44 protein-coding genes, 3 tRNA genes and 3 rRNA genes (1 of these 50 running past the window's edge) are annotated in these 57,671 nt (G+C 56.0%); 23 read left to right on the top strand and 27 right to left on the bottom strand.

Features of this window, described 5'->3' with window-relative positions:
• Nucleotides 1-299 carry the 3' portion of a DUF4194 domain-containing protein gene (locus GRX64_RS18255; RefSeq protein ID WP_166269406.1) on the top strand. The gene continues 310 nt to the left of window position 1, outside the view, so the window shows 299 of its 609 coding nt (coding positions 311-609); its start codon lies beyond the left edge, outside the window; the stop codon is at nt 297-299.
• A gap of 20 nt (nt 300-319) precedes the next feature.
• Here the strand turns inward: GRX64_RS18255 and GRX64_RS18250 are convergent, their stop codons facing one another.
• Nucleotides 320-1,090 carry a helix-turn-helix domain-containing protein gene (locus GRX64_RS18250; RefSeq protein WP_166269404.1) on the bottom strand — a complete coding sequence of 257 codons (771 nt, stop codon included), beginning with the start codon at nt 1,088-1,090 and terminating at the stop codon, nt 320-322.
• A gap of 309 nt (nt 1,091-1,399) precedes the next feature.
• Here GRX64_RS18250 and GRX64_RS18245 point away from each other — a divergent pair, with 309 nt between their 5' ends.
• On the top strand, nt 1,400-2,755 hold the full coding sequence (locus GRX64_RS18245) for an MBL fold metallo-hydrolase RNA specificity domain-containing protein (RefSeq protein ID WP_166269402.1): 1,356 nt from the start codon (nt 1,400-1,402) through the stop codon (nt 2,753-2,755).
• 65 nt (nt 2,756-2,820) lie between these two features.
• Here the strand turns inward: GRX64_RS18245 and GRX64_RS18240 are convergent, their stop codons facing one another.
• The 5 genes from GRX64_RS18240 to GRX64_RS18220 form a co-directional block, all read right to left on the bottom strand.
• On the bottom strand, nt 2,821-3,714 hold the full coding sequence (locus GRX64_RS18240; RefSeq protein WP_166269400.1) for a transporter substrate-binding domain-containing protein: 894 nt from the start codon (nt 3,712-3,714) through the stop codon (nt 2,821-2,823).
• 285 nt (nt 3,715-3,999) lie between these two features.
• Nucleotides 4,000-4,860 (bottom strand): ABC transporter permease, encoded by an 861-nt coding sequence (locus GRX64_RS18235; RefSeq protein ID WP_166269398.1) that lies wholly within the window; start codon nt 4,858-4,860, stop codon nt 4,000-4,002.
• A gap of 3 nt (nt 4,861-4,863) precedes the next feature.
• Nucleotides 4,864-5,724 carry an ABC transporter permease gene (locus tag GRX64_RS18230; RefSeq protein ID WP_166269396.1) on the bottom strand — a complete coding sequence of 287 codons (861 nt, stop codon included), beginning with the start codon at nt 5,722-5,724 and terminating at the stop codon, nt 4,864-4,866.
• Nucleotides 5,721-6,878: an ABC transporter ATP-binding protein gene (locus tag GRX64_RS18225; protein WP_166269393.1), complete on the bottom strand. Its 1,158-nt coding sequence runs from the start codon at nt 6,876-6,878 to the stop codon at nt 5,721-5,723. Before GRX64_RS18225 ends, GRX64_RS18230 begins: the two co-directional genes overlap by 4 nt.
• A 73-nt stretch (nt 6,879-6,951) precedes the next feature.
• Nucleotides 6,952-7,992 (bottom strand): extracellular solute-binding protein, encoded by a 1,041-nt coding sequence (locus GRX64_RS18220; protein ID WP_166269528.1) that lies wholly within the window; start codon nt 7,990-7,992, stop codon nt 6,952-6,954.
• A gap of 312 nt (nt 7,993-8,304) precedes the next feature.
• Here GRX64_RS18220 and GRX64_RS18215 point away from each other — a divergent pair, with 312 nt between their 5' ends.
• Entirely contained in the window at nt 8,305-8,964 is a 660-nt protein-coding gene (locus tag GRX64_RS18215; RefSeq protein ID WP_166269391.1) for an energy-coupling factor ABC transporter permease, read from the top strand.
• A gap of 119 nt (nt 8,965-9,083) precedes the next feature.
• On the opposite strand, the gene GRX64_RS18210 is transcribed toward GRX64_RS18215, so the two are convergent.
• A tRNA-Arg gene (locus GRX64_RS18210) sits at nt 9,084-9,160 on the bottom strand.
• Between the two features lie 104 nt (nt 9,161-9,264).
• Between GRX64_RS18210 and GRX64_RS18205 the strand changes: the two genes are divergently transcribed.
• A complete protein-coding gene (locus GRX64_RS18205; protein ID WP_235937746.1) occupies nt 9,265-9,966 on the top strand; it encodes a TIGR04283 family arsenosugar biosynthesis glycosyltransferase in 702 nt (233 codons plus the stop codon).
• Complete coding sequence (locus GRX64_RS18200) at nt 9,947-10,594, top strand: TIGR04282 family arsenosugar biosynthesis glycosyltransferase (protein WP_166269389.1); 648 nt, start codon at nt 9,947-9,949, stop codon at nt 10,592-10,594. The genes GRX64_RS18205 and GRX64_RS18200 overlap by 20 nt, the downstream gene beginning before the upstream one ends.
• Nucleotides 10,595-10,616: 22 nt before the next feature.
• Here the strand turns inward: GRX64_RS18200 and GRX64_RS18195 are convergent, their stop codons facing one another.
• Nucleotides 10,617-13,469 carry an insulinase family protein gene (locus GRX64_RS18195; RefSeq protein WP_166269387.1) on the bottom strand — a complete coding sequence of 951 codons (2,853 nt, stop codon included), beginning with the start codon at nt 13,467-13,469 and terminating at the stop codon, nt 10,617-10,619.
• A 34-nt stretch (nt 13,470-13,503) separates the two neighbouring features.
• The gene (locus GRX64_RS18190; protein WP_166269384.1) at nt 13,504-13,803 is read right to left on the bottom strand and encodes a hypothetical protein; all 300 of its coding nucleotides are present in this window, start codon (nt 13,801-13,803) and stop codon (nt 13,504-13,506) included.
• Between the two features lie 378 nt (nt 13,804-14,181).
• On the opposite strand from GRX64_RS18190, the gene GRX64_RS18185 reads away from it, so the two are divergent.
• Nucleotides 14,182-16,167 carry an SDR family oxidoreductase gene (locus GRX64_RS18185; RefSeq protein ID WP_166269381.1) on the top strand — a complete coding sequence of 662 codons (1,986 nt, stop codon included), beginning with the start codon at nt 14,182-14,184 and terminating at the stop codon, nt 16,165-16,167.
• 373 nt (nt 16,168-16,540) lie between these two features.
• Nucleotides 16,541-17,143 carry a peroxiredoxin gene (locus tag GRX64_RS18180; RefSeq protein WP_166269379.1) on the top strand — a complete coding sequence of 201 codons (603 nt, stop codon included), beginning with the start codon at nt 16,541-16,543 and terminating at the stop codon, nt 17,141-17,143.
• 113 nt (nt 17,144-17,256) lie between these two features.
• Here GRX64_RS18180 and rnt read toward each other — a convergent pair whose 3' ends face one another.
• Both rnt and pyrC read right to left on the bottom strand, forming a co-directional pair.
• A complete protein-coding gene (gene rnt / locus GRX64_RS18175; RefSeq protein ID WP_166269377.1) occupies nt 17,257-17,913 on the bottom strand; it encodes a ribonuclease T in 657 nt (218 codons plus the stop codon).
• Nucleotides 17,914-18,975 (bottom strand): dihydroorotase, encoded by a 1,062-nt coding sequence (gene pyrC / locus GRX64_RS18170; protein ID WP_166269375.1) that lies wholly within the window; start codon nt 18,973-18,975, stop codon nt 17,914-17,916.
• A gap of 215 nt (nt 18,976-19,190) precedes the next feature.
• On the opposite strand from pyrC, the gene GRX64_RS18165 reads away from it, so the two are divergent.
• Nucleotides 19,191-20,099, top strand: a complete 909-nt coding sequence (locus GRX64_RS18165) for a flagellar protein MotY (protein WP_166269373.1) — start codon at nt 19,191-19,193, stop codon at nt 20,097-20,099.
• Nucleotides 20,100-20,113: 14 nt separating this feature from the next.
• On the opposite strand, the gene GRX64_RS18160 is transcribed toward GRX64_RS18165, so the two are convergent.
• On the bottom strand, nt 20,114-21,037 hold the full coding sequence (locus tag GRX64_RS18160; RefSeq protein ID WP_166269371.1) for a histone deacetylase family protein: 924 nt from the start codon (nt 21,035-21,037) through the stop codon (nt 20,114-20,116).
• A 264-nt stretch (nt 21,038-21,301) separates the two neighbouring features.
• On the opposite strand from GRX64_RS18160, the gene GRX64_RS18155 reads away from it, so the two are divergent.
• On the top strand, nt 21,302-24,043 hold the full coding sequence (locus tag GRX64_RS18155; RefSeq protein ID WP_166269369.1) for a bifunctional acetate--CoA ligase family protein/GNAT family N-acetyltransferase: 2,742 nt from the start codon (nt 21,302-21,304) through the stop codon (nt 24,041-24,043).
• A gap of 43 nt (nt 24,044-24,086) precedes the next feature.
• Here GRX64_RS18155 and rdgC read toward each other — a convergent pair whose 3' ends face one another.
• From rdgC to GRX64_RS18115, 8 genes are all read right to left on the bottom strand, one after another.
• On the bottom strand, nt 24,087-25,016 hold the full coding sequence (gene rdgC / locus GRX64_RS18150; RefSeq protein WP_166269367.1) for a recombination-associated protein RdgC: 930 nt from the start codon (nt 25,014-25,016) through the stop codon (nt 24,087-24,089).
• Between the two features lie 65 nt (nt 25,017-25,081).
• On the bottom strand, nt 25,082-25,282 hold the full coding sequence (locus GRX64_RS18145) for a DUF2788 domain-containing protein (protein WP_166269365.1): 201 nt from the start codon (nt 25,280-25,282) through the stop codon (nt 25,082-25,084).
• Nucleotides 25,283-25,314: 32 nt separating this feature from the next.
• On the bottom strand, nt 25,315-26,085 hold the full coding sequence (gene yaaA / locus GRX64_RS18140) for a peroxide stress protein YaaA (RefSeq protein ID WP_166269363.1): 771 nt from the start codon (nt 26,083-26,085) through the stop codon (nt 25,315-25,317).
• 78 nt (nt 26,086-26,163) lie between these two features.
• Nucleotides 26,164-26,400, bottom strand: coding sequence for a glutaredoxin family protein (locus tag GRX64_RS18135; protein WP_166269361.1), 237 nt, complete (start codon nt 26,398-26,400; stop codon nt 26,164-26,166).
• Nucleotides 26,400-27,149: a YciK family oxidoreductase gene (locus GRX64_RS18130; RefSeq protein ID WP_166269359.1), complete on the bottom strand. Its 750-nt coding sequence runs from the start codon at nt 27,147-27,149 to the stop codon at nt 26,400-26,402. Before GRX64_RS18130 ends, GRX64_RS18135 begins: the two co-directional genes overlap by 1 nt.
• Nucleotides 27,150-27,232: 83 nt before the next feature.
• Entirely contained in the window at nt 27,233-27,910 is a 678-nt protein-coding gene (locus GRX64_RS18125) for an HAD-IA family hydrolase (protein WP_166269524.1), read from the bottom strand.
• Nucleotides 27,904-28,623, bottom strand: coding sequence for a bifunctional 2-polyprenyl-6-hydroxyphenol methylase/3-demethylubiquinol 3-O-methyltransferase UbiG (gene ubiG, locus GRX64_RS18120; RefSeq protein ID WP_166269357.1), 720 nt, complete (start codon nt 28,621-28,623; stop codon nt 27,904-27,906). The genes GRX64_RS18125 and ubiG overlap by 7 nt, the downstream gene beginning before the upstream one ends.
• 59 nt (nt 28,624-28,682) lie before the next feature.
• Nucleotides 28,683-30,023 (bottom strand): TRZ/ATZ family hydrolase, encoded by a 1,341-nt coding sequence (locus tag GRX64_RS18115; protein WP_166269355.1) that lies wholly within the window; start codon nt 30,021-30,023, stop codon nt 28,683-28,685.
• A gap of 179 nt (nt 30,024-30,202) precedes the next feature.
• Here GRX64_RS18115 and mtnA point away from each other — a divergent pair, with 179 nt between their 5' ends.
• The gene (gene mtnA / locus GRX64_RS18110; RefSeq protein ID WP_166269353.1) at nt 30,203-31,267 is read left to right on the top strand and encodes an S-methyl-5-thioribose-1-phosphate isomerase; all 1,065 of its coding nucleotides are present in this window, start codon (nt 30,203-30,205) and stop codon (nt 31,265-31,267) included.
• A gap of 37 nt (nt 31,268-31,304) precedes the next feature.
• Here the strand turns inward: mtnA and GRX64_RS18105 are convergent, their stop codons facing one another.
• The 4 genes from GRX64_RS18105 to GRX64_RS18090 all read right to left on the bottom strand — a co-directional run bounded on the left by GRX64_RS18105 (nt 31,305) and on the right by GRX64_RS18090 (nt 38,038).
• The gene (locus tag GRX64_RS18105; protein WP_166269351.1) at nt 31,305-32,096 is read right to left on the bottom strand and encodes a helix-turn-helix domain-containing protein; all 792 of its coding nucleotides are present in this window, start codon (nt 32,094-32,096) and stop codon (nt 31,305-31,307) included.
• Nucleotides 32,097-32,140: 44 nt separating this feature from the next.
• Nucleotides 32,141-34,312, bottom strand: a complete 2,172-nt coding sequence (locus tag GRX64_RS18100; RefSeq protein WP_166269349.1) for a carboxy terminal-processing peptidase — start codon at nt 34,310-34,312, stop codon at nt 32,141-32,143.
• A 333-nt stretch (nt 34,313-34,645) separates the two neighbouring features.
• Complete coding sequence (locus GRX64_RS18095) at nt 34,646-36,796, bottom strand: 3-hydroxyacyl-CoA dehydrogenase NAD-binding domain-containing protein (protein WP_166269347.1); 2,151 nt, start codon at nt 36,794-36,796, stop codon at nt 34,646-34,648.
• Nucleotides 36,797-36,829: 33 nt separating this feature from the next.
• Nucleotides 36,830-38,038: an acetyl-CoA C-acetyltransferase gene (locus GRX64_RS18090; RefSeq protein ID WP_166269345.1), complete on the bottom strand. Its 1,209-nt coding sequence runs from the start codon at nt 38,036-38,038 to the stop codon at nt 36,830-36,832.
• Nucleotides 38,039-38,420: 382 nt separating this feature from the next.
• Here GRX64_RS18090 and GRX64_RS18085 point away from each other — a divergent pair, with 382 nt between their 5' ends.
• Nucleotides 38,421-38,684, top strand: a complete 264-nt coding sequence (locus tag GRX64_RS18085) for a late competence development ComFB family protein (protein ID WP_166269343.1) — start codon at nt 38,421-38,423, stop codon at nt 38,682-38,684.
• 20 nt (nt 38,685-38,704) lie between these two features.
• Here GRX64_RS18085 and GRX64_RS18080 read toward each other — a convergent pair whose 3' ends face one another.
• The gene (locus tag GRX64_RS18080) at nt 38,705-41,143 is read right to left on the bottom strand and encodes a DUF349 domain-containing protein (RefSeq protein WP_166269341.1); all 2,439 of its coding nucleotides are present in this window, start codon (nt 41,141-41,143) and stop codon (nt 38,705-38,707) included.
• A 163-nt stretch (nt 41,144-41,306) separates the two neighbouring features.
• Here GRX64_RS18080 and GRX64_RS18075 point away from each other — a divergent pair, with 163 nt between their 5' ends.
• A complete protein-coding gene (locus tag GRX64_RS18075) occupies nt 41,307-41,795 on the top strand; it encodes a regulatory protein RecX (RefSeq protein WP_345790098.1) in 489 nt (162 codons plus the stop codon).
• A gap of 13 nt (nt 41,796-41,808) precedes the next feature.
• On the opposite strand, the gene mltF is transcribed toward GRX64_RS18075, so the two are convergent.
• A complete protein-coding gene (mltF, locus tag GRX64_RS18070) occupies nt 41,809-43,299 on the bottom strand; it encodes a membrane-bound lytic murein transglycosylase MltF (RefSeq protein ID WP_166269520.1) in 1,491 nt (496 codons plus the stop codon).
• Nucleotides 43,300-43,760: 461 nt separating this feature from the next.
• Here mltF and purL point away from each other — a divergent pair, with 461 nt between their 5' ends.
• Together purL and GRX64_RS18060 are read left to right on the top strand one after the other, a co-directional pair.
• The gene (gene purL, locus GRX64_RS18065) at nt 43,761-47,669 is read left to right on the top strand and encodes a phosphoribosylformylglycinamidine synthase (RefSeq protein WP_166269339.1); all 3,909 of its coding nucleotides are present in this window, start codon (nt 43,761-43,763) and stop codon (nt 47,667-47,669) included.
• 578 nt (nt 47,670-48,247) lie between these two features.
• A complete protein-coding gene (locus tag GRX64_RS18060) occupies nt 48,248-48,559 on the top strand; it encodes a YqfO family protein (protein WP_166269337.1) in 312 nt (103 codons plus the stop codon).
• Nucleotides 48,560-48,575: 16 nt separating this feature from the next.
• On the opposite strand, the gene GRX64_RS18055 is transcribed toward GRX64_RS18060, so the two are convergent.
• Nucleotides 48,576-49,124 carry an NUDIX hydrolase gene (locus tag GRX64_RS18055; protein ID WP_166269335.1) on the bottom strand — a complete coding sequence of 183 codons (549 nt, stop codon included), beginning with the start codon at nt 49,122-49,124 and terminating at the stop codon, nt 48,576-48,578.
• Between the two features lie 102 nt (nt 49,125-49,226).
• Here GRX64_RS18055 and GRX64_RS18050 point away from each other — a divergent pair, with 102 nt between their 5' ends.
• The 9 genes from GRX64_RS18050 (at nt 49,227) to rrf (ending at nt 57,606) form a co-directional block, all read left to right on the top strand.
• Complete coding sequence (locus GRX64_RS18050) at nt 49,227-49,805, top strand: NUDIX hydrolase (RefSeq protein WP_166269333.1); 579 nt, start codon at nt 49,227-49,229, stop codon at nt 49,803-49,805.
• Between the two features lie 10 nt (nt 49,806-49,815).
• Nucleotides 49,816-50,349, top strand: coding sequence for a gamma carbonic anhydrase family protein (locus GRX64_RS18045; RefSeq protein WP_166269331.1), 534 nt, complete (start codon nt 49,816-49,818; stop codon nt 50,347-50,349).
• Nucleotides 50,346-50,528, top strand: coding sequence for a DUF1289 domain-containing protein (locus tag GRX64_RS18040; protein WP_166269329.1), 183 nt, complete (start codon nt 50,346-50,348; stop codon nt 50,526-50,528). The genes GRX64_RS18045 and GRX64_RS18040 overlap by 4 nt, the downstream gene beginning before the upstream one ends.
• A gap of 32 nt (nt 50,529-50,560) precedes the next feature.
• Nucleotides 50,561-51,742 carry a formate-dependent phosphoribosylglycinamide formyltransferase gene (gene purT / locus GRX64_RS18035; RefSeq protein WP_166269327.1) on the top strand — a complete coding sequence of 394 codons (1,182 nt, stop codon included), beginning with the start codon at nt 50,561-50,563 and terminating at the stop codon, nt 51,740-51,742.
• Between the two features lie 395 nt (nt 51,743-52,137).
• Nucleotides 52,138-53,678 (top strand): 16S ribosomal RNA (locus tag GRX64_RS18030).
• Between the two features lie 108 nt (nt 53,679-53,786).
• Nucleotides 53,787-53,863 (top strand) — tRNA-Ile (locus GRX64_RS18025).
• Between the two features lie 237 nt (nt 53,864-54,100).
• Nucleotides 54,101-54,176: transfer RNA gene (locus GRX64_RS18020), tRNA-Ala, on the top strand.
• Nucleotides 54,177-54,514: 338 nt separating this feature from the next.
• Nucleotides 54,515-57,409, top strand: a 23S ribosomal RNA gene (locus tag GRX64_RS18015).
• A gap of 82 nt (nt 57,410-57,491) precedes the next feature.
• Nucleotides 57,492-57,606: ribosomal RNA gene (gene rrf / locus GRX64_RS18010) — 5S ribosomal RNA — on the top strand.
• Together the 16S, 23S and 5S rRNA genes with 2 tRNA genes alongside form the textbook arrangement of a ribosomal RNA operon.
• The last annotated feature ends 65 nt before the right edge of the window (nt 57,607-57,671 follow it).

Below are 57,671 nucleotides of genomic sequence, written 5' to 3'. Positions count from 1 at the left end.
TCCGGGTCCAGGTGATTCTGCTGATTATTGGCCGGTATTTCGCCCGCTCTGGCCGCGACCTGGAGTTTCTTGGTCGGGCGGACGCCGGCCTTAAAGAGGATGACATCATTGCCATCGGGGCAGACGATGAGTATCAGGACATGCTGCGGGCTGCCCGCCTGGAAAAAGGCGTGCAAGGGGCGATTGATTACTTGTTGAGCCGACACTTTCTCCACAAAAGCGGGGCTAGCCGGTATTTCCTGAGTTCAGCGGGTATGCACTATCTCGGCGAATTGGTCAGGGAGTATGAAGGGGGCTAAGACTAGGCGCCCCCACGATGTCACGGACGATCCATCAACTTGATCGCACTGATGCAGGGCTCTGCCGGCTGCTGCAGTTGTCTCTGTAGCGCTTCAATATCGAGCAACTCCACCGTGCGGCCATTCACCTTGACCAGATGCTGACTCTGTAGCCTGTTTAGTACGCGGCTGACGGTTTCTACGGCCAGTCCCAGGAAATTGGCGATATCACCCCGGGACATGGGCAGTGAGAAGCGGGTAGGGGAAAGCCTGCGACGAGCGTGGCGGGAAGACAGTGTCAGAAACAGCGACACAATGCGCTCATCTGCGGTGTTTTTGCTGAGCAACATACTCAGTTCTTCGGCGCCATGAATTTCTCGGCTCATCAGGCGAAAAAGGTAGCGCTGCAGATGCGGTAACTCCCGCGCCAACTGTTCCAGATGTTCAAATGGAATTTCACAGATAGCCGAGCGCTCCAGTGCTTCCGCAGAGCAGGCATAGGCTCCATCATTGACCCCATCCAGACCGAACATTTCGCCAGGAAGGTAAAAGCCAAGCACTTTTTCGTCGCCCCGTTCGCTCATCATCGACGTTTTCACGGCGCCGCTTTTAACCACAAAACACGACGTAAACGGGGCGTTTTGAGCAAACACTTTGCTGCCCCGGGCGTACATCGAATCGCGCTTGACCACAGCATCCAGTCGCGAAAGATCTTCACCTGCAATCGCCAGCGGTAAACACAAATTGCTTAAACCACATTGTTCGCAGCTTGATGACAACGGATTGGGGGAGCGGTTAGAAGTCAATTTCATAGTGATGTCCCTATTAGCAACAGCGGTTCCAGGAGTGCGCTGTGAGTGTTTGGATAAAGGGCCATAGACCAATTCACGAATGGAACACGTTTACTTCAGGCTAATCTTGGCGTTCGGGAGGTTCTGGGCTTTGCCCTCAGCAGAACCGTTCCATGGCACGCTTTGTCCTTACTATTAGCTGAATTGACCCAACTCAAAGAATGTTGTGGCTCTCAGGTTCATAATACCCGTAATTTATGGCTTTTGACTCCCGCAGTGTGTGAGTTTTTTGGTCAATGGTCCTCCCGGTGAATTTTGGGAATGAATGCCATGAGAATTACCTTTCTTGGCGGTGCAGAAACGGTCACAGGTTCCAAGTTTTTGGTAGAGACGGCGACCACACGCGTATTGGTGGATTGTGGCCTGTTTCAGGGTTATAAGTGGTTGCGTCGTCGTAACCGACAACCGCTGCCCCTTGATATCAAAGCCCTGGATGCAGTGCTGCTCACCCATGCCCATCTGGACCACTCCGGTTACATCCCCGTGCTGTACAAGCAAGGATTCCGTGGCCCGGTGTTCACCCATTTTGCGAGCGTTGAACTTTGCTCCATCCTGCTGGCCGATAGCGGCCATTTGCAAGAGGAGGAAGCCAGATACCTCTCACGTCACAAGCTCAGCAAACATGAAAAACCAGAACCACTATACGATCAGAATGACGCGGAAGCCGCGATGGCACTGTTCCAACCTGTAGCGTTCGAGCAGCCAAGGAACGTCGGGGATATCCGTTTTTACTTTCAGCCGGTGGGGCACATTCTCGGGGCGGCCTGCATTATCATGGAGGCTGACGGCAAGCGGGTTGGATTTTCGGGCGATGTGGGGCGCCAGAACGATATTTTCATGAATCCCCCCAGGCCTCTGCCTGAATTGGATGCCCTGTTGCTTGAATCCACCTACGGAAACCGACGCCATGAGGTCGAAGACCCTTTTGCCGAGTTGGCTGAGGTAATCAACACCACCATAAGCAAAGGCGGCCCCGTTCTCATTCCCTCTTTCGCTGTGGGTCGGGCTCAGGTGCTGCAATATATGCTGTCCCGCTTGATCCAGGAGCAGCGCATTCCAAAGCTGCCGGTTTATCTGGACAGTCCGATGGCGATTGATGTGTCTGAAATCTACTGGAACTACCCGCAGCAGCATAAATTGAGCCGGCACGACTGTGCCCAAATGGGCAGCTCCACCCTGTACACCCGGTCGGTCGACGCGTCCAAGGCGCTGGCTGATCAATTGTACCCCCACATCATTATTGCCGGCAGCGGCATGGCGACGGGCGGGAGAATTCTCCATCACTTTAAACGGCTGTTGGGCGATCCGAAAACCACCGTTATTTTTGCGGGCTACCAGGCCGGTGGTACCCGTGGAGCGAAAATGATGGCCGGTGCCGAAACCGTAAAAATCCACGGTGAATGGATTCCGGTCAAGGCCCGGATTGAGATGCTGGACGGTTTATCAGCTCACGGGGACTATGCAGAGATTGAGCAATGGCTCAGTCAGAGTGCGCTGGTCCCCGGCACTGCCATACACCTTATCCATGGTGAACCGGAAGCGTCGGAAACCTTTAGAGACTACCTGCGCCAGAAAACACGCTTTGCGGTTGAGGTCGCAAGCTACCAGTCCATCATTCGAATCTGATTCCCACCGGGCACCGAGGGCCTGCTGGCGCGCCCGGTGAAACGTCGGATGCCTGCGAATGGGCGCTAGAAGTCTGAACGCGCCGGGGTGTCGGCTTGAATGATGAAAGGATCAGCGAACGCATCTTTATAGCGCTGATAGAAGTAGTCTGGGCCCTTGTCGGTCAATACCCTGTTGATCTCCTGAATGATCCGTTTGCCAACCTCGGATTTTGAGCAGGCGGCGTACATGGTGTCGGTCCACCCGCTCATGACCAGCGGTATCATTTCCACCTCATCTTCACCAAATAGCCCGTTGGCTTTGAAATACGCCACCTCTTCCGGAAAGGCCAGCAGGCCATCGATAACATGGCGTGGATTGACGAGCAGACGGGCCAGGCCCTGAGTTTGATCCTCACCGTAGTGAGTGATCAGGCCGTCTTCCTCCTGCTGGCGTGCCAGGATGCCGTGGATTTCCGAACTGTAAGAGCGGCCGGAGGCCACGCCAAAATTGAAACGCCCGGACTGGATCAAGCGTTCCAGCTTCAGCCTGCCATCCTGCTGCCAGAAATCCTCCAGTCGGCTGGACTCACCCGACCGAATAACGAGTTGGGGCGGACGAAAGGACATTAAAGGCTGGGAAAAAACCATCTTGCCCAGTCGTTCCGGCGTTTTCACAAGGCCCGGTGCGCAGACGTCATCACGCACCATGATTTGACGGACAATTCGGCGGTAGTTCGCCGTCTCCACCGTGTGGGTGTATCCCGGTATTTGCTGAATCAGAGTGTGCAGGTGTTGATCTGCAATGCCGACAGGCTCACCAACGCTATTCTTGACATGGAAGGGTGGAAAGTTTGGCGTCATCCAGATCACAAGAGGGGCCGCAGACGGCTTGCTCGTGTTGGCACTGGCGCCGGCTGGCCACAACGCACCAACGAATAATAACAGGGGAAACAAATACGGCCTCAATAACACAGGCATTCAAAACACCTTACCGATGTACGGCGTGAGAAACGATCCATTGTGACTTTCTTTTTAGCAGTGCAGTAGTGCAGTGCCCCAATACAACGGCATTCGCGGTGGCACACCGACCAGTATCAACATACGCAGGGCTCGCGTAAAGGGATGAAAATTTGCCGTAAGCATCGGTGGGCATAAACTGCGTTGTCGCGGAGAACTGCGTCCGTGTTTTGTCGGAGCCGGTCGAACAAGGGTGCGGTCACAGAACCGCCGGGCGAGGCCGTGGTAGCGGAGGGTTGAAGGCGCCTAACGGGTTTGTTTGTTCGGTTTTCGCAGGGTCAGACCGACGAGCAGGCCTGATCCTGCCATCAACAACAGCGCAACGGCATTCAGCACTGGGGTTGAACCTTCCCGTAGCCGGTTAAACAGAGTCACCGTCAGGGGGGCATCGCTGCCGGTGAGCATCACAGTGGTATTGAAGTTTTCGAAGGACATCAGAAATGCCATGGCAGCCGCGCCCAGAATGGCAGGCAGCAACCAGGGCAGGGTTACGGTAAACCAGGCGACAAGAGGCGTGGCGCCGAGGTTCATGGCCGCCTCTTCAAGCTGACGGTCGAATTTGCGCAAGCGCGCCGCGATCACCAGGGTACACAGTGTTGTGATAAACGCCACCTGGCCCATGATAACCAAGGGTAAACCGGGCCGGAGACTGTCCCATTCAATACCCCAGGTGTCCGACAGCGCGTTCGCGGTGCCACTGAAAAAGACCAGAATCGAGACACCGAGGATAACCCCGGGAATAACCAGTGGCATCAACATCAGGATATAAAGGAATTCCTTGCCCGGAAATTGCCGTCGTTCAAATAAAATGGCGTTCAGGCACCCCAGCGTGACACTGACGAGGGTGACCCAGAAGGCAATGTGACCACTGGTGGCAAGGCTGGAGAGCAAACTGTCATCGTGGAACAGTCCCGTTCGCCCTGCGGAACCGTCGGCAAAAAACCAGTCCAGTGTGAAGCCTCGCCACGGCAGTGACGGAAACGGCGCGTCGTTAAATGAGAACACCGCCGTGACCAACAGTGGCAGTGACACATAAACAAAAAATGCCGCCAGATAGGCAAAATATAGCCTTTTGGACCAGGCGGGGCGGGGGACGGAGCGAATCATCGGCTACCCCATTACCCGACGAAAAGATTGTCCGCTGAGCCGCAGTCCCAACCAGACCAGCGCCGAGGACAACACCAGCAACAGCACCCCCAGCGCCGCGCCTTGTTCCCAGTTAAAGCGGGTAATGAACTGAGTGAAAATCTGTTCAGTGAACCAGGCGCTGTCTTTGCCTCCCATCAACACCGGCGTCAGGTAGCTGCCCAGTGTCAGCATAAACACCACAATACAACCGGAAGTAATCCCCGGCATGGTCCAGGGAATGACAATCTGCTGCAGCACCGTCCAGCTGTTGCCACCCAGATCGTAGCCCGCCTCCACCAGCGATTCGTCCAACCCGTCGAGGGTGGTCACCAGTGGAACCACCATGAACAGCAGGCCGTTGTAGACCAGTCCGGTCATGACGGCGATGTCGTTGTAGAGCATTTCTACAGGAGCATCCGTGAGCCCGACAAACTGTAGCCAGGTGCTGATCAGTCCGCTCTCCCGGAGCAGGATCATCCAGCCGTAGGTGCGCACCAGCTCACTGGCCCAGAATGGAATCAGGCAGGCGGCAAACAACAGCCCTTTGCTTCGCCCCCGGGCCAGGCGCGCAATGTACCAGGCCACCGGAAATGCCACGATCAAGGTCAGTAAGGTGGTAAAGAGTGACATCACCCCGGTGCGAACGAAGGTGCGCCAATAGTAGGACTCGCTGAAAAACGTCTGGTACTGCGCGACGCCCCACACCGAGCTGTCCCAACTTTCACGCACATGGAAGGACACCCAGAGCATTTGCAGGTGGGGGACGATCACTAACAGCAGCATCCACAGCAAAAATGGCGCCAGTAGCAGCCACAATGACAGGCGGTGGGCGACCGGGTTCATCCCGTACCACTCAGGAACACGGGGGCCCTCCTCGGATCCCAGCTCAATTCGGCGACGCTGCCGGCGGAGTAGGCGCCGAGCCTGCCATCCTGTGGCAATCTGGCGTACAGCGTTTGATCGCCAACGCGCATCTCAAGGCGACTGTTGGCCCCGTCAAACAGCGTTGTGGAAACCGTGGCCGAGAGTCTGGTTAATGACTGCTGCGGGTGGTCCTGCTTCACCGACATTGACTCCGGCCGCACAAACAGATCCACGGCCGCGCCGGCTGCCACGCCCGGCTCTGCAGCTCGACCCTGCACCGATTGGCCGTTGGCCAGGGTAATGGCGGCAATGCCGTTCTGAACGCTCGTAACACGACCCGGAAGCCGATTATTGTCGCCGACAAAGCTTGCCACGAAGGGTGTGGCAGGGTTGTGATAAAGCTCTTCGGGGCTGGCCAGTTGATCGAACCGGCCTTGTCGCATGACCGCCACCTGGTCCGACATCACCAGGGCTTCAGACTGGTCATGGGTGATGTAGACGAAGGTGGTGCCAAAAGTTTTTTGCAGGTGCTTGAGTTCAATCTTCATTTGTTCCCGCAACTTCAAATCCAGTGCGCCCAGCGGTTCGTCCAGTAGCAGCAGTGTCGGCTCCAACACCAGGCAGCGAGCCAGTGCAACACGCTGACGCTGACCTCCGGAGAGCTGGTGCGGGTTGCGATCGGAAAGTTCAGGCAATCCCACCTGGGCCAGAACCTGCTTGATCCGTTGTTGACGCTCGGCGGTTTTCACGCCTTGGCGTCTGAGGCCATAGGCAATGTTCTCGGCAACGGTCATGGTCGGGAACAGCGCCAGATGCTGAAAGACCATGTTGACCGGGCGCCGGTTGGGCGGCACCTCGTTCATGCGTTGATCGCGGATGTAGATATCGCCGCTGTCGGGTTGTTCGAACCCGGCCAGCATGCGCAGCAAAGTGGTTTTCCCGCAGCCTGAAGGCCCCAATATCGAGAAAAACTGCCCGGGGGGAATGGTCAGCGAGATATGGTCAACCGCGGCGGTGTCGCCAAAACGGCGCACCAGGCCACGGCATTCGAGATCGGCGCAGTTCCTATCACCATCCTCTCGATTGACAGGCTCTCCATCGACGGACTTTCGATCGGCATTGGCAGGTGTCATAAGTCGGAGTCAGTCCTGGGGGTGAGCCGGCGAGCCGCGTCGTGTCCGACGCGACCCGCAGCGTATACAGGGGTCAGTTTGCGGCCTGAATCCGGTCCAGAACGCGGCCTTCGATGGTTTCGAGTCCGGCCGGCACTGGTGGATACCATTTGATGTTTTCCAGGGCTTGCTGATCAAAGCTCTGATTGTAAGCGTCACGCAGAGTGGGGGTGACGAAAGCCTCGGAGCCCTTGGAGGCGGTGAAATTTCCCGCAGCGGCGGTGATCCGGGCAGCCACTTCGGGCTGCATGACGTAATTGATCCACTGATAGGCCGCGTCTTCGTTTTCGCCTTTGCGTGGCAATGCAAAGGTATCAATCCAGCCCAGAGCGCCAGACTTGGGGGCAATAAACCGGATGTCGGCGTTTTCGGCGTTGAGCTTCCAGCCCCCAGCGTCCCAGGCCATGGCGGCTTTCACTTCACCGGTGCGCAACAGCGCCAGTAACTGGTCGCCACCGGTCCAGTACGTCTTCACATTGGCTTTGCAGTCGATCAGCTTTTGCTCAACCTTGGCCAGCAGGTTCTCGTACTCAGCGGTGTCGTTGTAAGCGGCGAACGGGTTCTCCCCCATAGCAAAGGCAAAACCGATCAGGGTCGGACGTTTCAGCCGGTAACTTATTTTACCCGCCAGGTCAGGTTTGCACAGGTCGGTGTAATCCTGAACCTCACCCGCGACGTCGTTGTGAACAATCAAACCACTGGTGCCCCAGACTGCCGGTACTCCGTAGACGTTGTTGTCCAGTACCGTTGATTCTTTGGTGGCCTTCAGCATGCTGGGCTGGATGAGATCGGTGTTGATCTTGCTCAGATCGATCGGGCGGTACAGGTTGAACTGGCGCTGCACTCCGACAATACGATCCTGACTTGGTTGCGCTAAATCAAAACCTGAGCCCCCAGTGGCACGGAGCTTGGAAATCATGTCCTCGTTGTTCGACAGGGTCACTTGCACGTCGATGCCTGTCGATTTCTCGAACTCCGCGACCACGTCGTCCGGTGCGTACCCGCCCCAGGTGATCAGGCGAAGTTCCGCAGCCTGTGCCGATCCTATCAGGGTGACGGCCAAAACAGCCCCCATTGCCCACGCTCCGGTATTACGAACCCAATACTTATCCATGTTGACGTCCTGTGTGGTCGTTCGTTTGTTAAAGGCGTCGCCAGATAAAAACGATAGGCGATCCCGTGCCTGTTGAAACTATAGAAGAGATTTGACGGATTTGTGACAAGCCGTTCAAATACCAGTGACAACCGTCTCGTGGCTGGCATCAGAGCCCTGGGTGTGGACCTGAACGTGCCTGGCGCATTACAGAGTCAACACGCGTAGCTGCGACGGAATGGGGGCACGGTTGATGAAGTTTCGCTCAACTCTACGGCCTTTCTGGATGTTGTTATGGGTATGACCGAGAATTTGCTGTCCAGCACCCAATGGATCCTGACCACGCTGCTGTTCGCCGTATTGTCAGTTCGGGCCGCCCGAACCGCGGACTGGAGCCGGCTTAAGTCGGACACCGCGCTGCAACACAGTTTTTTTGGGGCGGCGGTGGCGCTGGGATTTCTTTGGCAACTGCGGGCCGGCGTCACGCCCGGGCTGTCCATCCACGTATTCGGCATGACGGCGGTGACGCTGATGCTGGGCTGGAGCTTGGCTGTATTCGTGGGGGTGTTGGCGTCAGTGATGGTGGTTATTACCGGTCGGGAACCTTGGTTACTGTTGCCCGCCAATGTACTTATTACCGTAATGATTCCGGCTCTGGTCACCTACGCCATTATGCTGTGGGAGCGTCACAAGGCGTTTGAAAACTTCTTTGCCTACATCTTTTTTTGCGGTTTTTTCGGTGCCGGTGTTTCGGTGGCCGTGGCAGGGTGTGTCATGGTGCTGTTGCTGTGGAGCGCTGGAGTTTACGACTGGAGCGAACTGGTGCACAGCTATCTGCGTTACCTGCCACTGTTTATGATTCCAGAGGGCTTTGTAAATGGCGCGGTGGTGACCGGTTTCATGGTGTTCAATCCGGAGCGTTTATTGACGCTGGACCCGAGGCGGTATCGGTAAAGGTGCGTGGCGTGTGGTTATCGGGAAGCCGGCCATTGAGCCAAGCGAGCCCGGACTCAGTTCTCGGGGATTACTTTAACAGCAGGGCTGACGTTGTCGGGTGGTGTTTGGATGGATAATGGTGTCCCAGGCAGGATTCGAACCTGCGACCTGCCCCTTAGGAGGGGGCTGCTCTATCCAGCTGAGCTACTGAGACGTATCGCGGCAAGGGCGGTATGATAGCGGGACAATGCGGTTGTCTCAAGCTGAGTCCGCTTTTCTGCATGATACCATTGGTTTTTATCCAAGGAGTTGGCGGCCGTGAGTGCGCCCAAAGTTAGTATTATTGTGCCGGTCTGGCAGGAGTCATACGCCATTGAGGCGGCACTGAATGCGTTGAAGCCCTGGCGTGACGCGGGTCATGAAGTCATCGTGGTGGATGGCGGGAGTAACGACGGTACCCCTGAGAAAGCGCGTTCCCGTTGTGATCGGCTGATCACCACTGAACCCGGGCGAGCCCACCAGATGAATGCCGGAGCGGCGTGTGCCCAAGGGGCTGTGCTGGTGTTTTTGCACGTCGATACGCGGCTACCTGACGGCGCTGCAGGGCACCTGGCGGCGTTTTACGCCAGCCCACGGCAATGGGGCCGGTTTGATGTCACGTTGAGCGAGCGTCGGCTCTTGTTCCGGATGATTGCTTGGTTTATGAATCAGCGCTCCCGACTGACCGGCATCGCCACCGGCGATCAGGCGATCTTTGTACGTCGCACAACGTTTGACGCGTTGGGTGGGTTTGCCTGCATTCCGTTGATGGAAGACGTTGAGTTCTGTCGGCGGCTTAAATTAACGTCACCGCCATTTTGTATCCACGAGCCCGTGGTCACCGACAGCCGCCGCTGGCAACAACAGGGTGTCTGGCGCACCATCGGACTGATGTGGCGCCTACGCTGGCGTTATTGGCGCGGCGACTCCCCCGATTCCCTGGCAAAGGTCTACCGCTCCGATGTTCGAAATCTCAAATAACGTTGTGCCCACTACGGTGCTGATACAGTTTGCCAAATGGCCCGAGGCGGGCCGGGTTAAAACCCGGTTGATTCCGGCGCTCGGTGTGCAAGGCGCGCTTGATGCTCACTGCCGTTTGACCTTAACGGTGTTGGGCCATCTGCTGGCCTCCGGCCGCGCCGTGGAATTCTGGTGGGACCGGGCTCTGGCTCAGCCGCCAGCGTCCGCCCGGCCGGTGGTGTCTGAAGTCCGGGCTGCGAGCTTGGTGGAGAACGTCCAGATGGGGGCGGATCTGGGCGCCCGAATGCACCAGGCCTTGGCACAGAGTCTTCAGACTCGCGATAAGGTGCTGATTATCGGCAGCGACTGCCCGTCTGTTGATGCGCCTTACATAGAAGCGGCATTGGCCGCACTGGATCACAGCGATGCCGTCATCGGACCGTCTGAGGATGGCGGTTATGTCTTGCTGGGCGCCCGGCGGGTGGCGGAAGGCATGCTGGTCGATATCGAATGGGGCAGCGCCAGGGTGCTGGGCCAGACCTGTGAGCGCATGACAGCCTGCGGGCTTACCTACCAGTTGCTGGAGCCCCGCTGGGATGTGGATGAAGCCGAGGATTGGGAGCGGTTTGTCCGGCAACCCCCGGCCTGATCGAGTTGGAACCTGCGCCGGGTTATTGCACCGCTGGCCGTTTTCTCAGGCGTTCGATAACCGCAGTGCTGTTACCCCCGGTTTTTGCGGTCACCACTTTCAGGGCTTTCGTGCGTTGCACGACAACCGCCTGATAGAGGGCGGTAAGCTGCGGCTTGTCGATGCGGTTGATCGCATCAACCATCTTTTCACGGGAATCAAACTGCGTCGCTGAGCGATCAATTTCGCGCCAATAACGTTCCGATACATCGCCCAGGGTTCTGTCCTGGTCAAGCAGGCTGCTAATGACCGCTCGTTTTTGAACCTCGAATTCCTTGCTCGTCATGCTGTTGAGGGTCTTCTCAAAACTGTCTGCAAAGGCTCGGGTGGCCGCATCAATTTGTTGCGCCGACGCCTCGGGTGACTGAACGATAAAACCGATGGCCGGGGTTTCCAGTATTTCATAAGGCGCTGCGTACACCACATAGCCTAACTGCTGCTGGGTACGAATCTGCTCATAGAAGGGGGCGCTGAGAATCTGTGCCAGCAGTCGGAATCTTGCCCGTTCATCGAACGAGGTACTGTCGCCTTGCACATAGAGCGCATAGCCGGTGTCGGGGTGGTCGACCTCAATGATGGCCTCGGTTTCGCCACCCGGCAGTGACCGGACACCGCTACGCGGCACCGCAATGGGCTGGCTGGCGTCGAGCACCAATGCCTGAACCATGCGGGCCAGGTTGAGCGCCGAGGCCGGAGTCAGGTTGCCATGGGCCAGCATCACCGGGTCGGTTTGTCGGGTGAGCAAGTCGGCAAACCGTCTCAGTTCATCGAGGCTGACATCGTTGGCCGCGGCCAGTTTTTCTTCTGCGGTCCAAGAGCCTTCAATCAGGGCGTTCTGAATGACACCGGAGGCCTGTTCCACCGGTCGCTCCCGGAACTGGTTTTTCAGGTTGTCGACCAGTTGCCGGCGGGCGATGTTAAAGCGCTGCTCGGAAATGGTGGGAGCGGCGAACTGACTCAGGATGCGCGTCAGCAGGGTATGCAGTTTGTCGCTGTAACCGCCGACGCGAATCGTCACGCCTCGCAAATGGGTGTAGACGTTGTAATTCAGACCCGCCAACTGGGCCGGATAAGCCCAGGCGTTCAGGTTGGTGTTGATCGCGTCCACCAGCAGCTGGGTCAACACGTGGCTTCTGGCGGAGGCCCGCACGGCAGGCGAACGCAGGCTCAAATACACATTGGCCTTCGGCGTGTCGAACTGCACGTCTTTGGCGAACCACAGCTCCAAGGCCGAGTCGGAACCCGGCAGCAGGCGCTCAGGCTGAGCCATGGTTGCGCCGGACACCATGGCCAGGTCCTCGGGGATGAACGGGTTCGGTTCCGGTAAGTCCAAGCGGTCTGCCAGCTTGGGAACGCCTGCTCCGATGAGAGCATCCAGATTGATACGGTTAAAGCTGTACGCGGCGTCATACCAGGTTGTACGTTGGCTGTTGGCCCCGGGCGATTGTGGCGACAGCACCGAGACAATCACGTTCTCGGGTGTGAGTCGATTCAGAATGTCCCGGTATTGCTCGGGCTGGTACGAGGCCATAATCCAGGGCGCTTGCAACACATCGACGGGCGCAACATGCTGCAGTTGCATGGCAAGCCGGCTGACCTGGTGTATGGGGGACGAACGCTCCTGAAACCGAAAACCGATATCCGCCAGCCGCTGCATTTCGTCAAATTGCTGTCGGGAAATACCCTGTTCACGGATTTTCTCAATGTAGGCGAAGGTGAGGCGGATAATATCATCCCGTCGCGCCAAACCCTGGGGAGTCAGCGTCATGTTGATGTCCAGGGTGGAGTACTCACCGGTGTCGATGCCGTTACCGGCGGACAGACTTTCCACCAGGCCCTCGGTTTTCAAGGTATCCAGTAAGCTTCCAGGGCCTTCGTGACCGAGCAAATTCGAGACATAGTGATCCGGCTTGCTGCGATACAGCACTTGTTGCGACGGAATCGGGAAGGTCAGGGACAGGCGGCGAATATCCTTGAGCGCTTCAATCTCGACCAGCGCAGGCAATTTGCTGTTGTCTAGTAGCGGAGCGGTATGCGTTTTGGCCGCCAGCTCGCGGTTGGCGATGGCGGTGAATCTTGGCCGGACCATTGTCTCCAGCGTATCGAGCGACTGGGGGCCGTAAACCACCAGCGTCATCAGGTTGGCGGAATAGTGATTGCGCCAAAACGTGACCAGATCGACCCTCAGCGGCCGCTCGGGTGTGTCCTCCAGTGTGGTGAGATTGCCAACCGCAAATTGGCTGAAGGCGTTTTGCGGATTGGCAATGGCTTTTTTCACCGAGTAAGCGCGCCGACCGTCATCCTTGAGAGCAGAGGTGTATTCCGAATGCACGGCCCGGCGCTCTCGCTCCACCAAATCCCCAGTGAACAGGGGCGCAGCAAACTGCTGGGCAAAACGGTCCAGTGCCGGCTCCAGGTGCTCGGCCTGGATCTCAAAGAAATAGTTGGTGTCCTGAAAGGCCGTAAATGCATTGTGGCTGCCACCGTGATTTTTTATAAACTGCTGGTATTCTCCTGCCTCAGGGTATTTTTCGGTACCCAGAAAAAGCATGTGCTCGAGGAAATGGGCCAGACCCTCGCGATCGGCCGGGTCGTCGCCACTACCAACGGTGATATCCAGCGCCGCCGCCGCTTTATCGGCATCGGGGTCGGAGACCAGCAATACCTTTATGCCATTGGCCAGCGCCAGGTAGCGATAGTCATTGCCATCATTGGGACTTTTGACGGGCGATACGGCCGCGTTCGCCGCGACCGTGACCAGCAGAAAAAGTCCGGTGATCAGGAAGCCACTCAGCCCCCTTGATGATCCAGAGCGCCGGCTAGGGGTGATCCGCATGGATATTATCCTTCAGTCAGAACGTAGGCCAGGTTCAGTGAATAACTGCTTTGTGGACGCTGGCGGGTTGCTGGTCCAGCGTCTTGCGAGCCAGGCTGCTCGCCGCATCCACATCAAGCTCGCCAGAACCAATACGTTCAAGTACGGTGGCCATGACCGCAACGGATTGCCGGTACTCTGCAAATTCCTCCTGAAACGCATGGTCTATGGCTTCGTAGACTGCCTGGATTTTCTGTTCTCGGGAGCCATTGTTTGACGCGGAATCATTGATGGCTTTCAGGCAGGCACGGGCGATGGAAATATAGCGTTCGGCATTGTCTTTCTGGTTTGGCATGAAAGGAATCCAGGCTTTAAAAATGAAAATGAGGTTGGTGGCTGATTATGTCATTGCCGGCAACCGTTTTCATATCTATCTCACAATCCGTCACCCACGGCTGACGGTCGTAGGCGTCTTAACCATGCACGCTCACAAGCCTGTGCTAATCTCAGACTATGCTGGGTTTAGAGGCAGGCTGTGACGGGCACATGTCTGAAAGATTTTTAGAGTTTTTGCTCTATGAAAATCAACAAGTTAAAGAGTATTTGCTCTAATAAAATTGAATACATGAAAACTGCAATTAAGTACAATGCGGGTCGCTTAACAGGGCGTCACCGCAAAATAAAACTGCGGTTGAACGCAGGACATTACAATGACAAGTAGGATGGAGTATTCATGAACTATTTTTTGACGGGTGGAACTGGGTTTATCGGTCGGTTCCTGGTGGAGAAACTGCTGGCCAGAGGCGGTACCGTCCATGTTCTGGTTCGGGAGCAATCTCAGGGTAAGCTCGACACGCTCCGCGCACGCTGGGGTGCCAGTGACGATCAGGTCAAGGCCGTGATAGGCGATCTGACGCAACCCAATCTGGGGTTGGACGCAAAAACGTTGAAAGCCCTGAAAGGCAACGTGGACCATGTGTTTCACTTGGCTGCTGTGTATGACATGGGCGCTGACGAGGAGGCCCAGGCAGCAACCAACATCGACGGCACCCGCAATGCCGTGGATGCGGCTGCGGCCATGAATGCCGGCTGTTTCCACCATGTGTCGTCAATTGCGGCCGCTGGCCTGTTTAAAGGCACCTTCCGCGAAGATATGTTCGAAGAAGCAGAGAAGCTTGACCATCCTTACCTGAAAACCAAGCACGAATCGGAGAAGGTGGTGCGCGAGGCCTGTTCGGTGCCTTTTCGTATCTATCGCCCCGGCATGGTGATTGGCCATTCAAAGACCGGTGAAATGGACAAGGTCGATGGTCCGTATTACTTCTTCAAGATGATTCAGAAAATTCGGAACGCCATTCCGAAGTGGGTGCCGACAGTTGGTATTGAGGGCGGCCGCTTAAACTTGGTGCCAGTGGACTTTGTTGTGAATGCCATGGACCACATTGCGCACCTGAAAGGTGAGGACGGCAACTGCTTCCATCTGGTGGACTCTGATCCCTACAAAGTGGGCGAGATTCTCAATATTTTTGCGGAAGCAGGGCATGCACCGCGCATGGCCATGCGTATTGATTCGAGAATGTTCGGGTTTATTCCGCCCTTCATCCGGCAAAGTGTGAAAAACCTACCCCCGGTCAAGCGTCTGACCGGTGCAATCCTGGACGATATGGGCATTCCGCCCTCGGTATTGTCGTTCATAAACTACCCGACCCGGTTCGATGCCCGCGAAACGGAACGTGTCCTGAAGGATACCGGCATCGGCGTGCCGCGGCTGGACAGCTATGCGCCGATCATCTGGGACTTCTGGGAGCGTCATCTTGACCCGGACCTGTTCAAGGACCGCACATTGCGGGGTTCCGTCGAAGACCGTGTCTGTGTGGTCACCGGCGCAACGTCTGGCATCGGTCTGGCAACGGCACACAAACTGGCGGAAGCCGGCGCGATTCTGGTCATTGGTGCGCGTACGCAATCCAAACTGGATGAGGTGACGGCGGAACTGGAGGCCAAAGGTGCCAGTATTCATGCCTATCAGTGTGACTTCTCGGACATGGAAGACTGTGATCGGTTTGTTAAGACGGTACTGGATAATCACGGCCAGGTAGATGTGCTGGTGAACAATGCGGGCCGGTCGATTCGCCGTTCTCTGGCGTTGTCCTTCGATCGGTTCCACGATTTTGAGCGCACCATGCAGCTTAACTATTTCGGCTCAGTGCGCCTGATCATGGGCTTTGCGCCCAATATGCTTGAAAACCGTCGCGGTCATGTGATCAATATTTCATCGATCGGTGTGTTGACCAACGCGCCACGCTTTTCAGCCTATGTGGCCTCTAAGTCGGCGCTGGACGCGTTCAGCCGCTGTGCGGCATCCGAGTGGTCGGATTACAACGTGAATTTCACCACAATCAACATGCCGCTGGTGAAAACACCGATGATCGCACCGACCAAGATCTACGATTCGGTTCCAACGCTGACGCCCGAGGAGGCGGCGGACATGATCGCGGATGCTATCGTGTATCGTCCAAAGCGCGTGGCAACGCGTTTGGGCATCTTTGCCCAGGTACTGCACGCACTGGCGCCAAAAATGGGTGAGATCGTGATGAACACCGGTTATCGGATGTTCCCGGACACGCCCGCCGTTGGCGGCGTTCGGAAAGGTGAAAAGCCTCGTGTCTCCACCGAGCAGGTGGCGTTTGCTGCCATCTTGCGGGGTATATACTGGTAGTGTGCCTGGGAGGTGGGCAGGTGCGTTGCGCCTGTCCTCCTTTTGCGTTTGCCCCGGACGATCGTTACCTGGCAGGCGACGGTGACAACCACAACCACAACCACAACCACAACCACAACCACAACCGAAAACTCGGATACCTCATGCCAGTGGCTGCGTCAAAGCGCGGCCACCTCTCCGTGTCTAAAATATCCACAGCTCGTTGACAGGGCCCGCTACCCGTTGACGGTGCTTACAATCGGTTAATAGTGCTTATAACCGCTTGAATTTCATTCTTTCGGCACCACAATATGAACGTTAAACAAATTCCTAACGTCGGGCTCTCGCCCGATTTTTTTATGACTTCTATCAAAGACCAAATGGAGATTGCATTATGGGCGTATTAGTAGGTAAACCTGCTCCGGATTTCACCGTACCGGCGGTCATGGGCGATGGCACAATCGTCGATGAGTACAACCTGGCTGAAGCCATCGAAGGTAAGCCTGCGATCCTTTTCTTCTATCCCCTGGACTTTACCTTCGTGTGTCCTTCAGAGCTGATTGCCCTGAATAAGCGCATGGATGCCTTTGAAGAGCGCGGTGTCGAAGTCATCAGCGTGTCCATTGATTCGCACTTTACCCACAACGCTTGGCGTAACACGCCAGAAGATAAAGGCGGCATTGGTAAGGTTCGTTACACCATGGCCGCGGATATGAACCACGACATCGCCAAGGCGTTTGATGTGGAGTCCGAAGGTGGTATGGCCTTCCGTGGTGCCTTTTTGATCGATAAGAAAGGCGTTGTGCGGTCGCAAATCATTAACGATCTGCCGCTGGGCCGAAACATCGATGAGCTGGTGCGTCTGGTTGACGCTCTCCAGTTTCACGAAGAGCACGGCGAAGTCTGCCCAGCAGGCTGGACCAAAGGCGACAAAGGTATGGATGCATCCCCTGAGGGTGTTGCCAAGTACTTGTCAGAGAATGCTGGCGGTCTGTAATTTGACCACCGCATAAAAAACCCCGCTTGATGCGGGGTTTTTTATGTTTGCAGCAACCCGGTGGTACAACCCTTGACGGTAAAGTCGTACGATGGCCGGGTGTCGCGAAAGCTTCAGCTGTTTTCGGTCTCGATCACCGGGGGAGGGAAGCCGCCCAGTTCCTTCCACCGATTAACAATGCCACAGAACAAATCGGCCGTTCTTTCCGCGTCATAGGCAGCAGAATGAGCTTCTTTGTTGTTGAAGGGGATGCCGGCCAGTTTGCACGCCTGCGCCAGCACTGTATGACCATAGGCCAGGCCAGCCAGAGTGGCGGTGTCAAACGTCGAGAAAGGGTGAAACGGATTGCGCTTGATGTCGGCGCGTTCTGCCGCGGCAAACAGGAAGTTGTGATCGAAGGTCGCATTGTGGCCCACCAGCACTGCACGCTTGCAGCCCTGCGCTTTCACAGCTTTGCGGATTGCGGTAAATACCTCGTTGAGGCCTTCATGCTCGGGCACGGCATCCCGCTCCAGGTCCCATGGGTCAATACCCGTAAAGTCCAGCGCTGACTGCTCCAGATTGGCACCATCAAACGGGTCAATGTGCTGCACAACGGTCTCTGCGCGGTGCAACAAACCATCGTCGCCCATTTCAAGAATGACGGCTGCCACTTCAAGTAGAGCGTCTGTGCGGGCATTAAATCCGCCGGTTTCGACGTCTACCACAACCGGCAGGAATCCGCGAAAGCGGCCCGCCATAGGGGACGGCTGGTTTGTTTCGTCAGTCACTCAAACTCCTTGGATTTGATCGGGCGTGGGCGCCAGGCGCCAGCGGATGGTCTCGCCAGCCCGCAAAGGCACAATGTCTTCGCTGCCCAAAGGCAACCTTTCAGGTACAGACCAGGTTTCTTTGACCAGCGTTATGGTGTCGGTGTTTCGGGGCAGACCGTAAAAATCGGCGCCGTTCAAACTGGCAAATGCTTCAAGCTTGTCCAGAACGCCAAGGTCTTCAAAGGCCTCGGCGTAGAGCTCAATGGCACCGAAGGCAGAATAGCAACCTGCGCAGCCGCAGGCTGCTTCTTTTCGGCCGCGGCTGTGGGGAGCTGAGTCGGTGCCGAGAAAGAACCGGTGATCACCACTGACCACAGCATCCTGGAGCGCCTGCTGGTGCCGCTGCCGTTTCAGAATAGGCAAACAATACAGATGGGGGCGAATGCCACCCACCAGTAAGTGGTTACGATTGTACATCAAGTGCTGAGGTGTGATGGTGGCGCCAAGGTTGCCGCGGCTGTGGCTTCGCACAAAGTCGGCAGAATCGGCGGTGGTAATGTGTTCCAGAACAACACGCAGAGCGGGGAACTGGTCCAAAATGGGGGCCAATACGCGCTCAAGAAAGACCTTTTCGCGATCAAAGATATCAATGTCATGGTCAGTGACCTCGCCGTGCACCAGCAGCAGCAAACCGCAATCGGCCATGGCGGCCAACACCGGATAGATCTTGATCACGTCAGTGACGCCTGAGGCCGAATTGGTGGTCGCACCCGCAGGGTAGAGTTTGGCGGCCACAATACCGGCCGCCTGAGCGTCACGAATGTCCTGGGGGGTTGTTTGCTCGGTAAGGTACAACGTAACCAGCGGGTTGAATGCCTGAAAGGGGCCTCGCGCCGTCATGATCCGCTCGCGGTAGGCCTGTGCCTCGCCAGCGGTGGTGATGGGGGGTGTCAGATTGGGCATGATGATAGCCCGGCCAAAACATCGGGCGGTAGCGGGGACTACGTCCGCCAGAACATCGCCGTCCCTGACGTGGAGATGCCAGTCATCAGGGCGGGTTAGGGTCAGTCGCTCGGTCATGCAGCAGCAGTTCCTGGTCACAGTCGTGTAAACGCTTCCGGCCAGGGTGTGAGCCTGAACAGGTCTAAGCGGTGGTATCTCGATTGGCGAGAGTATACCAGAAGCGGTTTTCTATTGGTTGCCAGTGGGGCCTAAAGAATCGATTGAAGTGGCCGTTAACCGCTTTGAAGGGTAACACCGCATCGCTTTTTTGTTCAGGAACCGGATGGCAGGCCATGAAAATAGCATTCTCCATTGCAGCGATGATGTCACTGACACTGGCAACTGTAAGCTACCCCGTGATGGCGGGAAGTTACGGTGCCGGTATTGAAAACAGCCGCTGGTATTTGTCGGAGTCGGTGTTTGATTGTTCGCTGACCCACGAGGTGCCCCGCTATGGCCGAGCTGTCTTTCACCACCGAGCGGGGGAAGATTTGGCCTTCTACCTGGAATCCGACAGCCAACTCATGCGCCCGGGTGAGGGCCGTCTGGTGATCGAGGCGCCCGTTTGGCGCCCCGGCGTTGCACCGCGGGCGCTCGGAGCCGTGTATGTGGAAAGCAGCAATCGTCCGGTTACCCTCGATGCACGCCGGTCCATGCAATTGATGACTGGCCTGATCGCGGGCATGGCGCCGACCGTGACGCGCCAGGCCTGGTACAGCGATGAAGCCATTCGTGTCATTCTTTCAAACATTAATTTTTCCAGATTGCTGGACGGCTACCGGGCATGCGTTTCGGGCTTGTTGCCGGTTAACTATGACCAGATCAAGCGGTCGCGGATTCCGTTTGGTGCGGGCAGTGTTGCATTGTCCCCCTCCGATTACGAGCGGCTGGATTTGATCGTACTGTATGTCCAGGCTGACCCGACGGTGGAGCGGGTTTTTGTGGACGGCCATACTGACCGATCTGGCAGTCGTATTAACAACCGGGCACTGTCGGAAGCACGGGCCAATGCGGTGGCCGCGTATTTGATGGAGCGGGGTATTCCGGCAGAGCGGCTCACTGTCCGGTCCCACGGCGACCAATACCCCATGTCCAGGCGGGCGGCGGACAACCGGCGCACCACCATTCGATTGCAGCGGCAGGGTGAACGGCCGGAATTACAGCGTGCAGATAACGGCTACGCCGGTGACGCGAACGGTTGACCCGCGTCTCCAGCCTAATGTGCCATCAATCCCTCAAGATGGGCATTGACGCTCTGGGCCAGCGCCTGCAAGTGATACCCCCCTTCCAGTGTCGACACCAAGCGATTATGGGCATGATCATGCGCGACGCTGGTCAACATGTCTGTTAGCCACCGGTAATCGTCCGCTTCCAGGTTCAGTTCCGCAAGCGGGTCCAGCCTGTGGGCGTCGAAACCGGCGGACACCAGCACCAGCTGTGGCTTGAAGTCCTGTAGCCGGTGTAACCATTGTGATTCGACGGTTTTTCGGTACTCCAGTGCTGAAGTGCCCGCGGCTATGGGCGTGTTCACGATATTGTCAGCCTGCAGGTGCACATGGGAGTGGGGGTAAAACGGGTGTTGAAAACTGGAGCACATCAGAATGCGTTCGTCGCCCTGAACGGCATCAACGGTGCCATTGCCCTGATGGACATCGAAGTCGACAATGGCCACGCGCTCCAGGCCATGGAAGTTCAGTGCTCGAGCGGCAGCCAGGGCGATATTGTTATAAAAACAAAAACCCATGGATTTGGAACGCTCAGCATGATGGCCCGGTGGTCGCGCACAGATGAACGCATTGTCTATCTGGCCGCTCATGACCATGTCAACGGCCTCGACGTTCGCGCCAGCAGCGAGCCTGGCGGCTCTTAGCGTATCCGGCATCATGGCCGTGTCCGGGTCAGTAAAAATGCGGCCCCGGGTGGGCTGCATCAAGTCCAGTTGGTGCAGGTAGCGTTCGGGGTGCACTGCCAGCAATTGATCCCGCGTGATTTCTTCCGGTTTTATCCAGTCGAGTTCTTGCTCCAGTCCGGTACTCCCCAGGTAGCTAATGATGGCGGCCAGCCGTTGCGGGGATTCGGGGTGGTCAGCCCCCATATCGTGTTTCTGGCAGTCATCGTGCGAGAACAAGGCAGTGGTCATAATACATCCGCTTCAATACCGGCCAAATGGACGGTTTGATGTTTGTTGTGATTGTATTGTGGCAATTTTATCAGGGTTCAGTATTAGCTGCCGTGTTTCTTTAGTCGATAAAAGGTCCACCTGCGGCATCGTGGCATTTTACATCGGCACGCAAGGGCCTAAGATAGAGACATGATGGCGCCGGGCCGACGCCGCTGAATTACCTTCATGCCAGCGCCCCCTGAGACCATTGCTTGAGTACCCCGCCACCAAAGGAGGCCTGAATTGGGCACCCGGTACCTTGAAAGTCTGTTCAACCCCGAGTCCATTGCGATTGTCGGTGCGTCTGAACGCGCCTCCAATCTGGGTGGAATGGTGTTGCGCAACTTGCTGGGTGGTGGTTTTTCCGGGCGGTTGTTGGTCATCAACCAGAAAGAGTATGAGTCAGTACACGGTGTGCCTTGTGTTAAGCGAGTATCGCGGATGGATTTTTGTCCTGACCTGGCCATAATCTGTACGCCACCGGAGACGGTACCCAAACTGATCAGAAAGCTGGGTCAGGCCGGTGTGCGAACCGCGATCGTGATGACCGGTGGGATGTCACGAGCGCACAGCAAGACCGGCCAGCCGTTAATGTACTCGGTGCGGGATGCTGCTCGGGAAACCGGTGTGCGCGTGCTCGGGCCAAACACCATTGGCCTGATGGTCCCCGGCCGCAGTCTGAATGCGACGTATGCCCATATGGGTGTTATTCCAGGCAAAGTGGCTTTTATTGGTCAGTCCGGCACCGTTGCCAGCTCACTCATCGACTGGGCATTTGCGCGGGGGGTGGGGTTTTCGTACTTCCTGACCCTGGGTGATGGCATGGACATCGATCTCGACGACTTGATCGATTATCTGGCTCAGGACAGTCAGACCCGGGCTATTTTGCTGCACATTGAGAACATTCCCAACCCAAGACGTTTCATGTCCGCGGTGCGGGTCGCCTCGCGGACCAAGGCGGTGATTGCGGTAAAAAGCGGTCGGGTACCGGAGTCGGAATGGTTTCCCTACGCATTACCCGACGGTATTGCCCACAGTGACCCTATTTTTGACGCCATGCTGCAGCGCGCCGGGGTCTTGCGGGTCGATGGCCTGGGGCAGATGTTTGATGCCCTTGAAACATTGACGCGTATGCGACCGCTACGACAGGAATCGCTGGCGGTGATGGCCAATGGAGTCGGGCCGGGGGTGTTGGCGGTTGACCGCTTATCGTCCGAGAGCGGTGAGCTGGCCCAACTTTCGCCGGAATCCATCGCGGCACTGGCCGAACTTCTCCCGCCCTACTGGACGCGCAAAAATCCGATTGATCTGAACTACGATGCCTCGCCTCAACTCTATGGTGACGCTATCCGCGTCCTCGCTCGTGACCCCAGCGTGGCCAATGTCCTGGTGATGTATGCACCCAGCTTGACGGAAGACAGTCTTCAAATTGCTGATGCGGTGGTGGAAGCGGCAAAAGGGACACGGCTTAATGTCTTCACCTGCTGGCTGGGTCAGAGCACGGTGATGGACGCGCGCGATGAGTTCTACCGGGCCGGGATCCCGTCGTTTTTCTCGCCAGAGAAAGCGGTGAAAGCCTTTATGCAACACATCAACCACCAGCGTGTGCAGCGTCTGCTAGCAGAGACGCCGGAGTCTTTTACGGACCACTTTGCGGACCGCACCTCCACGCGCAAACTGGTGGTCAATGCTTTACGCGCGGGGCGGGATCTTTTGACCGGTCAGGAAGCGCGAACGGTTATCCGGGACTACGGGATCAGTACCGTTGAAACACACTACTGTGCCAATGCCGAGGAAGTGCTTGAGATTTTTTCGGTTGAACGCCGACCGATCGACGTCACCTTGGTTCACGAGCTGGCCTGCCATCCGTTCATGGAACACAAAGCCGGTCTTCCCCGCAGCCAGTCGACGGCCAAGGCACTGAACAGTGAGTTGGCGATATTGGATGCGTGCAAAATGCTGGTGGAGCAATATCAGCAGGCCTATCCCGATAGCGGTTTCATTGGTTTTGCCGTGCAGTTTACCTACAAGCATGTGGGCGGGATTGAGTTCAGTGTGGGCATTACCCGGGATGCCCAGTTTGGTCCGCTGGTGGTCTGTGGCGCCGCAGGTGCCTATATCAACGTAATCTCGGATCGGCAGATTGCGTTACCGCCGCTCAATATGGTGCTGGCCCGTGAGCTGTTGCGGCGAACCTATATGTACAAGCTGCTGAAAGAATACAGCCGACGCCCGGAAGAGGATATCCGTGCCATCGCTGAAACGTTGGTGACGTTGTCGCAGATTGTGATCGACATTCCCGAGATCCGGGGTCTGGAAATTCTGCCGTTATTGTTCAACGATTATGGTGCGGTGGCAGTGGACGTTGCCATCGACTTATCAACCGAGCCGGGTCGCCCGATTATTCAGCCCTATCCCCGTGAGTTGGAAGAGTGGTTGGTGCTGCCCAGGTCTGGCCGACGGGTGATTCTGCGGGCTGCAAGAGCCGAGGACGAACCCGCGCATCGTGCCTTCCATGAGTTACAGTCACCGGACTCCATTCGCTACCGATTTTTCCAATATCGCAAGCATTTCTCCCGTGAAGACGTTGCCCAGATGGTTCAAATTGATTACGACCGGGAAATGGTGTTTGTTGCCAACGCTCCGAAAGAAGATGAGGAGGGTGTGGAAACGCTCGGAACGGTTCGAGTCTGGACGGACGCTGATAATCTGCAATGTGAATTCGCCGTCATGGTGCATGACAACATGAAGAGCGAGGGCCTGGGCCTGATCTTGATGCAAAAGATGATCGATTACTGTCGCGCCCGTGGCACTGTAGAGATGATTGGCAACGTACTGCCTGACAACCGCCCCATGCTGAGTTTGGCGGAGCGGCTGGGATTTGAGGTGCAGTACAACCGGGAAGAAGAGGTGATGGATCTCCGGCTCGTATTAAACGAGCCGGAGAAAGACTGGCAACGAGAGCGCCTGAATCCCACCAGCTAGTCACGGCGTTTGTCTGCGTGGTGTCAGGGCAGTCTGTGCGGGTTTATTCGCTGTCGACAATCGCTGAGCGATCTTCGCCACCCAAGGCGTCCAGCAATCCCGGAATCAACCGTGCCAGTTCCAGCGTCATCAGTGAGAACGCCGCATCAAATCGAGCGGCGGCATCGTCAGAATCCACGTCATCCAACTGGTCCTGCAGTGTATCGCCGAACTTGAGCCGACGAATGCCGAGTTCCTCATCCAGTACAAAGGTCAGGTTGTCGTCCCAGGCCACACTGAGTTTGGTCACCTGCATGCCGGCATTCAAGTGGTTGCGGATCTCATCGCCTTGGAGTTCCAGTCCTTTGCAACGAACCACACCGCCGTCTTCGCTGGGGTCTTTCAGTTCGCACTCATCGCCCAGTGCCAGCGCGGCGGGCAGATCAATGGATTCGTTGAGCCAGCCGGTGAAGGTAAAGGCGGGCGCCTGTTCCACAACGGGGGGCCGCACGGGGAGGGAGCCGAGGCTTTTCCGCAAATTGGAGGCCAGGTCTTCCGCCTGCTTGGCCGAGCCGGCGTCAACCACCAGCACGCCGTCCTGGGGGGCAATGTAGGCGTAACAGCGTCGGTTTTTGGAGAATGCCTGGGGCAACATCTCCAGCAGAATCTGGTCTTTAATTTCGTCTTTTTCTTTTTTAGGTACTTTTCGGTGTTGCTCGGCTTCGATCATTTCCACCCGCTCGGTGAGCAGTTCCTTGACGACGGAGCCGGGCAGTAGCTTTTCTTCTTTACGCAGAGTGACCAGGTGATAGCCGTTGGAACTGTGCACGAGCTGTTCGCCGTGCTTGCCCAGCGGGGGTACCCAGCCTTGGCGCACAGTCTCTTGGGGGCCGCAGGGCTTGAATACCCCTTCCTGAAGCTTTTCTTCCAGAGTTTCGGCACTGATATCAAACGGTTTGGTGAAACGAAAAACGCGGGCATTGCGAAACCACATGGGCAGTCGATCCTTGTTAATGGCAGTTCAGAATAATTGGAACACTGGTGATGACCTTCAAAGGGTCACATTTGCAAGATTTCAACGAGAACGGTCTTGATAACAAAACCCAGCACGCCCGCACCGAGAACGATGAACATGGCGATCGTCCCGAAGCGGCCTGCTTTGGATTTTTTGGCAAGATCCCAGACGATAAAGCCCATGAAGCCGATCAGTGCAGTGAGCAGCACGGCCATGGCAATCTGGGAAAACACAGCTTCACTCATTCGTGACTCCGGTTAGTGACGCTTTGATATGGCTACTGTTCATCTCTAAGGAACACCCAGGTGTCCCCGTTGGATTGTTCTTCGCTGAATTGGTAACCCTCAAGGTCGAAGCCTTTCAGGTCGCTGGCCTGGGTGATGCGATTCTGGATTGCATAACGGCACATCAAACCGCGCGCTTTTTTTGCGTAAAAGCTGATCATCTTGTACTGACCGTTTTTCCAGTCCTTGAATTGCGGTGTGACGATACGGCCATCCAGAGCAGACTTCTTGACGCTCTTGAAGTATTCGTTCGACGCCAGATTGACCAGCACACCGTCGTCCTCGGCAAGCAGGGTACTGAGGGCGTTGGTGAGCGTCGCGCCCCAGAACGCATAAAGATCCTTGCCCCGCTGATTGGGGTATTTGGTGCCCATTTCCAGGCGGTAAGGATGCATCAGGTCAAGCGGTCGCAGTAGGCCATAGAGCCCTGAAAGTATGCGCAGATGTTGCTGGGCGAAGGTAAAGTCGTCTTCCCCGAAGCTGCCAGCGTCAAGCCCGGTATAAACGTCGCCTTTGAACGCCAACAGTGCCTGGCGCGCGTTGTCCTGGGTAAACGGTGTGTGCCAGCGATTGAACCGTTCGGCATTTAAGTGGCCAAGCTTTTCACTGATGTGCATCAGGTTGCTGACCTGGTAGGGCTCCAGCGTTTTGAGCTGGTCGATCAGTTCACAGGCGTCATCCAGGAACAGGGGCTGAGTATGTTTTTGAGTCGCCAGCGGAGATTCATAGTCCAGCGTTTTTGCAGGGGAAATAACCATCAACATGTCAGCTTGTCCTCACTCAATACTTGGTTTTTCGATGGCTTACGGCAACCGTCATGTACGACAGCGGCCGGCGCCGGATCAGCGTTGCAGAAAGTTCAGCAACTGAACCTGGTCGAAGGGCCAGTCCAGTTCGGCACCCGTGTCCTCTCGTCGGAGGACGGGGATTCGGGTGCCGTATTGCGCCACCAATTGTTCTGACTGGGCGATGTCGATCGCATCCACTGGCACGGGCTCAGGCAACGGCGTCTGAACCAACAGGGCCTCAGCCAGATCGCAGAGCTGGCAATGGCTGGTGGTGAAAAACCTAAGTTCCATTATTTAGGCTGTGCGTCGATTTGCTGGCCGGTGATCCCCTGGCTATCCGGCCCCATCAAATAGAGGTAGATCGGCATCAATGCTTCCGGCGTCGGATTGGTGTTTGGGTTCTCGGCCGGGTAGGCATGGGCACGCATGTTGGTGCGGGTGGCACCCGGATTCAGGCTGTTAACCCTGACGTTGTGGCGTTCATCGTCCAGTTCATCGGCCAACAACTGGCTTAAGCCCTCAAGTGCGAACTTGGAGACGGCGTAGGCTCCCCAGTAAGCTTTTGCTTTGCGCCCGACGCCCGAGGACGTAAAAATAACCGAGGCATCGGATGATTTTCGCAACAGCGGAATGAGGGCGCGAGACAACAGGAACGGCGCAGTGGCGTTGACGTGAATGACCTGATTCCAAGTTTCCGGGTCGTAAAACTCCACCGGTGTGCGTTGCCCCAACACCGCGGCGTTGTGCAAGATACCGTCAAGTTGGCCAAAATTATCTTCAATAGTCATGGCCATCTCTTCGTACTCTTTGACCGCAGCGCCTTCAAGGTTCATTGGCACAATGGCCGGCTTGGGATGCCCCGCAGCTTCGATTTCATCATAAACCGATTCGAGCTTTGAGGTGGTCCGGCCCAGGAGTATAACGGTGGCGCCGTAGGCGGCGTAGGTCTTCGCTGCCGTGCGGCCAATGCCGCTGCCGGCGCCGGTTACCATGATGATGCGGTCCTTCAGCAAAGCGTCCGGTGCTTGGTAATCGTGCATAAATACAGTCTCCGGGGTGACGTTTATAGCGAGTTTCCGATGCGGTATTGTAACGCCTGGCGAGAACAGAAACAGGTCTGATTTTAAGGCGTGTGCAAGTGGTCGAGCAGGGCGGTCAGTTCAGGTGCGGAATCCACCACATGATCGGCGTGCCAACTCTCGACCTGGTCCGCGCCGTCCACATAGCCATAGCGGGCTGCAACGGTGGTCATGCCGGCGCTTCGTCCGGCTTCGATGTCCCGAAGGTGGTCGCCAACATACAGGCCTTGCCGGCCATCGACGCCCATTTGCTGGCAGGCCAGGTACAAGGATTCCGGGTGTGGCTTACGTTGTTCAACGTGGTCAGGACAGACAACGCTGGCGCACCGTGAGCCGAGTGCCAGACCGGCCAGCAGTGGTGTGGTGAATCGCACCGGTTTGTTGGTCACGATGCCCCAGGGAATCCGGTGTTGTTCAAGCCAGTCGAGCACGTCGCCCATGCCCGGAAACAGTCGGGTTTCTTCCGCGACGCCCGCTTCGTAAAGATCCAGAAAAGCAGCATGCCGCGCAGCGTAGTCGCGATCGTCCGGAGTCAGCCCAAAGCCGACCTGGATCATGGCTCTGGCTCCGCTTGAAACCGCCGGGCGAATAACCTCCGGCGCCAGCGGGGGTGCCCCCAGTTGTTCCCGGAGCTGATTAAGGCAACGGATAAAATCTGGCGCGGTATCGAGCAAGGTGCCGTCCAGATCAAACAGGACCGTGGATAACGGTGACGTCACGATTCGGCGGCCTCACGGGTAGCGTGCATCATGTAATTTACATCCACATCGCGTCCAAGTTTGTAGATCTTGGTGACCGGGTTGTAGGTCATGCCAGTCAGTTCCTGCACGTTCAGATTCGCTTTGCGCAAATAGTCGGACATTTCGGAGGGCCGGATGAACTTGCGCCATTCATGGGTTCCCTTGGGGAGCATTTTCAGGACATATTCGGCCCCGACGATGGCAAACAGGAATGACTTGGGGTTGCGATTGATTGTTGAGACAAACAAAGAGCCGCCGGGTTTGAGCATCCGGGCACAGGCGTCAATGACGGAGGCAGGGTTTGGAACATGTTCGAGCATTTCCAGACACGTGACCACATCGTATTGACCCGCTTGCCCGGGTTCTTCGAGCAGCGTCTCTATCGTGGTCTGACGGTAATCGACGGCAATGCCCGATTCCAGGCCGTGCAGCTTGGCAACGGACAGCGGTGCTTCGCCCATGTCGATACCCGTTACATGGGCGCCACGCTGTGCCATACCTTCAGACAGCAGGCCGCCGCCGCAGCCCACATCCAGCACTTTCCGGCCTGCCAGTGGCGCACGCTCATCAATGTAGTTCAGGCGCAGGGGATTGATGTCATGCAGCGGCTTGAATTCGCTGCTGGGGTCCCACCAACGACTGGCCAAAGCCTCAAACTTGGCAATTTCATTCTGGTCTACGTTCTGGTCACTCATGATCCGGTTTCCGCCTGCAAGGGTCTGAAAAAGTATAGGGTAAGAGCGCCAGGTAAGTCCTATCCCGACTTGCCTGGCTGAATACGATTCGCCCAGGCCGATACCCGCAGCATCAGGTCCGGCACATCGATACGGGTCAGTCGCCCCTCCTGAACTTGAGGTACGCCACTGATCCAGCTGTGGCTCACCTGACGGCCATGGTTGCTGTACACCAGATGAGACACGGGATCATACACAGGCTGAAGGAAGGGGTCGCTCAGATCAACGGCGATCACGTCCGCCAGCTTGCCCGCTTCCAGCGACCCCAGTTCGTGTTCGCGGCCGAGTGCCCGGGCGCCCTGGATGGTCGCCATGGCGAGTGCCTGATGAGCGGACAGTGCGGAAGCATCGCTGGCCACTGCCTTGGCGATCATGGCGGCGGTGTTGAGCTCGCCGAACAGATCGAGGTCATTGTTGCTGGCGGCGCCGTCGGTGCCGATGGCGACGTTGATTCCGGCCTGGGCGAGGGTGTGGGTCGGGCAAAATCCACTGGCCAGTTTCAGGTTGGACTCCGGGCAATGAATGACATGGGCGCCGGAAGACTGCAGGCGCTGAATATCACTGTCATCCACTTGGGTCATATGGACGCATTGGGTGGTTGACGTGAGAAGGCCGAGCTTGTCCAGTCGCTCTATCGGGCGCTGACCGGTCTTGTCCAGCGCGTCGGTTATCTCAAAAGCGGTCTCATGCAGGTGTAGCTGTACCGACACACCCGTGTCGGACGCCAGTTGGATGGCGCGCCGCAGCGGCTCGTCGGATACGGTATAAGGTGCATGGGGGCCAATCGCCGGCATGATTCGGGAGTCGCCTTGCCAGTGGTTGATCAGGTCGGTGCCCTTGGCCAGGTATTCGTCCGGGCCACTGCCCCACATAGTGGGAAAGTCCAGCAATGGAAAACAGATTTGTGCCCGAATGCCGGTGTCGTAGGCAATGTCGGCGGCGACTTCGGGGAAAAAGTACATGTCGGAGTAGGTGGTGGTGCCAGTCCGCAGCATTTCCGCAATCGCCAGCCGGGTGCCGTCGGCGATGAATTCTGAGTTGACGAACTTGCCCTCCGCCGGCCATATGTGGTCGTTCAGCCATGTCATCAGTGGAAGATCGTCGGCCAGCCCACGAAACAGTGACATGGCTGCATGGCCATGCAGATTAATCAGCCCCGGCATGACCACGTGATTGCTCAGATCCAGGGTCTGCCGAGCCCGATAATGCTGGTCGGCTTCCGACTGTGGCACAACGGCGGCAATGCGGTCGCCCTGAAGCAGAACCGCGTGATGGTCAAGGACAACGCCGGCCGGCTCAATGGGTATTACCCAGCGCGCATTGATTCTGGTGTCAACAGCGACAATGGTTTCAGCAGTCATGCACTCAGCCTTTGGGCCTGGTTAAAAGAGGTGAAAGTATAACGACCCACCCGCGGAGCGACCACCCTTTAGACCATAATGGTGGATGATGAGCCGCTTCGGTTGTTTCGGATGTTGATCCATGCCACCTGGAAACCGTTATACTGGCGGCTTTCCCCTCATACCCGTGGAGTTGACGCATGTCTGAGCCTGTCTCGCCGTCCCATCGAAACCGCGCCATTGGCACGGTTGCCATGCGTTGGCATGGGGATCGTCTGGACCTGCTGGACCAGCGGGTGTTGCCGGCGGAGGAATCCTGGTTGTCACACCACGACGCATCCAGTGTTGCCAGCAGCATCCGTGACATGGTGGTTCGCGGGGCGCCTGCAATTGGCATCAGTGCCGGCTATGGCGTCGCTCTGGCCGCCCTGCAGTCGTCATCAAACGGCTGGCGGGAGGCCATAGAGGAGGCGATGACTGAATTGGCGGAATCTCGGCCGACGGCGGTCAATCTGTTTTGGGCATTGCGCCAGATGCGAAACGTATTGGACGCCTGCAGCACCCGGGGGCAGGCCGCTGAACGCTTGGCGAAGACGGCGATACGACTGCATGAGGATGACCTGTCGGCCAATTTGGCCATGGCCGAACACGCACTTGGGGTGATGGATCAGACTGCACCGTTTGCCGTACTGACTCACTGCAATACCGGGGCCTTGGCAACCGGCGGCTACGGGACGGCCCTGGGTGTTGTCCGTCATTTACATGAGAAAAAACTACTGACTCAGGTGTACGCGGACGAGACCCGGCCTTGGCTTCAGGGCAGTCGGCTAACCGCCTGGGAACTGGCCCGGGAGGGCATCCCGGTGACCCTGAATGCGGACAGCGCGGCCGCTGCGATCATGGCGCAGGGTGAGGTGAAGTGGGTCATTGTCGGCGCGGATCGCATCACCGCCAACGGCGATGTCGCGAACAAGATCGGAACCTACAGCCTGGCGGTGCTGGCTCGATACCATAAGGTAAAGTTTATGGTGGTGGCCCCCGCGAGTACCGTGGATATGGAACTTGCGTCTGGGCGGGATATTCCGATTGAGCAGCGGGAAGGGCGTGAACTGCTGCAGGTTCAGGGAGTACCGATTGCTCCGCCGGGCATCGATGTGTACAACCCGGTCTTTGATGTCACCCCTGCGAACCTGATCGATGCGATTGTGACTGAACGGGGTGTTGTTTATGAGCCCGGCGTCAGTGGGATGAAGGGACTGTTCTAGTCCCGCCTTTGATTGATTGGCGAATCAACAACCGTACTCAGCCGTCGCCGAGTGGCGATGCCTTTGGGGTGTTTTCTGCTTTGATTTTAGCGACTTCGGCCTCTTGCTCGGCGACGAAGTGGAGTGACATTTCAAAACTTTGCCGGGTGAAGGCGAGCACTTTCTCAAAGCCCTCATCCGACAGATTGCGGGCGTCATCGTGGCGGCGAAAAATATTGATGAACTGGCGCTCCCGCTCAAATTGCAGGGGCAGTTTGCCAACGCCCCAGTCGTTGAGGGTTTTCCAGACATCCGGGTTGTAGTTGCGGGTGTAGCGCAGGATAAACGGAATAGGGTCATTGCGGGCCACCAGCGCAGCCAGTCTCAGGATCAGCTCAAACGATAGCGTCGCCGTGCCGTTTTCAATGGCTTCCAGTACCGTTTTGTCTTTGAGGTTTAGTGCTTCGCTCATTTCCGACAGGGTAAGACCGGCCACTTCGCGAATGTCCTGCAGCGATTGACCGGTCGCCAGCATGAATTTGAGCTGATCCTGGGATTTCTTCAGGGCTCGGCCAACTCGCAGAGACGTGTCGGTTGATCGGGCGGCAAACCGCAGCGCGGAGCTGGTCAGGTCAGCGATCCGATCCACCAGCGAGTCCTCCTCGCGGTCACCATCCACTGCATCCGACACGCGACCCGCATTGCCTTTGGGGGCCTTTTTTTTGGCTTTGGAGGCCGCGTCATCGGCCGCAATCTTTTCGACTTCGTCCATGGAGCTCATGGCGTGCATGGCATCCATGAGCAGGCTTTCCAGCGCTTGGGCGCGCTGTTTATCTGGTTTTTCGGTCATGTAAACGTCCCTGTCGTTGCGACCGTAGTAGGAGCCAGTCGTGGTTAGCGCGCCTCAGCCGTGATCAGCTTGGGGTTGATGATGGAGGCCATGCGGCGATCGAGTTCCAGCATGTCCGCCATGATGTGGCCACCCTCGCGGACAATGAAGTCCAGGCGCTCATCAGAATTGTCCGGGTCGGCTGTGAGCTGGTCGCGCCACTCTTCCAACTGCTTCAGTGACTCGAACCGTGGCTCGCCTTTCAGGTCGCGGCGGGCATTGGCGATGGTCAACTGACGTTCTTCCAGGGTTTCCTGGTAGGTTTTGCGAACGCTCTCTTTCAAGCTCACTGAGTTAATTTCACGCTGCTCTTTGAGCAGGTCGATTTCCTGTTGCAGCAACCGGAATTCCGGGCTGTCGGCAAAACGTTTGTCATGACTTGCCCGCAGGTCTTCGATGATGCCACTGAAATCGTAATAACGGGTGTGCGGCACCGCTTCAATCTGATCCCAGGGCAACGCCCGTTCAAGGGCATCTTCCCCAATACGGGTTTTATCGATCCGGCTGGGAATCTCAATGTCCGGCATGACACCCTTATGCTGGGTGGAGCCACCGGAGACCCGATAAAACTTGGATTGGGTGATCTTGAGCTGACCATGGTTCAAAGGCCGAACCGCCTGCACCGTGCCCTTGCCAAAGGTCTGGGACCCAACCACCAGGCCACGTCCGTAATCCTGAATGGCGCCGGCAAAAATTTCGGAAGCGGACGCGCTCATGCGGTTCACAAGCACCACCAGGGGACCGTCGTAAACAATCGACGGGTCCTGATCGGTCAGCACCTGCACGTCGTTATCCGAGTTGCGGATTTGTACGGTGGGGCCCTCGTCGATGAACAGCCCAACCAGGTCATTGGCTTCGTGCAGGGCGCCGCCGCCATTGTTTCTCAGGTCGATCACAATGCCATCAATACCGTCGTCCTTCAGGGTTTGAATCAACCGTTTAACGTCACGGGTTGTGCTCTTGTAATTGGGATCACCCGCCTGCATGGCTCTGAAGTCGGCATAGAATGTCGGGATATTAATCACCCCGATCTGATAGCTGCTGTCGCCCCGCTGCAAGTCAATGACATCGCTGCTGGCGCTCTGCTCCTCCAGCTTGACCTTGTCCCGAGTGATGTTGATGGCGCGGGTGAGGGTTTCATCGGACGCATTGGCAGGGATGACCTCCAGCGTTACCCGGGATTCCCTCGGGCCACGGATCAGGTCAACTACCTCGTCGAGCCGCCAGCCAATGACATTAACCGATTTCTCTTCGTCTTCCTGGGTAACCGAGACAATGCGATCAGCCGGTTTCAACTGGCCCTGTTTGGCCGCCGGCCCGCCGGGAACAAGGCGTACCACTTTGGTGTACTCATTGTCGGATTGCAGTACCGCACCAATGCCTTCCAGAGAAAGGCTCATGTTGATATTGAAGTTTTCAGAAGTGCGCGGTGAGAAGTAGGACGTATGGGGATCCCAGATACCGGTGAACGCGTTCATGTAGGCTTGAAACGCGTCTTCGCTGCGCATCTGGGCCACGCGTTTGCGTTGGCTCTCATAACGCCGGGTGAGGGCGCCCTGGATGTCGGCATCGGATTTGCCATTTAACCGCTGCGCCAACACCGCATTTTTGATGCGTTTCACCCAGAGTGCATCCAGCGCGGCACGGTCTGGTTCCCAGGCAGCCTCGGAACGGTCCAGCATGAGCTGTTCTTCAGATTCAAAGTTGAAGTCGTCAATGCCGCCCTTGATCAGGGTGAGGGCGAAGTCCAGGCGCTCAATGGTCCGTTGCTGAACGGTATTGTAAATGTCGAAGCCCGGTTGCAGGCGGCCGGTTTTAAGCGCCGAGCCAAGGTTGCTCCGAAGCGACTTGAACTTATCGACATCTTGCTGGGTTAGATAGACTTTCTGGTTGTCGAGGTAATCGAGGTAGGCGTCGAAGACTTCGCCGGAAAGGTTGTCGTCGATCTTCTGGTCGCGAAAGTGTGTGAACTGGAGCTGGCGCGAAATAAGGATATTGGCTCGGGCCTGATCAACGGTTGGTGCTACCGGCTCGAAGGCGGCGTCGCGATCAACGGTTGCATAAAGCGCCGCGGGCAGGATGAACAAACTGAATGCCAACGCCTTGCTGCATTGGCTGAGGCTTTGCATCAGCGGCGAAACAGGCTTGGCTGAGAAATAACGTTCGGCGTTGGTCATAGTCGTGCTTACCCGATGTTGAATTGGTGGGTCCGGGACAGGTCTGTACGCTGAGTCGGAGCGCTGGCGTGGGGGCGCTCAAGCGTTGATAACGTGCTACCTGATAGTCATACGATACAGAGATGGGGCCGGACTGTCCGTTTCATTCATTGTAGGCAAGGCATGGGTCGGTTGCCATAGGTCACATGTATCACCGTGTGACAATCTGTCCATAAAGTTGTCATAGCGAGAGGTGTGTTGCGCAGGGTGTAATCGGATAGGCAGATTGGCGTGTAGGTCAATGCAGCACAAACGCTGGGTACCGGGGAACCCTCAGGCTCCCCCAGCCCGGATTTAGGTAAAGAGTGTGTCGGTCTCCGCTTTCTCCAGCAGCAGCGCCGGGGCGGCAAAGCGTTCGCCAAAGCTGTCCTCCAGGACTTTGGCCCGTTCCACAAAGGCTCGAACACCGTATTGATTAATGAACTGGATAGCACCCCCGGTCCAGGGCGCAAAGCCAATCCCGAAAATGCTGCCAATGTTGGCGTCTTCGACGGTTCTCAGGACGCCTTCCTCCAGACAGCGGACGGTTTCGATGGCCTGGATAAACAGGATTCGGTCTTTCAGATCCTGCAGGCTGGTGTTTTTTGCCCTGGCCTGGTCCACAAAGAGAGATTCCAGGCTTGGCCACAGCGATTTCTTGCCGGACGCCGGGTAGTCATAAAACCCGCCCCCGGCCGCCTTGCCTTTACGCCCGTGCTCATTAACCAGGGTGTCCACCACCGCTTCGGCAGGGTGTGCCTTCCAGGCTTTGCCTGCGGCCTCCAGATCTTTTCGGCTTTGATCCCGGATGTGTTGAATCAACGTCAGGCTGACTTCGTCACAGATGGCCAAGGGGCCGACTGGCATGCCCGCGAGTAGCCCGGCATTTTCGATGCTGGACGGGTGGATGCCTTCACCCAGCATGGCGACACCCTCATTGACGAAGGTGCCGAATACCCGGGAGGTAAAGAAGCCGCGACTGTCATTCACGACAATCGGAATTTTGCCGATTTGCTGCACGTAATCAAACGCGCGGGCCAGCGTATCGTCCGAGGTTTGCTCTCCGACGATAATTTCCACCAGTTGCATCTTGTCCACGGGGGAAAAGAAGTGCAGGCCAATAAAATGGTCTGGCCTGGCGGACGCTTTGGCCAACTGACTGATCGGAATGGTGGAGGTGTTGGAAGCGAAAATGCCGTTGCTCGCCATTTTTGGCTCGGCTTCCTGGGTCACGTTTGCTTTCAGTCCGCTGTCTTCGAAAACCGCTTCGATGATCAGGTCACAGTCTTGCAGGTCGGATGCATCGGCGGTGGCGGTAATGCGGGCGAGGGTGGCGGCTTTGTCCTTTTCGGCTAGGCGACCACGGCTGACCTTCTTGCTCAGCAAACCCTCTGAATAGTGTTTGCCCTTGGTCGCGTTCTCCGTTGAGACATCCTTCAGGACGACCTCGATACCGCGGGTGGCCGTGGCGTAAGCGATGCCGGCGCCCATCATGCCGGCGCCAAGAACACCCACCCTGTGGAAGCTGGCTTTTTCAATGCCTTGCGGTCGGCTCTCGCCGGCCTTGATGGCGTTGAGTTGAAACCAAAAGGTGCCGGTCATGTTCTTGGCAACCTGGCCAACCACCAATTCGGTAAAATAGCGAGTCTCAATCTTGTCGCCATTGTCGTAGTCCACCTGCGCGCCCTCGACGGCGGCTGATAAAATCCGCTCCGGTGCGGGATAACACCCTTTGGTTTTTTGTTTCAGCATGGCAGGCGCTATCGCCAGTTTTTGGGCCATGGCGGGGTGGTGAGGCGCCCCGCCGGGGAAACGGAAGCCTTTCTGGTCCCAGGGTTGATGCGAACTGGGACTGGCCCTGATAAAGGCACGGGCCTGAGTCATCATGTCGTCGGGGGAATCTGCCAGCGCGTCAATAATGCCCGCTTTAAGGGCTGCTTTAGGACTGACCTTCTTACCTTCCATCAGGTATGGGAAGGCGGCCTCAAGACCGATCATGCGTGGCAGCCGCTGGGTACCACCGCCGCCGGGAAGCAGTCCCAGTGTCACCTCCGGCAGGCCTAGCTGAATGGTGTCACGGTCGAGTGCGATACGGTGGTGGCAGGCGAGGCAGATTTCCAGCCCACCACCGAGCGCGGAGCCATTAATTGCGGCGACCACCGGCTTGCCACAGGTTTCGATGGCGCGGATATCCGCTTTCAGGCTGTTGACCATGTGCTCGAACGTGGCTGCGTCAGCACGCGTCACCGAATAGAGCTCGTTTAGATCGCCACCGGCGAAGAAAGTTTTCTTGGCGGACGTAATGATGATGCCGCTCAGAACGTCGATGTCGGTTTTGATCTTTTGTGCGGTTTCGCTCAGCGCGGTGCGAAAGTCACCATTCATGGTGTTCGCGGACTGACCGGGCATGTCGATGGTTAGTGTAAGGATCTTATCAGAATCAATGGTGTAGCCGATGGCGCTCATAACAAAGGGTCTCTTCTCAGAAAAGTGGTGGGCTTAGCAACGCTCAATGATGGTGGCAATGCCCATACCGCCGCCGACACACAGGGTGGCCAGGCCATAGCGCAGCTGGCGTCGCTCCAGCTCATCAAGCAACGTGCCCAAAATCATCGCTCCGGTGGCTCCGAGAGGGTGGCCCATGGCGATCGCGCCGCCGTTCACATTGACTTTGTCATCGGGCACGGAGAGTTCCCGTTGGAAACGCATCACGACCGAGGCGAAGGCCTCGTTCACTTCAAATAAATCAATCTGATCGGCTGTCAGCCCGGCTTTGCTGAGCGCCTTGCGAGCGGCGGGGGCAGGTCCGGTGAGCATGATAGTAGGATCAGTGCTGGTGACCGCGGTGGCGACGATTCGGGCACGGGGCCGCAACCCCAATGCCTCACCCTTGGCAGCACTGCCAATCAGCATGGCGGTGGCACCATCGACAATGCCGGAGGAATTACCGGCATGATGCACATGGTTAATACGCTCCACATAGTGATACTTCTCGCGGGCCACACCGTCGAAGCCCATCTCGCCCATCATTTGAAAGGACGGTCGGAGCTGGCTCAGAGATTCAAGGGTGGTGTTGCCGCGAACATGTTCGTCTTGCGCAAGAATCAGCACGCCGTTCTGGTCGGTTATCGGCACTATTGAGCGGCTGAAATAACCCTTTTCCCAGGCATGGGAGGCCTTTTGTTGGGACTTGACTGCAAAGCCGTCCACATCCTCGCGGCTGAAACCTTCCAGTGTTGCGATCAGGTCCGCGCCAATGCCCTGGGGCATGAAGCCGGTATGCAGATTGGTGGCAGGGTCGGTGGCCCAGGCGCCGCCATCCGAGCCCATGGGTACGCGAGACATGGCTTCGACACCGCCGGCCACCACCAGGTCTTCCCAGCCGGACCGAACCTTCATGGCCGCGAGGTTGACCGCTTCAAGACCCGATGCACAGAAACGGTTCAGGGTAACGCCGGCAACCACATCGTCCCAGTCGGCCGCCAGCGCGGCGGTTTTCGCTATATCCGCACCCTGATCGCCAACCGCGGTCACACAGCCCATGACAATGTCATCGACCTGGGCCGTGTCCAGCTGTGACCGTTCCTGTAAAGCCTTGAGGACGGAGGTCAGCAGTGAAATGGGCTTGACGCTGTGCAGCGCGCCGTCTTTCTTGCCGCGTCCCCTTGGGGTGCGTACCGCATCGAAGATATAGGCTTCGGTGGTCATTGCTGATCCTTTGGTAAAAGTAGTTTCAATGCTTAAGGAACCTCTGAACAATTCCTTGCGCTCTCTGTCCGGTCTTAAGTTCCAAGTGCAGCGCGTCGTGCAGTGTATGGCCGTTGTCCTTTATAACTGGCGCAATGCTGCAGAAGGTCGGGTCAGCCTGGCGCCAGAGAGCACAAGGAATTGTTCAGAAGCTCCTTAACCATAGCTTGCCATGAATGCCGGGGTAATGGCGCGCGCTGCCAATTGCATTGGCGAAAGCGCTCACGGGTTGACCTCGGCTGTGTAAGGCGCCTGTCACCGTGCACCTGACAAGGTTGTATTGTCGACCTATGGTGTAGGGAGACCTGATGGTGCGTGGCCGTTAACCGAATAAGGGGATGACATGTCGTTACTGGATACGATTGATAACTTTTACGAGCGCCTGGTTGCAGACGCTGTTGAGGAGTCCCGGCTGGAGACCGACACCGAAGACCGGTTGGCGGATATAATGTGCATTGCGCTGAACCGGCTGCCACCCCGTTATTACCGCCATAAAATCGATATGATGTTCTATCTTGCCGATCCTGAGTTACAGGAAATGCGCTACAAAGTGCTTGATGCCGTCAAAGAGGCTCGGGCATTCGTGGTCGCCCATCAGCGGGAATGAACCCGCTGATGGGGCACGTGTTAAGCGACGCTGGCAGCCAGTGCCGCTGATAGCCGTGTGGCCAGATCGTTGGTGCGGTCGCCATCCAGAGTGGCTAAGCACCAGGCAGCGATCAGCGCTTCCAGTTGGTCATCGAGGGCATCTCGTTCGGTATTACCAGCCATGCCGTCTGCGAGTCGCTTCACCTGTATTTCCATCCTGAGCGACTGATCTTCCTCGGGCGAGGGTTGAGTGGTCAGAATTTCCGCACGAATAACCAGTTCCCTGGGGGTCATTGAGGGAAGCGACGCCATTTTTGGCTCCCATCCCTCAGGGCAATCGCCCGGTTCAATAATGCCGTCGGTGCGTTCCTGTATTCGCTGTTGCCACAGCGCAATGGTCTGGGCCTGTTGCTGTTGCTTCTGGAGGCCTCTGATACGTTTCAGCTCGGCGTTCAGCCGGTCTTTCATCGGACTGGACATGGGTTCCGATTTCATCGCACTGAGCTCGTTCAAGGCCTTGTTCAGCGTGCCCTGATCAACACTGTCAGCGATCTCCTCGGATTGGTCCAACAGTGCGTCGAGCTTGATGCCGGCCTCCTGAACCTGGGCTGCCTGCTCATGTTTCTGAGCGTCCCGGCGGGCGAAAACCTGGTCACAGGCGGCCCGAAAAGCCTGCCATAGCTTTCTGTCCTGACGGTGACGGGTAATACCCACCGCTTTCCACTCGGTTTGCAGGTGCTTGGCCTGGTTCATGGCATCGGACAGAGGCTCGTGTTCAATCAAGGCTTCTGCTTGTTCGACAATGGCCGATTTCAGCGTTTCATTACGCTCCCGTTCTGAATTTAACGGGTGCTCAAGTTGACTCAACAGCTGATCGAAGCGCTTCTGAATAACTCGGTTGTCACGGAACTCCACCGGCCAGGCCGCTTTCCATTCGTCTTTGGCAACTCGGTCAATTTGCTCAACCGCTTTCCAGTCGGCCGTCGCCCAGTCTGTTTGTGCCACAAACAGCGCAAGCTGATCACAAATGTCCTGACGCTTTTGAAGGTTCACTTTTTTCAGCCCGGATTTCGCCGAGAAATACTCCTTGCAGGGCTCATAGGCGAGGTCGGACGCTTTCTTGAAGCGCTGCCAAAGTTCACGGTCGGAGGAGCCGCCCAACTCACGCCATTCGGTCTGGAGCTCTTTTATTTTGCTGGCTTTGGCTTCGGGCTCCATGTGCTGGTCTGCCAGGTACTCCATACGCTCACACAAAGCAATTTGCTTAGGTTGGGTCGCAAAGCCCTGCCAGTCCTGCAGCTCGCGTAATTGTCCATTCAACAATTGCATGCGAGCCTGAAGCCCACGGCCGTTGCGGTGATCAAGACCTTGAAGTTGCTGTTGCGCGAGCTTGAAGAAGTGCCGCGACTCTTTGAGTTGGCGCGCTTCCAGCGTCGCTTCAAGATTATCAAGGGTAGTTTTCAGCGCGGCTTTCTCATCATCCTGATGGTTGGACACGGATTCGGCTTTCGGTTTTGGTGCGGCTTTCCCTGCCATGGCGACCAGTTGGCTCAATTCAGCGGGTTGGGCGTAGCCATCGGGCCATTCAATCTCATCAATCAGTGTCAGTATCTGAACACGTTCCGGGGTTGAGACGACCTCGTCCGAAGTCGATGCCAGAGCTTCGCTGATGGCGGTACTGTGTTGTTGTAATCTTTGAACGGTGGCAATAAACCCGCGCAACGCCTGCATGAGGGATTCGTAAGATTTCTGTTGGGATTTGCCAACATCGGTGTCCCGGGTCGCTTCGAGCCAGCGGTTTTCCTGGGTTTTCTGAAGTGCATCGAGCGCGGAGAGTGACGGCAGGCGGTCTTCCGGGTGGACTTTCAAATCATTGAGTGTGGTCTCCAGAACGCTCAGGGTTTGGGCACGCTCATCGGCCTTGCTAGCATGAACCTGCTCGGCCTGCTGCAGTTCTTCAATTTGACGGAGGCGACTCCGGCACTGGTGTGCGGCGTTTAGAAACAGTGCCGTCTGGTCCGCGGAAGCAAAGTTTTCGACCGCGTTCCATTGTTTGAGAAGATTCTCAAAACGCGCACTGTAGAGTTGCATATTTTCTGTTTTGGCGTGGTCTTCAGCCTGTCGAATTGCCGATTGGACACTGTCAAACTGCCGCTGTTTTTCTGCCTCGATGTTTTTGGCCTCTTGAAGCCGTTGGCGAACAGCCTGATACACCCCTTTGTCCCTGCCTCGAGAGGCTTTTTGCAATCGTAACAGGGTCTCATGATCGTCAATGGCTTGGGCGGCTTCGAGCCGAAGGTCAGCGGTTTTGCCTTCAACAGCGAGGTGTTCCAGTTGCTCAGTGGTGGGCGAGTCCTTCAGCAAACGTTGTTGTTCAGCCACCTGGTCTTGCTGAACCTGCTCGGGCGCTGGAGCGGGTTGGGTCGATTTTTCCGGTGTTTTTCGACCTTTGAAAAATTTCTGTATGAATGCCGCCATGGGGTTATCCTTCACTGTTGAAGTCAGCTCACAGTGTCCGGCAGACTGTCCTGCTGGGCACCACAAATCGGCTTTGCCCGGCTGAGCCGGTGCCGAATACACACGGCTAGATAAATAGCCGCGGCGCTAGTCTAGCGCTTTGTTTGCGAATCCGGAAAGAGCCATGATGGGAAATGATGAAGATCATGATTTGAAAGCGAGGTCTTCTGCGCTGAGGCTGCTTGCCAGGCGTGAACACAGTCGCCAGGAGCTCAGGTTGAAACTGTGCCAGCGAAAGATTCCAAACGCTACCATAGAGCAGGTGCTGGACGAGTTTGAACAGGAGGGCTGGCTCAGCGACGAGCGTTTTGCGGAGGTATACGGCCGTCAACGCCGGGATCTGGCCTATGGTCCGGTCCGAATCCGCAGCGAGCTGCAACAACGTGGGGTGCCGTTGTGGCCAGAGAGTCTTGCCACGATGTCCGAACACGATTGGGTTGAGTCGGCGGTCCGGGCGCGTAAGAAAAAGTTTGGCCTGTCAGACCTCGGGGACGACTGGCCAGAGAAGGCTCGCCAGGCGCGCTTCCTGGCCCAGCGCGGCTTTACCGGCGAGCAGGCTGAAAAGGCTCTTGAAGTGACTGAATGCTGGCAGGGGGCATATCAAGAACGATAGCCAGGCTCGGCCCTTAAAGCGTAGGCGGTGTTTGCCCCAAGGCTTTTGGAAGTAAGGGGCGGTCGTCGCTCATGGAATCGTCCGATACAGGCTCCGGTGTCATGTTAAAAGCGTCGTGGTTGGCGACCTCGTCGGTGGCATCGGCCGGATCCTTCATCCAGGCCAGGACGTCGTAGTAGCGCCGGATATTCTGAACGTAGGTGACGGGTTCATGGCCACGAGCATAGCCGAAGCGAGTTTTGGAATACCATTCCTTTTGTGCCAGCAATGGCAAGAATTCCTTCACGTCCATCCAGCGATCGGGATCTCTGCCCGCCCCCTCGGTGAGCCGTCGGGCGTCCTCAAGGTGGCCGTAGCCGACGTTATAAGAGGCCAGCGCAAACCAGGTCCGGTCAGGCTCCGGAATGTCTGCCGGAATTTGTTCATGCACTTTTCTGAAATACCGGGCGCCACCTTTGATGCTCTTTTCCGGATCAAGGCGATTATCAATGCCGATATAGCTCGCCGTGTTACGTGTCAGCATCATAATGCCGCGAACTCCGGTAGGTGATACGGCATTGGGGCGCCAATGGGACTCCTGGTAACCAATGGCGGCGAGTAGTCGCCAATCGATGCCGTATTTTTCAGAGTAGTCCTGAAACAGTGTTTCGTACTGTGGCAAACGATTGCGAACATGGTGGACGAATGTGCGGGCACCGACATAATTGAGTCGGTCAAGATGGCCGTAGAAGCGCTCTTTTATCTGAGCGAGGCTGCCATCGTCCTCAACCTGAGCAAAGAAGGTCTGGGCGGCCTTGACCAGGGTATCGTCCTGCTGTGGCGGAAATAGCCAGGCCAGTTTTTCAGGCTCATTCAGACTGAATCCCCGTTTAATATCGGGGAAGAAAATGTGGTTCAGCGCCAGTTCATTGGCATCAACCACGGCGAAAGGAAATTCTCCGGATTCCACTCGTTGGAGTATGCCGGCAGTATCGAGGTCTGCATGGACGTGCCAGTTCAGGCCTTGATGGTCGGGCGCCAGTTGCTCCAGATGGCGGATGTGATTGCTGTCGCCAACCACGTGAATATCCGATCCTATAAGGTCGTCGATGCTGCCGGGGCGCATGACGTCTCGGTTGTAGATCACGATCGACTCTGTTGCCAACGTCGTGGGGACTGTCTGGTAGTTCGCTTTGCGGTCCGGGCTGGCAGTGAGGCCTGCCAGGCCTATGTGGGCGTAATTGCGGTCGAGAATTGAGAGTATCTCTGCATTGCCTTCAACTACGCGTACCCGAAGTTCGACGCCGAGCGATTTGGCAAAGCGTTGAACCAGCTCATATTCAAAGCCGGTCGGACCGTTGCGGCCTTCGTAATAAATGGACGGCGCATGCCGGGTAATCACATGCAGAACACCCTCTGAGCGAACCTGCTCCAAAGTCGTGGGTCTGGAGCAACCCGCCAAGATGGCCATGACGCAAACCACTGCGAGCAAGCGAATTGACGTGTGCTCGCCGTTGCCACTCATTATTTGCCTGAGATTTACCAAATCCATAGTCTCCCGTACATCATTTCAAAAGGTGTACGTAGCGTTTGATCTGACCGCTCTGCGGGCAAAAAATCGGGGACAGCTGGATCCCGAAAAACGCTGCTTTGCGTTCCGTGCATGACTGAATCATCCCTCAGATCTTCGTATTCGGTCAATTAAACTGTGCATAAAATGTGCAAAACACTGTAAATTGTATGCTGCGTAACCAACTGCAGGGCGTTTAACCATGGCAAGCGGCCAGGGCGCGGCCTTGGCGCCCGCAGAATAAATATCAGTCAAGCGGGTGTGATCTTGTCTGTATCCGCAGCCTGCTTTCCAGTATTATGGCGCCCGTTCAGACAGACGGGTGTGTGATTCACCGCTGCTCAGTTACGACAGCGGTGACGGTTGTTATCACACCAATGTATGTATCCTCGATTCGCGTGACACAGGTTTTGACCATGCTGGAACTCCGCGGCGCTCCCGCGCTCTCTCCATTTCGCTCTGAAAAACTCATGAATCAGGTCCGATTGGCGGTACCCGGTGTAGACCATCTCTACGCTGAGTACATGCACTTTCTCGATCTTGATCTCGACCTCTCTGAGGATGAACAAGCCATACTGGACCGTTTGCTTACCTACGGGCCCAGCGCGCAGGTTGAGTCCCCAGACGGTGTCCTGTTTCTGGTGGTGCCGCGTCCGGGCACACTGTCGCCTTGGTCAAGCAAAGCCACCGACATCGCGCGCAACTGTGGTTTGCGCAATGTGCGCCGGATCGAGCGCGGCGTTGCCTATTACGTGCGCTCAGGCAAAAAGCTGGGCCTGGAGCAACGTGAGCGAATCGCGACCATACTACACGATCGCATGACTCAAACCGTATTCCACGAAATGGGGGGGGCCGAACTGCTGTTCAGCAAGGACGAACCGCGCCTGCTTAACCGAATCGCGGTGCTTGCTGACGGCCGACCAGCCCTGGAGGCTGCCAACGAGCGACTGGGCCTCGCGCTGGCGGATGATGAAGTCGATTATTTGGTGAAATCGTTCAACGATCTTGACCGCGATCCAACCGATGTCGAATTGATGATGTTTGCACAGGCAAATTCTGAACATTGCCGCCATAAGATTTTCAATGCGTCCTGGGATATTGACGGCGAAGGGCAGGAAAAGTCGCTGTTTGCCATGATTCGCAATACCTTCGAAATGAACAGCGAGGGCGTGTTGTCGGCATACAAGGACAACGCATCGGTCATCGTTGGCAGTTATGGTGGTCGGTTTTTCCCTGATCCGGATTCTGGTGTCTACGGGTATAACCCGGAAGACATCCATATATTAATGAAGGTTGAGACCCACAATCATCCGACAGCGATTTCACCCTATGCGGGTTCCGCAACCGGATCGGGCGGAGAAATTCGTGACGAAGGCGCAACCGGTCGAGGCTCAAAGCCCAAGGCTGGCCTGAGCGGGTTTACGGTGTCTAACCTGAACCTGCCGGGTGACCCCCAGCCATGGGAGGGCGCCTATGGCAAACCCGACCGTATTGCGTCGGCTCTGGACATAATGATTGAAGGGCCGATTGGTGGCGCGTCGTTTAACAACGAATTCGGTCGTCCCAACCTGACTGGCTATTTTCGAACCTTTGAAGAGAAAGTCGCCGGGCCGGCAGGCGATGAGGTGCGGGGGTATCATAAGCCCATCATGATCGCTGGTGGCCTGGGGAACATCCGGCCTCAGCACGTGGAAAAGGGGGAGATTCCTGTCGGCGCCAAACTGATTGTGCTCGGCGGCCCTTCCATGCTGATTGGTTTGGGAGGTGGTGCTGCGTCGTCCATGGACTCGGGTACCAGTAATGAAAACCTGGACTTTGCGTCGGTACAACGAGAAAACCCCGAAATGGAACGCCGTTGCCAGGAAGTGATTGACCGGTGCTGGCAGATGGGTGACGCCAGTCCTATTTGTTTTATTCACGACGTTGGCGCAGGTGGTTTGTCCAACGCCATGCCCGAACTGGTTAAAGACGGCGGGCGTGGTGGCAAATTCGAGCTGCGTGAGATCCCGAACGACGAGCCCGGCATGTCGCCCCTGGAAATCTGGTGCAACGAATCCCAGGAGCGCTATGTGCTCGCGGTTACGCCCGAGGATCTTGACCAGTTTGATGCAATCTGTCGCCGTGAAAGGTGCCCCTATGCGGTCGTAGGTGAAGCGACGGAAGCCCACCACTTGAGTCTTGGTGATGCGTACTTTGATGATCGTCCCGTCGATATGCCAATGGATATACTGTTTGGCAAACCGCCCAGAATGCATCGCACCATTCAACGTTCATCGTTTACGAAACCGATTTTTGACTCGACACTCATCGATTTAAAGGACGCAGTCCGGCGGGTGTTGCGGTTACCGTCTGTGGGAAGTAAAGGTTTCCTCATTACCATTGGCGATCGTACGATCACCGGGCTGGTGGCGCGCGACCAGATGGTTGGTCCCTGGCAGGTGCCAGTGAGCGATGTTGCGGTGACGGCTGCAAGTTTTGACGTTTACACGGGTGAAGCTATGGCCATGGGCGAGCGGACCCCGGTAGCCACCATTGATGCGCCTGCGTCAGGCCGCATGGCGGTTGGTGAAGCTATCACCAATCTGGCCGCCGCCCAGATTGGCCAGTTATCGGATATTCGGCTGTCAGCAAACTGGATGGCGGCAGCTGGCCATCCGGGAGAAGATGAAAACCTCTATGAAACCGTCAAAGCGGTGGGCATGGAATTGTGCCCGGCGTTGGGTATTACGATTCCGGTCGGCAAGGATTCCATGTCGATGAAAACGGTTTGGGAAGAAGAGGACAGTGGTGAACAGAAAAGCGTGACTGCTCCGCTATCCCTGGTTATCAGCGGCTTTGCTCCGGTCCTTGATGTGCGTAAGACGTTGACGCCGGAGCTTCGTCGAGACAGTGGCCCGACTGATCTAATCCTGATTGATCTGGCCGCTGGTCAGAACCGCCTTGGCGGCTCAGCCCTGGCGCAAGTTTATGGCCAGGTTGGTGCAGTTGCCCCCGACCTGGATGACCCTGAGGATATGAAGGCATTCTTTGCCGTTGTGCAGGGGTTGAATGGAGACAACAAGCTGCTTGCCTACCACGACCGCTCAGACGGGGGGTTGTTTGTAACATTGGCCGAGATGAGCTTTGCCGGTCGTGTAGGGCTTGATATCAAGCTTGATGGTTTGGCATCGGAATCAACCCAGTTTCCCCGTGAACTATTCAACGAGGAATTGGGCGCCGTGATACAGGTGCGCCGCGATGATGTGCCGTTTGTGTTGCAGCAATTGTCAGCCGCAGGGTTGGGTGAGAACGCAGCGGTAATCGGCACGCTGAACGATGAAGACCGCCTTCGGTTTTCCTTTGGTGATACCTACGCAATCGATGAATCGCGCACCGATCTTCAGCGTCTCTGGTCAACCACCAGCTACCGCGTTCAATCGCTGAGGGATAATGCCGACTGCGCCCAGGAAGAGTTTGATAACCTCCTTGATGCCGATGAGCCAGGTCTCCATGCATTTTTAACCTTTGATGTATCAGACGACGTTGCGGCCCCGTTCATCGCGACCGGGCAGCGACCGAAAGTGGCAGTGCTGCGTGAGCAGGGCGTGAATGGTCAGGTTGAGATGGCTGCAGCGTTTGATCGCGCAGGATTTGAAGCGGTCGATGTCCACATGAGCGACTTGCTGTCTGGACGCGTGACACTCGATAGTTTTAAGTCGATGGTCGCCTGCGGCGGTTTCTCCTACGGTGACGTATTGGGTGCCGGTGAAGGGTGGGCCAAATCGGTGCTTTTCAATGCGCGAGTCAGGGAGCAATTTGAGAAATTTTTCCAGCGCCAGGACACGCTGACACTGGGTGTGTGCAACGGCTGTCAGATGCTCTCCAATTTGCACGAGTTGATCCCGGGTAGCGACCATTGGCCACGATTTGTTCGCAACCAGTCAGAGCAGTTTGAATCACGTCTTGTGATGGTTGAAGTGCAGCCATCACCGTCGGCCTTTTTAGATGGTATGGCGGGGTCTCGCATGCCGATCGCGGTGGCACATGGCGAGGGGCGGGTTGAGTTTGGTAACCCTGCTGCAGCTGGCCGACTGCTGGAGTCCGGGCTGGCGGCTTTGCGGTTTGTGGACAATCGGGGCGGGGTGACAGAGCGATACCCCTACAACCCGAACGGTTCCTCCGAGGGGCTGACCGGTGTTACCTCACAGGATGGTCGCGTCACCATCATGATGCCGCATCCGGAGCGTGTCTTCCGCACTGCCCAGCACTCTTGGTCCCCAGCGGGATGGGGTGACGATGGGCCATGGCTCAGGATGTTCCGGAACGCTCGGAGGTCTTTGTCGTGACCTGAAGACGGATTAAAAAAGCCGGCCATCCTGTCCGCTTACCCGGACAGGATGGCCGGCTTTTTTATGTCTGAGAACGATAGACGTTGAAGTGGGTATTTTTCGTTGGCCGTAGTACTTGGTAACGTGCCCTGTTACTCGACGTATCACATAAATCAACAGAGTGACAAATTTCCCCTGAAGACCAAAAAAACGTCACTGCCAATCACATAATCGCGCCAAAATTCAACGAAAAATCGACTTGTAAATTCAACTTTTTGGCTTGACTTGAGTTTTTTATGCACATTTTCGGTGCTTGCCTGATTGTTCCTTAACCAAAGCATTGGGTGCTGGTTCATCTTTTGATCTAATATTTTAAGTTGTTGAAAGATATAGATAATTCCTATTAGGCGAATTTGTCGCCAATTTAAGGTTTGGGCTGTAATGACGGGGCTTGAGAGGGTGTTCGCAAATTCTTTCCCCAGAGTTATCCACAGTTTTTGTGGGTAACTCCCTAAGCCCCGAGTACACCATGAATTTATAGGTTTTGGCATAGCCTGAAATACAATGAAAGCATCAGCAAAGGGGAGGTTTGACCAATGTACAAGCTTAGCTATTTCGTGCCAGAAACCCATCTGGAGAGTACCAAGGAAGCTCTGTTTCATGTTGGTGCGGGGCAAATAGGGGATTATGACTCGTGCGCATGGCAATGTCTGGGGCAGGGGCAGTTTCGACCACTGGAGGGCAGTCAGCCCCATATCGGTCAGCATGGAAGTCTTGAAACGGTGAGCGAATACAAAGTTGAGTTGGTCTGTGACGATGATGTGATTCGGCGTGCCGTTACGGCTTTGAAGCTGGCGCATCCCTACGAAGAGCCAGCTTACGATGTTTACCGTCTGGAAGACCTGTAATAAGAGACGTCTTCCATCACACGGCTTTTTCAAGGCCGTAGCGAATATCGCTGATTCGGATGGGAAAGGTGTTTTTTTGAAAATCTTCGACGAAAAGCTCAAGCGTTCGTCGCACTGTCGGGAACGAAAGCTCGTCCCAGGGAATATTGTCGAGAGCGAACAGCTCGGTCTCCAGGGATTCTTCACCGGCGCCGAATGAGCCGGTTTTCAGTGTCGCACGGTAAAACATGTGTACTTGATCAATATGGGGCACATGAATAATCGTGTAGAGATCTTCAATTGTGACTGTCGCAAGGGCTTCTTCAAGCGTTTCGCGTTCTGCGGCTTCCACCGTGGTTTCGGCGTTTTCCATAAAGCCGGCTGGCAGCGTCCAGAATCCGTATCGGGGTTCGATAGCACGACGACAAAGCAATACCTTGCCATTCCATATTGGAACGGTACCCGCAACAATGCGGGGATTCTGATAGTGAATCGTATCGCAGCTAGGACAGACAAACCGGTGTCTGTTATCGCCTGACGGTATTCGCTGCTCGACAGGCTGGCCACACGAACTGCAATATTTCATGAAATCCCCCGTATACTGGAAAGAGTCAATTGCTCCGGTTAGTTTAGCCATCTCGGTGCTCGGTGTCTCACTCATATCAAATTCAAAGCAAGGAGTACTGGTTTGCGTAATTTGCTCATGGAGCGGCTTGCCGGTTATGCACCCCGGCAGCTTGCGCTGGATTACCCGGAAGCTGGAGTGTTGGTGCCAGTCACTGACAATCATCAAAGACCGGAAATCATCTTTACACTGCGCTCCGATAATTTATCGACGCATCGGGGGCAGGTGTCGTTCCCCGGCGGGCGACGCGACGCCAGCGATGCCTCCCTGGAAGCAACAGCCTTGCGGGAAAGCCATGAAGAAATCGGCTTGCCGCCCAAAGAAGTGGAGGTGATAGCGCCGCTCAGTCAGGTCATGTCCCGTTACGGCATCCTGGTAACACCCTACGTGGGTGTGGTTCCCGATCAGTATCCCCTTACACCAAACCCTGCTGAAATTGAGAGTATCTTCAACGTTCCCATCGATTTCTTTCTTGAGGACAAGCGTGAACGCACCGATGCCCTGAGTTTTTTAAATCACACGTTTTATGTGCCGTGTTATCGGTGGCAGCGTTTTCAGATATGGGGCTTGTCTGCGGTCATTCTGGTCGACTTCCTGAATGCCGTGTACGATGCCAAAATCGATTTGCTTGAGCCACGTTAAGAGGCGCCCTATGATTTTTCAGATTGATGACCGAACGCCGGAGTTTCGCGGCGGGCAGCATTTTATTGCGGATAACGCGACAGTGATTGGCGGCGTAGTGCTGGACGACAGGTCCAGTGTTTGGTTCAACGTGGTCATTCGAGGTGATAACGACCTGATTACTATCGGCCCTGAGAGCAACGTTCAGGACGGAGCTGTGCTCCACACCGATGCCGGCGTGAAACTGACGCTCGGACGTGGCGTCACGGTGGGGCATAAGGCCATGTTGCACGGTTGTGAAATTGGAGATTATTCGCTGATTGGTATCAATGCAGTAGTACTCAACGGAGCAAAAATCGGGAAACATTGTTTGATCGGCGCCAACACCCTGATCCCTGAAGGTATGGTGGTTCCTGATGGCTCATTGGTCATAGGATCGCCAGGCAAGGTCAAGCGCGAGTTAAATGACAATCAGAGGCAGATGCTGGAGCTCAGCGCGGCTCACTACGTTCAGAATGCTGCGAGATATCTCAAGTCACTGCAGCCTGTTCAGGCCAAGCCATGAGTGCAGGCGATAAAGTTCGTTCGCCGTGCATCAGCGTATGCGCACTGGACGAGTCGGATGTGTGTATTGGTTGCCAGCGCACCGGTGATGAAATCATGTACTGGACCCAGATGACCAATGAAGAGCGCCTCGATGTCCTGCGGAAGGTGGCAGAAAGAGAGGCTCAAATCGCATTGTAAGCCTTGGAAATCATTTTTGGACGAGACACCTTATGGTCAGTATCGGTACGCCGCTAAAAGAGAATGCCTATAGAGTCCTGCTGTGTGGAGCAGGAGAGTTGGGGAAAGAAGTTGCTATCGAGCTTCAGCGGTTGGGTGTGGAGGTGATTGCGGTTGATCGATACGACCATGCGCCCGCAATGCAGGTGGCGCATCGTAGTCACGTCATAGATATGTTGGATGCCAGCGCCCTCAGGCGCCTGATCGAGCTTGAGCGCCCTCATTTGGTGGTGCCGGAGATTGAAGCGATTGCAACACCTGAGTTGGTTCGCCTGGAAGCGGAAGGTGTCCGTGTGATCCCAACGGCCCGAGCGGTCAATCTAACGATGAATCGTGAAGGCATTCGTCGGCTGGCGGGCGAAGACCTGGGGCTGCCAACGTCCCCCTATCGCTTTGCCGACTCACTGCCGGCGTATCTCCGGGCGGTACACGAGGTCGGAGTGCCGTGTGTTGTTAAACCGGTAATGAGTTCGTCGGGCAAAGGGCAATCGACGGTCAAGACCCTGGCTGAGGCGGAAGCCGCGTGGGAATACGCTCAGAGCGGCGGGCGCGCAGGCAAAGGGCGTGTCATTGTGGAAGGGTTTGTCGATTTCGATTATGAAATTACCCTGTTAACCGTTCGCCATACAGGTGGTGTGTCGTATTGTGAGCCAATAGGCCATAGGCAAGAGGGCGGTGACTATCGTGAATCCTGGCAGCCGCAGGTGATGAGCCCGAAAGCTCTTGAGCGCTCAAAGGAAATCGCGGGAGCGGTGACCGAAAATTTAGGTGGCTTTGGCGTTTACGGGGTGGAGTTGTTCATTAAGGGGGATGATGTCTACTTTTCCGAAGTATCTCCCAGGCCCCACGATACCGGACTGGTGACACTGGTGTCTCAAGACCTGTCGGAGTTTGCCTTACATGCGAGGGCGATTTTGGGGCTTCCTGTTCCTTCTATTGAACAGCGGGGGCCATCAGCCTCCGCAGTAGTGCTTCCGGAAGGTGAATCCAATCAGCCCTCGTTCAGTGGGCTTGAAAAAGCACTGGCTGAACCCGATACTCAACTTAGGCTATTCGGAAAGCCTGGGCTTTCGGGTCGGCGTCGGATGGGCGTGGCGCTGGCAACGGGGGTCACGGTTGAGGCAGCCCGTAAGCGAGCGGTTGACGCCGCGGCGGCCATTAAAGTGACGTTATAGCGTTTTCGCAGCTTAAATTGTTCATAAAGTGATCGCATAGTGAGCAGTTTTGGTTTATTTTGGGTTTTTTACCAAACCGCGTTGACACGGCGGCCAAGGTCTGTAGAATGCGCATCTCGCTTGAGGGACAGGGCCAGCGGGCCGGCCTCAGGGGATGTTTAACCGCTTGAATTGATTGATGTTTAAGAGATTCAAATTAGCGGTTGACAAGGTCGGGAAACGCTGTAGAATGCGCACCTCGATTGGGCAAACGCCCCGCTCTTTAAAAAGTTGATCAAGTAATTCGTGTGGGCGCTGGCTGAGGTATTTCGGCAAGAAATATCAAGACAGCGACTCGTCGAACATTGAGTTTTGTCTTGAGCAAGAATCGCGATCTTCGGATTGCAGTATGATTTAAACTGAAGAGTTTGATCATGGCTCAGATTGAACGCTGGCGGCAGGCTTAACACATGCAAGTCGAGCGGAAACGATGGGAGCTTGCTCCCAGGCGTCGAGCGGCGGACGGGTGAGTAATGCATAGGAAACTGCCCAGTAGTGGGGGATAGCCCGGGGAAACCCGGATTAATACCGCGTACGCCCTTCGGGGGAAAGCAGGGGATCTTCGGACCTTGCGCTATTGGATGTGCCTATGTCGGATTAGCTAGTTGGTGGGGTAAAGGCCTACCAAGGCGACGATCCGTAGCTGGTCTGAGAGGATGATCAGCCACATCGGGACTGAGACACGGCCCGAACTCCTACGGGAGGCAGCAGTGGGGAATATTGGACAATGGGGGCAACCCTGATCCAGCCATGCCGCGTGTGTGAAGAAGGCTTTCGGGTTGTAAAGCACTTTCAGTGAGGAGGAAAAGTTAGTCTTTAATACGGGCTAGCCCTGACGTTACTCACAGAAGAAGCACCGGCTAACTCCGTGCCAGCAGCCGCGGTAATACGGAGGGTGCAAGCGTTAATCGGAATTACTGGGCGTAAAGCGCGCGTAGGTGGTTTGATAAGCGAGATGTGAAAGCCCCGGGCTTAACCTGGGAACGGCATTTCGAACTGTCAGGCTAGAGTGTGGTAGAGGGTAGTGGAATTTCCTGTGTAGCGGTGAAATGCGTAGATATAGGAAGGAACACCAGTGGCGAAGGCGGCTACCTGGACCAACACTGACACTGAGGTGCGAAAGCGTGGGGAGCAAACAGGATTAGATACCCTGGTAGTCCACGCTGTAAACGATGTCTACTAGCCGTTGGAGATCTTGAATCTTTAGTGGCGCAGCTAACGCACTAAGTAGACCGCCTGGGGAGTACGGCCGCAAGGTTAAAACTCAAATGAATTGACGGGGGCCCGCACAAGCGGTGGAGCATGTGGTTTAATTCGACGCAACGCGAAGAACCTTACCTGGCCTTGACATGCTGAGAACTTTCCAGAGATGGATTGGTGCCTTCGGGAACTCAGACACAGGTGCTGCATGGCCGTCGTCAGCTCGTGTCGTGAGATGTTGGGTTAAGTCCCGTAACGAGCGCAACCCCTATCCTTAGTTGCCAGCACGTAATGGTGGGAACTCTAGGGAGACTGCCGGTGACAAACCGGAGGAAGGTGGGGATGACGTCAGGTCATCATGGCCCTTACGGCCAGGGCTACACACGTGCTACAATGGTGCGCACAGAGGGCTGCAAACCCGCGAGGGGGAGCCAATCTCACAAAACGCATCGTAGTCCGGATCGCAGTCTGCAACTCGACTGCGTGAAGTCGGAATCGCTAGTAATCGTGAATCAGAATGTCACGGTGAATACGTTCCCGGGCCTTGTACACACCGCCCGTCACACCATGGGAGTGGATTGCACCAGAAGTGGTTAGTCTAACCTTCGGGAGGACGATCACCACGGTGTGGTTCATGACTGGGGTGAAGTCGTAACAAGGTAGCCGTAGGGGAACCTGCGGCTGGATCACCTCCTTAAACGAAGCCGAATATTTCGGTCAGAGCCCACACGAATTACTTGATCAGCGGAAAAGAGAGCAAAGGGTCTTTCAGGCCCGACTTGGCTTGTCTTGCGCAAGCAAAACCGGGTCTGTAGCTCAGGTGGTTAGAGCGCACCCCTGATAAGGGTGAGGTCGGTGGTTCAAGTCCACCCAGACCCACCAAAATCGTCCAGCTCGGCGTTATCGAATGACTTGCATAGCAGGCTATGCGGCACCATCCGATGTCTTGATCTGAACGATTTCCGGGTTCGATTCTGGTTGACAGACGAACGCGGATGCGCCGAACAGGGTTTGTTAATCTAGGCGCAGTGAGAGTGAGAGAAGGCGTGATCCTCGAGGGATCATGACGGAAGCGAACGAACGCTGCAACGACGAGTAACAGGCACTGTGCAAGCAGACGGGGCTATAGCTCAGCTGGGAGAGCGCCTGCCTTGCACGCAGGAGGTCAGCGGTTCGATCCCGCTTAGCTCCACCAAAACGCCTGAAACACCCAAGCGAATACCTGAACACGTTCCCCCTGGGAAGTGTCAGTGTACAGAAACAAGATTTTCAGTAGTGTGACAGAGTGAATTGTTACCGCTGAAGGCCTTCTTTCTGATCACTGGTCAGACATGCTCTTTAACAATGTGGACAAGATTGAAACATCCGAGAGGATTCATTTCATTATCTCCGAAATGGATTCATCTCAATTGATAACGATCAAGCGTTATCCGGTGTTGTCGTTGAAGTGTTGTGTATAACACCTGCGACTGATCTTGAATTTGCTGCGCCTTCGGGTAGGTGGATGAGAGAACAGTTGTCTTGGGGTTATATAGTCAAGCAACTAAGCGCATACGGTGGATGCCTTGGCAGTCAGAGGCGATGAAAGACGTTGAAGCCTGCGATAAGGCTCGGGGAGCTGGCAAACAAGCTATGATCCGGGCATCTCTGAATGGGGAAACCCACCCGACTTCGGTCGGGTACCTTGCACTGAATACATAGGTGTAAGGGGCGAACCGGGGGAACTGAAACATCTAAGTACCCCGAGGAAAAGAAATCAACCGAGATTCCCTAAGTAGCGGCGAGCGAACGGGGACTAGCCCTTAAGCTGGACAACTGGTAGGAGAAGGCTCTGGAAAGTGCCGCCATAGTGGGTGATAGCCCCGTATCCGAAACCTGAGTCTAGTGAAATCGAGTAGGACGGGACACGTGATATCCTGTCTGAACATGGGGGGACCATCCTCCAAGGCTAAATACTCCTGACTGACCGATAGTGAACCAGTACCGTGAGGGAAAGGCGAAAAGAACCCCTGTGAGGGGAGTGAAATAGATCCTGAAACCGTATGCGTACAAGCAGTCGGAGCAGACTTGTTCTGTGACGGCGTACCTTTTGTATAATGGGTCAGCGACTTATGTTCAGTGGCGAGGTTAACCGTATAGGGGAGCCGTAGGGAAACCGAGTCTGAATAGGGCGATTTAGTCGCTGGACATAGACCCGAAACCGAGCGATCTATCCATGAGCAGGTTGAAGGTGCAGTAACATGCACTGGAGGACCGAACCCACTGTCGTTGAAAAGCCAGGGGATGACTTGTGGATCGGAGTGAAAGGCTAATCAAGCTCGGAGATAGCTGGTTCTCCCCGAAAGCTATTTAGGTAGCGCCTCGGACGAATACCACTGGGGGTAGAGCACTGTTTCGGCTAGGGGGTCATCCCGACTTACCAACCCGATGCAAACTCCGAATACCAGTGAGTACTATCCGGGAGACACACGGCGGGTGCTAACGTCCGTCGTGAAGAGGGAAACAACCCAGACCGCCAGCTAAGGTCCCCAAATTCCAGTTAAGTGGGAAACGATGTGGGAAGGCTCAGACAGCTAGGAGGTTGGCTTAGAAGCAGCCATCCTTTAAAGAAAGCGTAATAGCTCACTAGTCGAGTCGGCCTGCGCGGAAGATGTAACGGGGCTCAAACTGGATACCGAAGCTGCGGCTGTGCACGTAAGTGTACGGGGTAGGGGAGCGTTCTGTAAGCCTGCGAAGGTGTGTTGAGAAGCATGCTGGAGGTATCAGAAGTGCGAATGCTGACATGAGTAACGACAATGGGAGTGAAAAACTCCCACGCCGGAAGACCAAGGTTTCCTGCGCAACGCTAATCGGCGCAGGGTGAGTCGGCCCCTAAGGCGAGACCGAAAGGTGTAGTCGATGGGAAACGGGTTAATATTCCCGTACCTCGCGTGACTGCGATGGAGAGACGGAGAAGGCTAGGTAAGCCGGGCGACGGTTGTCCCGGTTTAAGTGTGTAGGCAGAGGACTTAGGCAAATCCGGGTCCTTAATGTCGAGACACGATGACGACTGCTCTTTTAGAGCGGGAAGTTATTGATGCCATGCTTCCAGGAAAATCTTCTAAGCTTCAGGTCACGAGAGACCGTACCCCAAACCGACACAGGTGGTCAGGTAGAGAATACCAAGGCGCTTGAGAGAACTCGGGTAAAGGAACTAGGCAAAATGGTGCCGTAACTTCGGGAGAAGGCACGCCGGTATTACGTGAAACCCCTGCGGGTGGAGCGGACGCCGGTCGAAGATACCAGGCCCCTGCGACTGTTTATTAAAAACACAGCACTGTGCAAACACGAAAGTGGACGTATACGGTGTGACGCCTGCCCGGTGCCGGAAGGTTAATTGATGGGGTTAGCGCTTGCGCGAAGCTCTTGATCGAAGCCCCGGTAAACGGCGGCCGTAACTATAACGGTCCTAAGGTAGCGAAATTCCTTGTCGGGTAAGTTCCGACCTGCACGAATGGCGTAACGATGGGGGCGCTGTCTCTACCCGAGACTCAGTGAAATTGAAATCGCCGTGAAGATGCGGTGTATCCGCGGCTAGACGGAAAGACCCCGTGAACCTTTACTATAGCTTCACAGTGAACTTTGAGCATGTTTGTGTAGGATAGCTGGGAGGCTTTGAAGCGGTGACGCCAGTCATCGTGGAGCCAACCTTGAAATACCAGCCTGACATGTTTGAGGTTCTAACTTCGTCCCCTTATCGGGGATAAGGACACTGTGTGGTGGGTAGTTTGACTGGGGCGGTCTCCTCCTAAAGCGTAACGGAGGAGCACAAAGGTGGGCTAAGCACGGTCGGACATCGTGCGGTTAGTGTAATGGCACAAGCCCGCTTGACTGCGAGACAGACACGTCGAGCAGGTACGAAAGTAGGTCATAGTGATCCGGTGGTTCTGTATGGAAGGGCCATCGCTCAACGGATAAAAGGTACTCCGGGGATAACAGGCTGATACCGCCCAAGAGTTCACATCGACGGCGGTGTTTGGCACCTCGATGTCGGCTCATCACATCCTGGGGCTGAAGCCGGTCCCAAGGGTATGGCTGTTCGCCATTTAAAGTGGTACGCGAGCTGGGTTTAGAACGTCGTGAGACAGTTCGGTCCCTATCTGCCGTGGACGTTGGAGATTTGAGGAAAGCTGCTCCTAGTACGAGAGGACCGGAGTGGACGAACCTCTGGTGTTCGGGTTGTCACGCCAGTGGCATTGCCCGGTAGCTATGTTCGGATAGGATAACCGCTGAAAGCATCTAAGCGGGAAGCCCCTTCCAAGATGAGATCTCCCTGGACCCTTGAGGTCCCTGAAGAGCCGTTCAAGACCAGGACGTTGATAGGTCGGGTGTGTAAGCGCTGCGAGGCGTTGAGCTAACCGATACTAATTGCTCGTGCGGCTTGACTATATAACACCCAAGACAATTGCGGATACCGCAACGGTCGTTATCAAGAATTCAATCTTGTCCCAACCAGTGATCAAACGTTTTGTCTGACGACTATAGCGATTTGGAACCACCTGATCCCATACCGAACTCAGCAGTGAAACAGATCAGCGCCGATGGTAGTGTGGCATTGCCCATGTGAGAGTAGGTCATCGTCAGACTCTTAATACCCAAAACCCCAGCAGCTTACCCTGCTGGGGTTTTTTTATGGCCCGCCAAAAGGCCG

Origin of the sequence: Marinobacter caseinilyticus (genome assembly GCF_011074955.1) — a bacterium.
Lineage (GTDB): Bacteria > Pseudomonadota > Gammaproteobacteria > Pseudomonadales > Oleiphilaceae > Marinobacter > Marinobacter caseinilyticus.
The sequence above is the reverse complement of the archived record's forward strand: the minus strand, read 5'-3'. Positions and strand labels throughout refer to the sequence as shown.

Coding starts and splice junctions, on each gene's coding strand:
- GRX64_RS18250 (WP_166269404.1), bottom strand. CDS start 1,090: ATGAAATTGACTTCTAACCGCTCCCCCAATCCGTTGTCATCAAGCTGC.
- GRX64_RS18245 (WP_166269402.1), top strand. CDS start 1,400: ATGAGAATTACCTTTCTTGGCGGTGCAGAAACGGTCACAGGTTCCAAG.
- GRX64_RS18240 (WP_166269400.1), bottom strand. CDS start 3,714: ATGCCTGTGTTATTGAGGCCGTATTTGTTTCCCCTGTTATTATTCGTT.
- GRX64_RS18235 (WP_166269398.1), bottom strand. CDS start 4,860: ATGATTCGCTCCGTCCCCCGCCCCGCCTGGTCCAAAAGGCTATATTTT.
- GRX64_RS18230 (WP_166269396.1), bottom strand. CDS start 5,724: ATGAACCCGGTCGCCCACCGCCTGTCATTGTGGCTGCTACTGGCGCCA.
- GRX64_RS18225 (WP_166269393.1), bottom strand. CDS start 6,878: ATGACACCTGCCAATGCCGATCGAAAGTCCGTCGATGGAGAGCCTGTC.
- GRX64_RS18220 (WP_166269528.1), bottom strand. CDS start 7,992: ATGGGGGCTGTTTTGGCCGTCACCCTGATAGGATCGGCACAGGCTGCG.
- GRX64_RS18215 (WP_166269391.1), top strand. CDS start 8,305: ATGGGTATGACCGAGAATTTGCTGTCCAGCACCCAATGGATCCTGACC.
- GRX64_RS18200 (WP_166269389.1), top strand. CDS start 9,947: ATGTTCGAAATCTCAAATAACGTTGTGCCCACTACGGTGCTGATACAG.
- GRX64_RS18195 (WP_166269387.1), bottom strand. CDS start 13,469: ATGCGGATCACCCCTAGCCGGCGCTCTGGATCATCAAGGGGGCTGAGT.
- GRX64_RS18190 (WP_166269384.1), bottom strand. CDS start 13,803: ATGCCAAACCAGAAAGACAATGCCGAACGCTATATTTCCATCGCCCGT.
- GRX64_RS18185 (WP_166269381.1), top strand. CDS start 14,182: ATGAACTATTTTTTGACGGGTGGAACTGGGTTTATCGGTCGGTTCCTG.
- GRX64_RS18180 (WP_166269379.1), top strand. CDS start 16,541: ATGGGCGTATTAGTAGGTAAACCTGCTCCGGATTTCACCGTACCGGCG.
- pyrC (WP_166269375.1), bottom strand. CDS start 18,975: ATGACCGAGCGACTGACCCTAACCCGCCCTGATGACTGGCATCTCCAC.
- GRX64_RS18165 (WP_166269373.1), top strand. CDS start 19,191: ATGAAAATAGCATTCTCCATTGCAGCGATGATGTCACTGACACTGGCA.
- GRX64_RS18160 (WP_166269371.1), bottom strand. CDS start 21,037: ATGACCACTGCCTTGTTCTCGCACGATGACTGCCAGAAACACGATATG.
- rdgC (WP_166269367.1), bottom strand. CDS start 25,016: ATGTGGTTTCGCAATGCCCGCGTTTTTCGTTTCACCAAACCGTTTGAT.
- GRX64_RS18145 (WP_166269365.1), bottom strand. CDS start 25,282: ATGAGTGAAGCTGTGTTTTCCCAGATTGCCATGGCCGTGCTGCTCACT.
- yaaA (WP_166269363.1), bottom strand. CDS start 26,085: ATGTTGATGGTTATTTCCCCTGCAAAAACGCTGGACTATGAATCTCCG.
- GRX64_RS18135 (WP_166269361.1), bottom strand. CDS start 26,400: ATGGAACTTAGGTTTTTCACCACCAGCCATTGCCAGCTCTGCGATCTG.
- GRX64_RS18130 (WP_166269359.1), bottom strand. CDS start 27,149: ATGCACGATTACCAAGCACCGGACGCTTTGCTGAAGGACCGCATCATC.
- ubiG (WP_166269357.1), bottom strand. CDS start 28,623: ATGAGTGACCAGAACGTAGACCAGAATGAAATTGCCAAGTTTGAGGCT.
- GRX64_RS18115 (WP_166269355.1), bottom strand. CDS start 30,023: ATGACTGCTGAAACCATTGTCGCTGTTGACACCAGAATCAATGCGCGC.
- mtnA (WP_166269353.1), top strand. CDS start 30,203: ATGTCTGAGCCTGTCTCGCCGTCCCATCGAAACCGCGCCATTGGCACG.
- GRX64_RS18105 (WP_166269351.1), bottom strand. CDS start 32,096: ATGACCGAAAAACCAGATAAACAGCGCGCCCAAGCGCTGGAAAGCCTG.
- GRX64_RS18100 (WP_166269349.1), bottom strand. CDS start 34,312: ATGACCAACGCCGAACGTTATTTCTCAGCCAAGCCTGTTTCGCCGCTG.
- GRX64_RS18095 (WP_166269347.1), bottom strand. CDS start 36,796: ATGAGCGCCATCGGCTACACCATTGATTCTGATAAGATCCTTACACTA.
- GRX64_RS18090 (WP_166269345.1), bottom strand. CDS start 38,038: ATGACCACCGAAGCCTATATCTTCGATGCGGTACGCACCCCAAGGGGA.
- GRX64_RS18085 (WP_166269343.1), top strand. CDS start 38,421: ATGTCGTTACTGGATACGATTGATAACTTTTACGAGCGCCTGGTTGCA.
- GRX64_RS18080 (WP_166269341.1), bottom strand. CDS start 41,143: ATGGCGGCATTCATACAGAAATTTTTCAAAGGTCGAAAAACACCGGAA.
- GRX64_RS18075 (WP_345790098.1), top strand. CDS start 41,307: ATGATGGGAAATGATGAAGATCATGATTTGAAAGCGAGGTCTTCTGCG.
- mltF (WP_166269520.1), bottom strand. CDS start 43,299: ATGAGTGGCAACGGCGAGCACACGTCAATTCGCTTGCTCGCAGTGGTT.
- purL (WP_166269339.1), top strand. CDS start 43,761: ATGCTGGAACTCCGCGGCGCTCCCGCGCTCTCTCCATTTCGCTCTGAA.
- GRX64_RS18060 (WP_166269337.1), top strand. CDS start 48,248: ATGTACAAGCTTAGCTATTTCGTGCCAGAAACCCATCTGGAGAGTACC.
- GRX64_RS18055 (WP_166269335.1), bottom strand. CDS start 49,124: ATGAAATATTGCAGTTCGTGTGGCCAGCCTGTCGAGCAGCGAATACCG.
- GRX64_RS18045 (WP_166269331.1), top strand. CDS start 49,816: ATGATTTTTCAGATTGATGACCGAACGCCGGAGTTTCGCGGCGGGCAG.
- GRX64_RS18040 (WP_166269329.1), top strand. CDS start 50,346: ATGAGTGCAGGCGATAAAGTTCGTTCGCCGTGCATCAGCGTATGCGCA.
- purT (WP_166269327.1), top strand. CDS start 50,561: ATGGTCAGTATCGGTACGCCGCTAAAAGAGAATGCCTATAGAGTCCTG.